We start from the raw sequence: 57671 nt of genomic DNA on the forward strand, positions 1-57671 counted from the left end.
CGGCCGCACAGCGCCGCCGTCGTTCGTCCGGGGACCGGGTCCGGGTCCAGTACAGGGCCCGGGTCCGGGTCAGGCGAAGGGGTCGAAGTCCTCGTACTCCTCCTCCGCCCGCTCCGCGTCCCGCTCCCGGCGGCGCTGTGCGGCCGGCCGCGGGGCGTCGAAACGGTGGTCCTCGCCGCGGCGGCCCAGCATCTCCGCGCCGGAGGCCATGGCCGGCTCCCAGTCGAAGACGACGGCGTCCTCGCCGGTGCCGATGACGACGTCGTCGCCGGGCTTCGCCCCGGCCTTGCGGAGCCGGTCCTCGACCCCCAGCCGGTTGAGCCGGTCGCCGAGGTAGCCGACGGCCTCGTCGTTGCCGAAGTCGGTCTGGCGCACCCAGCGCTCCGGCTTCTCGCCGGTGATACGGAACAGGGCCCGGTCCGCGTCGCCGCCCTCGCGGGCGACGGAGAAGCCCGCCTCGTCGACGGCCTGCGGGCGGATGACGATGCGCGTGGACTCCTGCCTGGGCCGTGCCGCGCGCGCCGCGGCGACGATCCCGGCGAGCCCGTACGACAGCTCCTTCAGGCCCGTACGCGCGACCGCCGAGACCTCGTAGACCGTGAAGCCGCGCTCTTCGAGGTCCGGGCGCACCATCTCGGCGAGGTCGTGGCCGTCCGGGATGTCGATCTTGTTGAGGACGACCACGCGCGGCCGGTCGTCCAGACCGCCGTAGGCGCGCAGCTCCTCCTCGATGACGTCGAGGTCGCTGACCGGGTCGCGGTCGGACTCCAGGGTCGCGGTGTCCAGGACGTGCACGAGCACCGAGCAGCGCTCGACGTGCCGCAGGAACGTAAGGCCCAGGCCCCGGCCCTCGCTGGCGCCGGGGATGAGGCCGGGGACGTCGGCGATCGTGTACGTCACGGCGCCGGCGGTGACGACGCCGAGATGGGGCACCAGGGTGGTGAAGGGATAGTCCGCGATCTTGGGCTTGGCCGCGGACACCACGCTGATCAGGGACGACTTGCCCGCGCTCGGGTAGCCGACGAGCGCCACGTCGGCGACGGTCTTCAGCTCCAGCACCACGTCGCGCGCGGTGCCCGGCTCGCCGAGCAGCGCGAAGCCGGGGGCCTTGCGGCGCTGGGAGGCGAGCGCCGCGTTGCCGAGGCCGCCGCGGCCGCCCTGGGCGGCGACGAAGGTGGTGCCGTGCCCGACGAGGTCGGCGAGCACCTCGCCGTCCTTGGTGAGGACGACCGTACCGTCCGGCACCGGCAGGACCAGGTCCTTGCCGTTGGCGCCCGCGCGGTCGCCGCCCTCGCCCGGCTTGCCGTTGGTGGCCTTGCGGTGGGGGGTGTGGTGGTAGTCGATCAGGGTGGTGACGTTCTGGTCGACGGTGAGGATGACGTCGCCGCCGTGACCGCCGTTGCCGCCGTCGGGGCCGCCGAGCGGCCGGAACTTCTCGCGGTGTACGGAGGCGCAGCCGTGTCCCCCGTTGCCCGCGGCCACGTGCAGGGTGACGCGGTCCACGAAGGTGGTCATGAGGGTGTGCCTCCCGGCGGTGAGGTGCGATCGGGGGTCGTTCGGTGTCGTACGGAACGCTCGTGCCGTACGACGTCATGGGAACGCGCCGAGGGCGGCCCGGCTTCCCCGCACGTCGTCCGTGGCACGTGCGGAGCGGCGGACCGCCCTCGGATCAGGTGTGTGGTGTCCGGAGCCGGTGCTTACTCGGCGGCCGGGACGATGTTCACGACCTTGCGGCCGCGGCTGGTGCCGAACTGGACCGAGCCGGGGATCAGCGCGAACAGCGTGTCGTCACCGCCGCGGCCCACGCCCGTGCCCGGGTGGAACTTGGTGCCGCGCTGCCGGATGATGATCTCGCCGGCGCCGACGGCCTGACCGCCGAAGCGCTTGACGCCGAGCCGCTGGGCGTTGGAGTCGCGACCGTTCCGAGTGGACGATGCGCCCTTCTTGTGTGCCATCTCTCCTCAGTCCTTACTTCGCGGCCGGCGCGGGGATCTGGGTGATCTTCAGCGCGGTGTGCAACTGGCGGTGACCGATCCGCTTGCGGTAACCGGTCTTGTTCTTGTACTTCAGGATGTCGATCTTGTCGCCCTTGTGGTGGTCCACGACCTCGGCCTGGACCTTCACACCGTCCAGGACCCAGGGGTCGCTGGTCACGGTCTCGCCGTCGACGACGAGCAGAGTGGAGAGCTCGACGTTGTCGCCGACGCTCTTGCTGGACATCCGGTCTACCTCGATGACGTCGCCCACAGAAACCTTCTGCTGGCGGCCGCCGGTGCGCACGATCGCGTACACGCGCTTCAGCTCTCTTCCTCAGTCGCGACGGAGACCCCTGATGCCAGCCGCTCGGCTGGGGCACATGGGATGAGCGGCCTCTCCCGCTGCTCACGAGGAGACTGCGGGAGGGAGTTGCTCAGGAGCCTGGCGAGTCATACAGACACGCCGACTCATCAGGGTACGGGCCCCTTGACCGCCTGGTCAAACCGGTCTAGCGGAGCGCGCGCTCGCCGTCCTGGGGCAGCGACTTCACACCCTGGCACAGGTTCGTCCTGTCCGCCGTCCCGGGCCACGCCACGTCCCGCATCGAGGTGTAGTGGCCGACGTACGTGTCGTGCACGGGGTCGCTGTCGATCTTGACGACGGCCTCGTCGTTCTCGCGCAGCGCGGGGCCGGTGAAGTTCTGCGAGCCGGTGAAGACCAGCTTGTCCCGGGAGCCGGCGTACATGCCGTCGATCAGCACGTACTTGTTGTGCACGATGTACGGCGTGGTCAGTTTCTGGCCCGGGTTCTGCGGGTCGCGGTCGTCGTTGTAGCAGCGCAGCGAGGGCCCGCCCGAGGCGTGCAGCACGTCCCAGGTGCCGCGGGTGCCGCCCTGGCTCTTCGCGCTGTCGGACTCGGCGTAGACGAGGCTGACGCCGCAGCCCGCCTTCTTCAGCGCGACGAGCTTGTCGGCGATCGCCTTGCGGGTGATCTTGAAGATCGCGACCCGGACCAGGGTGCGCTGGGTCACTCCGGCGGCGTCCTTGTAGGTGCAGCGGACGTTGTCGAGGACGGCGTGGATCGTGTCCGTGCTGTTGGTGGTACCGGCGCGCGGGAAGAAGTACGCCTTGTAGAGGCCGTTGTTGGCGGTCACCGCGCGGTAGCGCCAGGTCGACCACTGGGCGCCGACCATGTCGCGGAAGTACTCCGAGTACGCCCCGTACATCGCCGGGTTGTCAGGCAGCAGCAGGGCGTCGTTGAAGAACTTGGTGTGCGCGGAGGGGGTGGAGTTGGAGGTCGTCTGGACGACGACGTTCCGTGCGCCCTCGACCTCCGAGAAGAGCCAGAACTTGTTGTGCATGATCGACGCCCCGAACTCCGGGTCGCCGAGGCAGGACTTGTCGACCGGGCAGAGCTTCACGAACGACCGCGCCGTCGTGCTGGTGCCGAGCGCCGCCTTCAGGCTCGCGTACATGGTGTTGTCCGGCCGGTCGCTGCGGCTCGACTCGTCCAGCAGCACCTGCACGTCGACGCCGCGCGCGCGGGCGCGTACGAGCGCGTCCACGACCGGCTGCTCCCAGATGTGGTAGACCGCCACCTTGATCACCGAGCCGGGGACCGCGGCGTCGCTCAGCTCGATCAGCCGGGTACGGATCGCGTGCTGCTCGTCCACGGTGCCCAGCGGGTCGTTGAAGATCGGCCCTTCGATCCACACCCGCGGCTCCGCCGCCGCGCTGCCCGCGCTGCTCACCGCGTGCGCGCCGGCGGCGGACAGGACGGTGGCCAGCGCGACGGCCTGGCGCGCGCCCTTGCGCGGCGAGACGGCCCGGTGGCGTCCGGTGGGCTTGAACACGGACATGGCAGGAACGACCCCCTGGGTGCACGGCTGCGGCTGCTGCCTCGACTGCCGTGCGATGGGGGCGCCCGCGCGTTCGAGTGCGGTGTATCCAAACCGGCGCACGGAACCGATGTCAAGCGGGAGGACAAAAGGTGACAGAAAGCCCCTCGCCCCGCCGGCGGACCGGCGGGGCGAGGGGCGTACGGCCTCGGCCGGGCGTCAGTCCTCCGTGGTGACGGAGACCGAGGGCGGAGAGCCCTGCTCCGCCGCGGCGGTCTTCTTGGCCGACTTCTTGGCCGTGGCCTTCGTCGCCGTCTTGGTGGCGGCGGACTTGGTCGCGGCCTTCTTCGCGGTGGTCTTCGCCGTCTTCTTGGCCGCGGCCTTCTTCGCCGTGGCCTTCTTGGCGGAGGCGCGCTTGGCGGCGGTCTTCTTACGGGCCCGGGGCTTCTCCGCGGCCTCCGCCTCCGCAGCGGCCGGCTCCGGCCCCCGGGCGGGCTCCACGGCCGCCACGGACGCCGCTGCGGGCTCCGCCGCCGGCTCCGCGGCCACGGGCGCCGCCTCGGCCCCCGTCTCCGCACCGGCGGGCTCCTCGCCCGCCGGCTCCGCCGCCTGCGGCGGGCCGCCCGGCGACATCGCCTTGCGGGTCACCCGCCGCCGGGTACGGGCCGGCCGGACCGCCTCCGCGGGCTCGGCCGCCTCCGGCCGCTCCGCCTCGACGGGCTCGGCGACCACCTCCTCCGCGGGCGCGGCCTTGGCCGCCCTGGCCTCGCCGCCGCCCTGGATTTCCCTGGCTTCCTTGGCTTCTTTGCCTTCCTTGGCTTCCTTGCCCTTCTTCTTCCGCTTGCCGCCGCCGACCCCGGCCGCCGTGGCCTGGTCCATGTGCACGATCACGCCGCGGCCGTTGCAGTGCGCGCAGGGCTCGGAGAACGACTCCAGCAGGCCCTGCCCGACCCGCTTGCGGGTCATCTGCACCAGGCCCAGCGACGTCACCTCCGCGACCTGGTGCTTCGTACGGTCGCGGCCCAGGCACTCCAGCAGCCGGCGCAGCACCAGGTCCCGGTTGGACTCCAGCACCATGTCGATGAAGTCGATCACGATGATGCCGCCGAGGTCCCGCAGCCGCAGCTGCCGCACGATCTCCTCGGCCGCCTCCAGGTTGTTCCTGGTGACCGTCTCCTCCAGGTTGCCGCCCTGGCCGGTGAACTTGCCGGTGTTGACGTCGACGACGACCATCGCCTCGGTCCTGTCGATCACCAGCGAACCGCCCGACGGCAGCCACACCTTGCGGTCCAGCGCCTTCATCAGCTGCTCGTCGATCCGGTACGTGGCGAAGACGTCCACCTCGGACGTCCACTTCGACAGCCGCTCGACGAGGTCCGGGGCCACGTGCGAGACGTAGCCGTGGATGGTGTCCCACCCCTTCGCACCGCTGACGATGACCTTCGAGAAGTCCTCGTTGAAGATGTCGCGGACGACGCGGACGGTCATGTCCGGCTCGCCGTACAGCAGCGTGGGCGCGTTCCCGCTCTTCGCCTTCTTGCGGATGTCCTCCCACTGCTTCTGCAGCCGCTCCACGTCCCGGCGCAGCTCGTCCTCGCTGGCGCCCTCGGCGGCCGTACGGACGATGACGCCCGCGTCCTCGGGGACGATCTTCTTGAGGATGGTCTTCAGCCGGGCCCGCTCGGTGTCGGGCAGCTTGCGGCTGATGCCGGTCATCGAGCCCTCGGGCACGTACACGAGGTAGCGGCCGGGCAGCGAGACCTGGCTGGTCAGTCGGGCGCCCTTGTGGCCGATGGGGTCCTTGGTGACCTGGACCAGGACGGACTGGCCGGACTTCAGCGCGTGCTCGATGCGCCGGGGGCTGTTCGCGAGGCCGAGGGCCTCGAAGTTGACCTCGCCGGCGTAGAGGACGGCGTTGCGCCCCTTGCCGATGTCGACGAACGCGGCCTCCATGGAGGGCAGGACGTTCTGCACCTTGCCGAGGTAGACGTTGCCGACGTACGACGCCGACTGTTCCTTGTTGACGTAGTGCTCGACGAGGACGTTGTCCTCCAGGACGCCGATCTGCGTACGGTCGCCCTGCTGGCGCACCACCATCACGCGCTCCACCGCCTCGCGGCGGGCCAGGAACTCGGCCTCGGTGATGATCGGCACCCGCCGCCGGCCCTGCTCACGGCCCTCGCGGCGGCGCTGCTTCTTCGCCTCCAGCCGGGTGGAGCCCTTGATGGACTGCACCTCGTCGCTGCGCTCGGACTTGGCGCGGGGCTCGCGGACCTTGACGACGGTGCGCTCCGGGTCGTCGGGCGCCCCCTCGGCGCCGTCCGCGCCCTCGGTACGGCGGCGCCGGCGGCGACGCCGGCGGCTGCTGGTACTGGAGGAGCCGCCCCGGCCGTGGTCGCCGTCCTCGGCGTCGCCCTCCGCGGCTTCGGCGTCGGCCTCGCGGGCGTCCTCCTCGGCCTCGGCGGCCTCGTCGCCGCGGTCGCCGTCCTCGGCGCCCTCGCCGCGGCGCCTGCGCCGCCCGCCGCGGCGGCGCCGGCGGCGGCCGCGGTCCTCGCCGTCGTCATCCTGCTCGTCGCGGTCCTCGGCGGCGCCGTCCTCGGCGGTCTCGTCCAGCGCCTCGGTCCCGGCGTCCGTCTCGGCCTCTGCCTCGACCCCGGTCTCGTCGGTGTCCTCGGGCTCCTCGGCCTCCTCGGGCCCGACCGCCGCCTCGGCGGCGGCGCGCTGCGGCGTCTGGAAGGCGGGCTCGGTGAACACGGGCGCCTGGAACAGCGCGAGCGGCGCGGCCCCGAACCCGGGCGCGGCCTGCTCGCCGCCGTCGGACAACTGCCCCGCGGTCTCGTCCGCGGCCGGCTCGGCGGCGCGGCGGGTGCGGCGGCGGGAGGTGCCGGAGTCGGCGGCGGCCTCGTCGGCGGCCTGCTCGCCGGGCGCGCCGGCGGCCTCGGCGGCCGGCTCACCTGCGGGAGCGGTGACCCGGCGGGTACGGCGGCGGCCGGTGCCCGAGTCGGCGGGCGGCTCGTCGGCGGCCTCGCCGGGCGCGCTCGCGGCGTCGGCGGGCTCGCCCGCCGGAGCGGTCGCGCGGCGGGTCCGGCGCCGCCCGGTGGTGGCGGCCGGCTCGGCGGCGTCCGGGGCCGGAGCGGACTCGGCGGCGTCGGCGGGCGCCGGGGCTTCGGCGGCGGGCTCGACGTGGGTGGGCTCGCCCGCGGGGGCCGTGACCCGGCGGGACCTGCGGCGCCGGGTGCCCGCGGCGGGCTCGGCGGCGTCCTCGCCGGCGGCGGAGGCGGCGCCGACCTGGGTGGGCTCGTCGCCGGGCGCGGCGTCGGCCGCGGTCTCCGCGGCGTCGGCGGCCTCGGCGTCGGTCTTGCGGCGGCGTACGCGACGGGTGCGCGGCGCCGGCTCCTCGTCGGCCGCCGGGGTCTCGGCGGGCGCGGCCTGGGCCGCGTCGGCGGCCGGCTCGGCGGCGGGCGGTTCCACGGTCTCCGGGGTACCTGCGCTGCGTACGACCCGGCGGCGCTTGCGCCCCTTCGGGGCGGCGTCGGCGTCCGGCTCCGGCCGGGCCTCCGCGGCGGCGGGGCCACTCTCGGCCTGCGGCGCGGCCTCGGCGACCGGCTCCGGTGCCGCCGGCTGCGGCGCCTGCTCGGCGCCGGCGACCGGGGTGCCCGCCGTGCGGGTCACCCGGCGTCGCCTGCGGCGGGGACCGGAATCGGCGGAAGCGTCGGCGCCGTCGGCCTCTGTTTCGTTGTCGGCCACGGTGTGGGCTCCCTCGTCGGTGCTGTCATGGTGGTCTGTGGTGGCGGCGTCCCCGGCCGCGGCGGGCTGCGGTACGGCATCGGCGGCGGGCGCCTGCGGCGTCCCCGCGTCCCGTACGACCCGCCGCCTGCGCGGCGGCGCGGCCTCGGCTGCCGGCTCCGGGACGGACACGGGCACGGCGTGCCCGGACGTCGCGGGACCGGGCTGCTCGCCCACCGGCACCGCGAGGGTGTCCGGCGCGGCAGCCTCCGGCGTGCCGGCGTCGCGGACGACCCTGCGCCGCGAACGCCTCGCCGGCGCGGCGGCGGCGGTACCGGAACCCGGCTCCGCCGCCGCCGTCCCGGCGGTGATCTCCCGGTCCGCGGCGGCGGGCGACCCGGTGGCCTCCGCTGCTCCTGCGGCCGGCCCCGCGAGTGCGGGCGCGCCCGCCGGCTCCCCGGCGGGCTCATACGTCAGCGCCGGCCCCGGGTTCCCGGCGGTCGGCTCCGTCGCTCTCTGCACGTCCCCGCCCCACCGGGCGGACGTGCTCTGCGACACCTCCCCCGCCGGCTCCGCCGCCGCACGCCGGCGGCGGAAGGGCAGGCGGTCGCTGGGGGTGTCGAGCGGTCCGCCGACGGCCGGTTCGGCATCGGCGGTGCTGCCCGCGGAAGGCGACTGCGCTTCCGAGGGCTCCATCGGTTCGAGCATGCGGGCGGTTCTCCCGTCACGCCCCCGGGCGCCACTCCCCGTACGGCGGCGGCGCCCGTGCCGTGCACAGGGCCACCGCCCGGGACGTATGCGCCGCGCGAGGGCTCTTGTCTCGCTCGCCGGACCCGCCCTCCTCGGGCGGACCGGCGAAAGTCTGCTGGTCCATGCGCCTGCCGGGCCCGGGGTGGCTCCCTCGTCCACCGGCGGCGCTTCGACACCGTCCCTATCCGGTGCCGTCCCCTGCCATGAGCGGGGTTCCGTTCGCGACCTGCGGTGTGGCGGCGAGGGCCGTGGCATCGTCGCGGTCCGGCGCGAGCGGATCGGTCACCGTGCCGGTCTCCGCGTCGAGCGGCCCCTGCGCCAGCCTGGTCACCGCTGCCGGGACCGGCGGCGCCAGGTCAGCCGCGACTCGCAGGCCGGACAGGACGTCGTCGGGTCGTACGGCAGGTGTCAGGTGCCGCACTACCAGCCGCAGTATCGCACAGGGACCCGCCTGTGGCCTATCGCCCCCGTCTTGGAGCACATCGAGCGCGGCCACCGCGCCGCGCGTGTCGAAGGTCCTCATCCCCTTCTTCGTCTGCCGTTCCACCTCGACCGTCTCCGCGGCGAGGAAGGCGCGGACCGCCTCCTTCGCCGTGGCGGGCGGCACCCCGTCGAGCCGCAGCTCCCACACCGACGCCCCCAGCCGGTCGGCGAGTCCCGGAGCCCGGGCCTCGACGGCGTCGACGACGTCGAGACCGGTGGGCAGGGACTCGTCGAGCAGCGCGCGCAGCAACTCCGGGTCGCGGGCCTCGGTGAGCGCGATCTCCAGGTACTCGGCCTCGCTCGCCGTGCCCGTGGGGGCCGCGTTCGCGTACGAGACCTTGGGGTGGGGGGTGAAGCCGGCGGAGTACGCCATGGGCACCTCGGCCCGGCGCAGCGCCCGTTCGAAGGCGCGCTGGAAGTCGCGGTGACTGTTGAACCGGAGGCGGCCGCGCTTGGTGTAGCGGAGTCGGATGCGCTGCACCGCGGGTGCGGGCGGCGGGCCTTCGGGCTGTCGCTTGCCCAGAGTCGTTCAGTCCTTCGTCCGTGAGCTTGTCCTGCCCCCAGGGTACGTGCCCGCCTTTCCGGCGGCTCCGCTCCGTCGGCCTTTCATGTATCTCTCATGTATGTCGACCGGACACGGCGCCGGCCGCCGGCACCGGGACGGAACCGTCCGTCAGCGGTGCCGGCCGCCCCGCCGCGGCCCGTGCTTGGCCAGGTCCACGGCGGGCGCCGGGAGATCGGCCGGCCGCACGCGCGCCGGCGGCTCGGGGGCGTGCGGCGCCGTCTCCGGGACAGGGCTCCGCGGGGCTCCGACCAGGGCGGAGCGCAGCTCCAGGCGGGTGCGGCGGGCCGTGGCGCGCGCCGCGGCGACGGCGTCCCGCGCGGCGCGCCAGCCGTCACGGACGGCGCGGCCCGCGGGGCGGGCGGTGGCGTTCCAGAGCCGGCGGGTGAAGCGCCCGGCGACGGCCCAGGCGGGGGCGAGGACGTGGCGCCAGAGCAGGACGAAGGGGGCGAGGAGCGCCCTCAGCACCAGAACGGCGACGGTCACGAGTCCGCGGGCCAGCCAGAGGAGGCCGAGACCGAGCGGCTTGAGGACGTACGACCAGAGCAGCGACACCGGCGCCACGACCAGCCACCGCCACCCCCACGCCACCGGGGCGACGACCAGCCGGCGCCAGGTCCACGCCAGCCCCGCTCCCGCGGCCCGCAGCAGCCGCACCGTGCCCCGGCCCACCGGCGCCAGCACGTGCCCGTGGACCCAGACCGCGGGCGCCGCGACGGTCCACCGCCACATCCACGCCGCCCCCGCCGCCGCGCCGCGCGCCCCGGCGGCGATGCCGCGGCCGGTCCGGCGCAGCGTCCGCACCGTGCCGTGCCCGGCGGGCGTCAGCACCCGGCGGTACGTCCACGACACCGGCGCGACGACGAGGGTGTACGCCAGCCACCGGCCGCCGGCACCGGTGGCCCGCGCGCCCGCGGCGACCAGGCCGACCACGGCGCGGCAGACCCAGGTCACGGCGGTGCCGACGGGACGCAGGACGTAGCGGTGGAGGGCCGTCGCGGGAGCGACGACGAGGGCGTGGAGCAGCCGGCGCAGCCCGTGGCCGAGGGGAGTCAGGAGGTACGAGTACAGCCAGGCGGCCGGCGCCGCGACGAGCCACCGCCACCCCCACACCACGGGCGCGACGACGAGCCGGCGCCACACCCACGCCACCGCCGCTCCGGCCGCGCGTAGGGACCACACGGCGCCCCGGCCCACGGGCGCGAGCACCTGCCGGCAGAGCCACACCGCGGGCGCCGCCACCAGCCGCTCCCCCAGCCACAGCAGCCCGGCGCCTAGCCCCTTCGCGGCGGCGACGAGCACGTCCCACACGGCCCGCACCGGCACCACGAGGACAAGCACCACCCACCGGACCGGCCCCGCGAGACAGCCCCCGCCGCCCCCGGGCGGCGCCGGCGCGTACCGCTCCCCGCGCCGTTCCCGGTTCCGTTCCCACTCCTGGGCCACGACCCTCATCCCCTCGTCGCCCGGCGAACCGGCCGCGGCCGGCCCGGACGTGCCCCCGAACCCCGTCGCGCTACTCCTTCGCCGCCCCGGTGGCGACCCAGTACCGCAGCTTCAGCCCGCGCCGGTCCTCGAACACGCCCCCGTTGGCCTCGATGACCTTCCTCGACGCCACATTGTCGTGGTCGCACGTCACCAGCACCTCACCGAGCCCCAGATCGCGGGCCACGGGCAGCGCGTCGCGCAGCATGGCGGTGGCATGGCCGCGGCGGCGGGCGGTGGGGCGGACGTCGTAGCCGATGTGCCCGCCCTGCTCCCGCAGCCAGCCGGTGAGCGAGTGCCGGATGGCGATGCGGCCGAGATAGGCGTCCCCGTCCACGTACCAGAGGGTGGTGCAGTGCACCCAGCCCGGGCGGATCATCGGGATCGTCTCGTCGGCCTCGGCCCGCAGTCCCGCGACATACGAGGCGAAGACCGCGGGGTCGTGCCAGCGCCGGCGCCAGCGGCGCAGGTCCTGGCCGATGGACGTGTCGTCGCCGACCGCGCCCCTGCCCTCGGCCTCGAACTCCTTCATCGCCCCGGCGAAGGAGGCGCGGAACCGAACGTGGGGGGTGGTCAATTGCGGCATCGGGCCATGCTTACGGGGTTCGGAGCGCCGCGGCAACCGGATAACCGGAGGTCACAGCGTATTCACAAATCAGTTGAGGCGGATGCGCAGGGTGAGGCGCAAGGGAGGATTTCCGGGAATCAAGGGCTTTGTGGAAGCATGGCACGGAAAGTGTTCCATTCCTCACTGGTGGTGACCATGGGCCAGCACGCCTCCCGATTCCCCTCCCGTACCCCTCGCGCCCTGCTGCGCGCCGGCCTGATCGCGGCGGCGGCCGGCTCCGCGCTCGCGGCCGGCAGCGCCGCAGGCGCGGCCGCTGCGCCCGCGGACGACACGACGGGCAGGGTGCTGGACACGCTGGACGAACTGAAGATCGGCGAGGACAACAAGATCGAGAAGGACCAGGTCGCCGCGGCGCTGACCGGCGTCGGCCAGGGCGCGGACACGGCCAGGCGCACGGCGATCACACCGCTGACGGCACTCCGGCTCAACCCCATGGCCAAGACCGGCTCCGACCCGCTGGACAACTCGGTGGGCACCGCGATCGGCGAGGGCGGTGCGCCGGTGAGCACGGCGGCGGTCACCGGGCCGCTGGCCGAGGGCGCGTCGCTGAGCGAGCTGCCGACGGCCGGCCCGGTGGTCTCGGGGCTCGTCGGCTGAGCCGGCCGCCCGGCAACCCGGCGCAGACGGCCCGCGGAGAACGCTCCGCGGGCCGTCTGCGTGCGCCGTGGACGGTCGCCGCCGTAGCCGACCGCCGTACGTGCCGCGCACAAGGCCCCGGCCCGGGGCGAGTACGACTCGCCCCGGGCCGGGTACCGGGGTTCCCCGCGTGGTGCCGGACTCAGCCGGCGTCGTTGCCCGCGCCGTTGCCCGAGAGGATCGGGAAGTCGTCCAGCAGGTGGGACAGCGGGGCGTCGCCCTGGTCCGCGCTGGAGTTCTTGGCACAGGTCTGGTTCTGGTTCTGGCTCAGGACCTCGCTCACGCCCACCTGAGCCAGGCCGAGGATGTTCTGCACGTTCTTCGCGGCCTGCGGCAGCGCGATGCAGGGCTCGTTGAACGAGCCGTTGACCAGGGCCATGTTCGGGCTCATGTAGCCGCCCGTCTGGGTATTGCCGTAAGCCTGCGTCGAGCCGTTGCCGTTGGCGTAGGGGCCGTCGCCGGTGTCGTCGGCGGCCAGTGCCTGCGGGGCGGCCATCGCCGAGGCGCCGAGCATGGTGACGGCGACCGCCGCGGTCTTCAGGTACTTCTTCATGAGGCTCATTCCTTTTCGACCAGAGGGAACATCGATGCGGGCACGCTGGGGAACTCCGCACCCTTCAGTGAGTTGTCCGAAAGCGCCCGTTCGGACGGCCGGATGATGTCCGGAGCGAAACCGACCGCTCAGGAGCCGCCGCGTCACTGCGTGCCGGCGGGCGCCAGGGAGTCTTTCGGCAGGGCGCCCTGGATGACGTCGTGCGCCGTCTTGTCGACCGGCCGGGTGAGCTCTCGGACCGCCGGCCCGTCGACCGGCAGGCTCTGCTGCACCACTTCGGTCGGAGGCCGGTTGACCAGACCCTCCACGGCCTGCTGGGCCGCGGCGTCCAGACTCAGATCCGGGTTGGTGAGCCCGGGGTCGAGGGCGCCCGCCGGGCCGGCGGTGCCGACTGCCAGAGCGGCACCGCACAGGACCACGGCAGACTTGACGTACTTCACTTGGCATCCTTTCCGCCACGGAGTCTTCGGAGCGATTCCTTACCGTCGGAGCGACGGCCGCTCTCCCCAAACCCCACCTTCGTTAGTCGAAACGAGGGCGGCGTGCCTGCGACACGGGACGAGGAGCAATCCCGTGCATGTCCCCCATCCGGAGCATTGATGCGATTGTCGGCGTAACCCGGAAAGGTAGTGGCGGAATGCCATGAAATGCACCGGTGGCCGGGCATGGAAAAGGCCCCGGGCCGGCTTTCCGGCCCGGGGCTCACCCGTTTCTTCGCCCGCGCGTGCGGGTGTCGTCAGCCGGCCCGAAGCCGGCCCGCGTCAACCCGCGTTGCCGCCCGTCCGGCCGTCGACCACGCTCAGCGGCAGCAGTTTCCGGCCCGTCGGGCCGATCTGGATCTCCGTGTCGAGCTGCGGGCACACCCCGCAGTCGAAGCAGGGCGTCCAGCGGCAGTCCTCGACCTCGGTCTCGTCGAGCGCGTCCTGCCAGTCCTCCCAGAGCCAGTCCTTGTCCAGGCCGGAGTCCAGGTGGTCCCAGGGCAGGACCTCCTCGTAGGAGCGCTCGCGCGTCGTGTACCAGTCGACGTCCACCCCGTGCGACGGGAGGGCCTTCTCCGCGGCGCGCATCCAGCGCTCGTACGAGAAGTGCTCCCGCCAGCCGTCGAAGCGGCCGCCGTCCTCGTAGACGGCGCGGATGACGTCGCCGACGCGGCGGTCGCCGCGCGAGAGCAGGCCCTCGACGATGCCGGGCTTGCCGTCGTGGTAGCGGAAGCCGATGGCGCGGCCGTGCCGCTTGTCGGCGCGGATGCGGTCGCGCAACTGCTCCAGCCGGGCATCGGTGTCCTCGGCGGAGAGCTGCGGGGCCCACTGGAAGGGCGTGTGCGGCTTGGGGACGAAACCGCCGATGGAGACGGTGCAGCGGATGTCGTTGGACCGCGCGACCTCGCGGCCCTTGGCGATGACCTTGGCGGCCATGTCCGCGATCTGCACGACGTCCTCGTCGGTCTCGGTCGGCAGCCCGCACATGAAGTAGAGCTTGACCTGCCGCCAGCCGTTGCCGTACGCGGTGGCGACGGTGCGGATCAGGTCCTCCTCCGAGACCATCTTGTTGATGACCTTGCGGATGCGCTCCGTGGCCCCCTCCGGGGCGAACGTCAGGCCGGAGCGGCGGCCGTTGCGCGTCAGCTCGTTGGCCAGGTCGATGTTGAAGGCGTCGACCCGGGTGGAGGGCAGCGACAGGCCGACCTTGTCCTCCTCGTAGCGGTCGGCGAGGCCCTTGGCGACGTCGCCGATCTCGCTGTGGTCGGCCGAGGACAGCGACAGCAGGCCGACCTCCTCGAAGCCGGTGGCCTTCAGGCCCTTGTCGACCATCTCGCCGATGCCGGTGATGCTGCGCTCCCGTACCGGCCGGGTGATCATGCCGGCCTGGCAGAAGCGGCAGCCGCGGGTGCAGCCGCGGAAGATCTCCACGCTCATCCGCTCGTGCACGGTCTCGGCCATCGGCACCAGCGGCTGCTTCGGGTACGGCCACTCGTCGAGGTCCATCACGGTGTGCTTGGAGACCCGCCACGGCACGCCGGAGCGGTTCGGCACCACACGGGCGATGCGGCCGTCGGGCAGGTACTCCACGTCGTAGAACGACGGGACGTACACCCCGCCCGTCTTCGCGAGCCGCAGCAGCAGCTCCTCGCGCCCGCCCGGGCGGCCCTCGGACTTCCACGCCCCGACGATGTCGGTCATCGTCAGCACGGCCTGCTCGCCGTCGCCGATCACGGCGCAGTCCACGAAGGCGGCGATCGGCTCCGGGTTGAACGCGGCGTGCCCGCCGGCCACGACGATCGGGTCGTCGTCGCCGCGGTCGGCGGCGGCCAGCGGGATGCCGGCGAGGTCGAGGGCCGTCAGGAGGTTGGTGTAGCCCAGCTCGGTGGAGAAGGAGACGCCGAGGAGGTCGAAGGCGCGCACGGGGCGGTGACTGTCCACGGTGAACTGCGGCACGTCGTGCGTGCGCATCAGCTCCTCCAGGTCCGGCCACACGCTGTACGTGCGCTCGGCGAGGGTGTCCGCGCGCTCGTTCAGCACCTCGTACAGGATCATGACGCCCTGGTTGGGCAGGCCGACTTCGTACGCGTCCGGGTACATCAGCGCCCAGTGGACGTCGACCGCGTCCCAGTCCTTGACGGTGGAGTTCAGCTCACCGCCGACGTACTGGATCGGCTTCTGGACGTGCGGCAGGAGGGCTTCCAGGCGAGGGAAGACCGACTCGACGGTGGGTGCGGGCACGGCAGTCATCGGGAAGCTGTCCTCGGCGATCCTGTGGTACGTACGCGGGTGACCATTCAGCGTAGCGCGCGCCCCGCGCGTGCCCCTCTTCGCGCTGCTCAGAGATGCTTCTGCGACAGCCGCGGAAGCCGGTCGCGCAGCTCCGCCGCGCGCGCCTCCTCGCGCGCGTAGAGGACGCCGTACGTGAACGAGGGCTCCCCCGCGGCCTGCGCCTGCACCGCGATCTCCCGCAGCGCGGCCCGCGCCAGCACGCCGTCCTGGTAGTCGCCCAGCAGGTCCTGGACCTCCCGCATCAGCGACGTGGCGGTCTTGGCCTCCCGGCCCAGGACCGGGCGGGCCACCTCGGCGGCGTAGCGGGTGCGCTTGGCGGCCTTGCGGGTCTCGTGGATGGCGGTGTCGCGGTCGGGGCCGGGCGCGAGGTCGAAGGTCTCCTGCAGGGAGCCGGCGAAGCGCCGGTACTGCCGGTCGACGGCCTTGCGGAGTACGGGCTCCGCGGGGCGGCCGGCGGCGGTGCGCAGCGGCGGGTCGGCCAGGATGCCGTCGAGGGCGTCGAGCAGGGCGAGGTAGCGGCGGCCGTCGAGCAGGGCGACGATCCGGCGCCGCGAGCCGGTGCGGCGGGCGGCGGACCAGGTGCGCAGCCGACCGCGGACGGGGCCGAGGACGAGCGGGCGCTCCAGTTCCACCAGGCCGGCGTGGATGCGCTCGGTGAGCACCTCGCGGTCGCGGTCGACGCCGAGTTCCCCGGCCAGCCAGCGCAGTTCGGTGGAGACGGGGTCGGTGACGGTGCGGTCGAGCACGGCGCGGTAGCTGCGGAAGGTGCTGCGCAGGCGGCGGCTGGCGACGCGCATCTGGTGGACGGAGTCGGGCTGGTCGCGGCGGACGGCGGGGTCCAGCTCGACGACGGCGGTGATCTGGGCGCGTACGTAGTCGAGGACGACGTCGCCGGCGGGACGGGCGGCGGGCTCCGGGGGCTTCTTGCCGTCCGCCTTCTTCTTGCCGGCGCTCTTCTTCTTGTCCGCGGTCTTCTTCTTGCCGCCCTTCCCGCCCTTGCCGCCCTTGCCGTTCTTGCCGTTCTTGCCGTCCTTCGGCTTCCCGCCGTCCTTGGTCCTCTTGCCGTCCTTCGTCCTCGTCCCGTCCGTCTCCGCCAGCGCCCGCGCCAGCTTCGACGCCGCCGCCGACCGCCGCAGCCCGGCCCCGGTCAGCGCCGCGTCCACCGCGTCCAGCACCGCCGGGTCCGCCCCGGCGCTCAGCTCGGCCTCCACCTCGGCCCACCGCGCCGTCGCCCCCGTCTCCGGGCGCTCCGCGGTCACCCGGTCGACGGAGACCTCCGCGACCGGTTCGCCGTCCGCGCCGAGCAGTTGGTGGACGTCCCGCTCCGAGCGGATGCGGACGACGGGCGCCAGCTCGGCGTCCCGCGTACGGGAGCGGACGAGGGCCGCGAGGCGGCGCGGGACGCCCTCGCCGAGCGGGGCGCGGATCTCGTCGCGTACGCCGGCGGCCACCGGCAGCTTCAGATGCCAGCCCGCGTCGTCGCCGCCCGTGCGGCGCCGCAGCGTGATGCCGTCGGCCGCCAGCCGGCGGGCGGCGGTGTCGTAGTACACGGCGTCGAGCAAAGCGGTGCCCTGCTCGACCACCGCCGCGACTCCGTCGACGCCCGTCAGGTCCGGTAGCGGGGGCAGTTCGCGGGTGTCCGCCGTGGGCTCGTACTTCCGCTCGATCTCGCGCACCGTGTCCACCATGAATCGAATTTAGCCTCGGATGGGCGATTGGTCATGAGGTGCGCGGCGTCGGATCGCGGGAATGTGCCGGGTGGCGAGGGCCCGGGGGGTGTCCTAGCGTCGCGCCTGAACGACAAGGAGCTCGCCCATGGCCCAGACGCGCACCATCCCCGCCATCAGCTACGCCGAGGACATCGAGGAGGGCGTGACCGGTGTGGACGCCGGGCTGCTGGTGCTGCGGGCGGTGGTCGGCGTGATCATGGCGGGCCACGGGGCGCAGAAGCTCCTCGGCTGGTTCGAAGGACCGGGGTTCGACTCGACCGCGGCGACGCTGGCCGCGGCCGGCTATCCCTCCGGGCGGACGATGACGTGGGTACTGGGGCTGAGCGAGATCGTCGGCGGGTTCGCCCTGGTCGCCGGCTTCCTCACCCCGTTGGCGGCCGCCTCGGTGATCGGCGTGATGATCAACGCGGTGGCCGTCAGGTGGGGCTTCGACTGGAGCGGGCCGATTGCGGCGACGGATGCGCGGGGCATCGAGTACGAGTTCCTGCTCGGTGCCGCGGGCGTGGCGCTGGCGCTGACCGGGGCGGGGCTGGTCTCGGTCGACGGTGCGCTGGGGCGCGGCGGACGGCTCGCCCCGGGGGTGGCCGCAGTGCTGCTGGGGGCGGCGGCGGGGGTGGGCGTGCTGTTCCTGCGGCGGCTGTGACGCGGGCGGGCCCCGGCTCCGTAGCGCCGGGGCCGGGGCCTCACCTCGTCAGGGCGCTCAGGCGGACAGGGGCCGCTGCGCCTTGATGGACTGCAGCAGTCCCACCGCGATCCACACCGCGAACATCGACGAGCCGCCGTAGCTCACGAACGGCAGCGGCAGGCCCGCCACCGGCATGATGCCGAGCGTCATCCCGATGTTCTCGAACGCCTGGAACGCGAACCAGGCCACCACGCCCGCCGCGACGATCGTGCCGTACAGGTCGCTGGCGTCCCGCGCGATCCGGCACGCACGCCACAGCATCACGCCGAGCAGCACCAGGATGAGCCCGGCACCGACGAAGCCCAGTTCCTCGCCCGCCACCGTGAAGATGAAGTCGGTCTGCTGCTCGGGCACGAACTGGCCGGTGGTCTGGCTGCCCTCGCCCAGGCCCTTGCCGGTCGCGCCGCCGGAGCCGATGGCGATACGTGCCTGGTTGGTGTTGTAGCCGACGCCGGCCGGGTCGAGCGCCGGGTTGGCGAAGGCGGCGAAGCGGGCGACCTGGTACTCGTCGAGCATGCCCAGCGAGACGATCATCGCCGCGCCACCGACGCCCGCGAGCACCAGCCCCAGCACCCAGCGGTTCGACGCGCCGGAGGCCAGCAGCACGCCCAGCACGATCGACGTCAGCACCATCGCCGAGCCGAGGTCCGGCATCAGCACGACGATCCCGATGGGCACCGCGGCCAGGCCGAGGGCCTGGACGACGGTGCGGTGGTCGGGGTGCTCACGGTCGCCCGCGTCGACCCGGGCGGCCAGGATCATCGCCATCCCCAGGATGATCGTGATCTTGGTGAACTCGGCCGGCTGGACCGTGAAGCCGCCGCCGAGGTCGAGCCAGGCGCGGGAGCCGTTGATGGTGCTGCCCAGAGGGCTGAGCACCATCGCGACGAGCACGAGCGACAGCCCGTACAGCACCGGCACCACCCCGCGCAGCGTGCGGTGGCCCAGCCAGACGGTGGCGGCCATCAGCGCGATGCCGATGGTGGTGAAGATCGCGTGCCTTATCACGAAGAAGTACGGGTCGCCGCCGGTGAGGTCTTCGCGGTTGCGGGTCGCCGACCAGACCAGCGCCGTGCCCATGACGGACAGCGCGAGGCCGGAGAACATCAGCATCCAGTCGACCCGGCGCACCAGCGAGTCGCGCGCCGTCAGCCTGCCCCACGTGCCCAGCTCGGGGGTGAAGCGCCGGACCGAATAGCCGTCGGCGGCCGTCATCGTGCCTCGATCCTGCCGTCCGGCGAGATCTTCGGCAGCTTCTTCTCCGGCTCGGGCAGCAGCGCCTTCTTCCGGTCGCCGACGCCGTAGAGCGCGTCGTAGACGGCGCGGACCGCGGGCGCCGAGGCGCCGGAGCCGGTGCCGCCCTGGGACATGGTCATGACGATCGCGTACTCGTCGGTGTACGTCGCGAACCACGATGTCGTCTGCTTGCCGTAGACCTCGGCGGTGCCGGTCTTCGCGTGCATCGGGATCTCGTTCTGCGGCCAGCCGCCGAAGCGCCAGGCGGCGGTGCCGCGGGTGGCGACGCCCGCGAGCGCCTCGTCCATGGCGTCGCGCGTGGCCTCGTCCATCGGCAGTTTGCCGTGCGCCTTCGGCTCGATCATGTCGACCTTCTTGCCGTCGGCGCTGACGATGGCCTTGCCGACGGTCGGCTTGTACAGCGTGCCGCCGTTGGCGAGCGCGGCGTACATCGTCGCCATCTGTATCGGGGTGACGAGCGTGTCGCCCTGGCCGATGGAGTAGTTGACGGAGTCACCGGCACGCATCTGCATGCCCTCCAGGCAGTTCTCGTACGCGATGCGCTCGGTGTACGTGCCGTCCTGCTTGCCCTGTTTGCACCAGGCGTCCTTGTTGGCCCGCCAGTAGTCCTTCTTCCACTGCCGGTCGGGCACCCGGCCGGTGACCTCGTTGGGCAGGTCGACGCCGGTCTCCGCCCCGAGGCCGAACTGGTGGGCGGTCTTGTAGAACCAGTCGTCGGGCTTCTTCTTCGGCTTGTTGCCGCCGTCGTTCTGCCACTCCTGGTGCGCGAGCCGGTAGTAGACCGTGTCGCAGGAGACCTCCAGCGCGCGGCCGAGGCCGATGGCGCCGTAGCTCTGCGACTCGAAGTTCTTGAAGACCTGGCCGCCGATGCTGTAGTCGCTGCTGCACTCGTAGCTGCCGTCGAAGTCGTACCCGGCGTTGACCGCGGCCGCCGTCGGGATCGGCTTGAAGATCGAGCCGGGGGCCGACTGTCCCTGGATCGCCCGGTTGAGCAGCGGGTAGTTGGCCTCCTTGCCGGTGAGCTGCTTGTACGTGCCGGAGTCGATGCCGCCGACCCAGTCGTTCGGGTCGTACGACGGGTTGGACGCCATGGCGACGATGCGGCCGGTGTCGGCCTCCATCACCACCATCGCGCCGGAGTCCGCCTTGTAGTTCGTACCGGTGTTGTCGTCGAACTGGGTGCGGGCCTCCCTCATCGCCTTCTCCAGCTCCGCCTCGGCCAGCGACTGCACCCGCGAGTCGATGCTCGTGACCAGGTTGGAGCCGGGCACGCCCGGCTGCTTGTCGGCTTCTCCTATCACCCGGCCAAGCTTGTCGACCCGGTAGTTCGTCACCCCGGCCCGGCCGCGCAACTCGGAGTCGTAGGAGCGCTCCAGGCCCGAGCGGCCGATCTGGTCGGTGCGCAGCAGCGGGTTGTCGCTGTCCTCGGCGTCGGTGATCTCCTCGTCGGTGACCGGGGAGAGATAGCCGAGCACCTGGGCGGTGTTCGCGTCGTTCGGCGAGCCGTAGCGGCGGACGGCGCTGGGCTCCGCGGTGATGCCGGGGAACTCCTCCTCGCGCTCGCGGATCTGCAGCGCCTGACGGGCCGTCGCCTCGTCGGTGATGGGGATCGGCTGGTACGGGGAGCCGTTCCAGCACGGCTTGGGGGTCTCGGCGTCGCAGAGCCGGACCCGCTCCATGACGGTCTTGGGGTCCATGCCGAGCACGCCGGCGAGCTTGGTCAGTATCGCCTCGCCGTCGTCGTCCATCTTCATCAGGTCGGTACGGCTGGCGGAGACCACGAGCCGGGTCTCGTTGTCGGCGAGCGGTTCGCCGCGGGAGTCGAGGATGGCGCCGCGTACGGCGGGCTCGATGACCTGCTGGACGTGGTTGCCGGCGGCCTCCGCCTCGTACTCGTCGCCGTTGCGGATCTGCAGGTACCACAGCCGGCCGCCGAGCGTGAGCAGCAGCGAGAGCACGAGGACCTGGATGCCGACGAGCCGGACGGTGACCCGGGTGGACTTGCCGGTCTCGGGAATGTTGGTCACAGCCGCTTCACCCCTTTGATGCGGGTGGCCTTGGCGGACTTGGACTTGGGGCCGAACAGGTTGCCGCGCTGCCGGCCGATGCCGCCGCGGCCGTAGGAGCGGGCGCGTCTGACGGCGGCGCGGCTGGCGGTGCCGCCGGCCAGCCAGCGGTACGAGGAGTCGCCGGCCGCCGAGCCGCCGGTGGCCGTCTCGGCGGCCTCCGCGGTCGTGTCGCGGTCGGCCCTGCGGGCCAGCGCCATCACCAGCGGCACGGTGAACGGGGCGAGCAGCAGGTCGTAGATCGCGGCGGTGAAGACCAGGCTGCCCAGGCCCACGCCGCGCACCGAGCCCTCACCGACGAGGGCGCCGACGCCCGCGTACAGCAGCGTGGAGCCGACGGCGGCGCAGCCGACGACCATCATCGGGCCGGCGGCGGTACGCACCTGGCCGGTCTCGGGTTTGATGAGCCCGGCGAGGTAGCCGATGACGGCGAGCACGAGGGCGTAGCGGCCGACGGCGTGGTCGGCGGGCGGCGCGATGTCGGCGAGCAGGCCCGCGGTGAAGCCGACGAGCGCGCCGCCGACGTGCCCGTAGACCATCGCGAGCGCAAGGACGACCAGGAGGGTCAGATCGGGTACGGCGCCGGGCAGATGGAGCCGGGCGAGCACGGTGACCTGGAAGACGAGGGACGTCACCAGCAGCGACGCGCAGAGCAGGACGCGGTTCACGTGCCTCATGCGGTCAGTTCACGCCCTCTCCGGCTGCGGGGCCCCCTGCGTCGGGATCGGCGGCCGGGTCCTCGCCGGCTCCGGCACCGACCCCGGCGTCCACCTCGCCCTCGGCCGCGCCGCCGTCCGCCTCGCCCTCCCCGCCCGGGGGGACGGTGACGGTGACGGTGGGCGTCGGCGTCGCCTTCGGCGCGGGCGGCAGCACCGTGTCCCGCGGGTCGTCGCGGGGCGGTTGGACGACCACGCCGACGATGTCGAGCCGGGTGAAGGTGGCGTACGGCTCGACGTACACGGTGCGGGTGACGTCGCCGACCGGCTCGACCTTCGAGACGACCCCTATCGGCACGCCCGGCACGAACGGCCGCGAGTCATGGGAGCCGAAGGTCACCAGCCGGTCCCCCTTGGCCACCTTCAGCTTGCCGTTGAGCAGTTCGACCTTCATGGGCCGGTCGCCCTGGCCGGTGGCGAAGCCCAGCTCGCTGGTCTTCTCCAGCCGGGTGCCGACGGTGAAATCCGGGTCGTTGGCGAGCAGCACCGTGGCGGTGGACGGGCCGACGGTGGTGACGCGGCCGACGAGGCCGTCGCCGTTGAGTACGGTCATGTCCCGCTCCAGGCCGTCGCGGGAGCCGGCGTCGATGGTCACGGTCCAGGACAGGCCCTGGGCCGCTCCTATGGCGATGACCTGGGCGCCCTTGATGCCGTACCGGCCGGCGCCGGCGGTGCCCAGGATCTTGTCCAGCTCGGCGGCGCGGGCGCGGTTGCGGTCGTCGCTGCCCAGTTGCTGCTTCAGCTCGGCGTTCTGCCGCTGCAGCTCGGCGATCCGGTCGTGCCTGTCACCCGACTCGCGCACCGCCTCGATCGCGTTGCCCACCGGGTCGACCACCGTGGCGACGCCGTTCTCGACGGGCCCCAACGCCGTCGCGGCCCCCCGCTTCGTGGCGTCCAGGGGAGAGTCGTCCCCGCCCCGGATATCGACCGTGATCAGCGCGAACGAGATGGTGATGAGCAGCAGGAGCAGGACCCGGCTCTCTCGTGTGTCCCTCACGTGCTTCCGAAGCGCCTTCCTGGGTGTCCCGGCGGTGGGGTGCGGACTGGGGGCTAACGACGGGGCTGCGCGTCGAGCACCTGCTGCAGTGCCTCGAACTCCTCGACGCACTTGCCGGAGCCGAGTGCGACGGAGTCGAGCGGCTCCTCGGCGAGGTGGATCGGCATCCCCGTCTCGTGCCGCAGCCGCTCGTCGAGGCCGGCCAGCAGCGCGCCGCCCCCGGTGAGCACGATGCCGCGGTCCATGATGTCGCCGGACAGCTCCGGCGGGCACTTGTCGAGCGTCGTCTTGACCGCGTCGACGATCGCGTTGAGCGGCTCCTCCATGGCCTTGCGCACCTCGGCGGAGGAGATCACGACCGTCTTCGGCAGTCCGCTGACAAGGTCGCGGCCGCGGATCTCGGTGTGCTCGTCGCGGTCGGTGTCGTACGCGGAGCCGATGGTGATCTTGATCATCTCGGCGGTGCGCTCGCCGAGCAGGAGGCTGTACTCCTTCTTGATGTGCTGGATGATCGCGTTGTCCAGCTCGTCCCCGGCGACCCGGATGGACTGCGCCGTGACGATGCCGCCGAGGGAGATCACCGCGACCTCGGTGGTGCCGCCGCCGATGTCCACGACCATGTTCCCCGTCGCCTCGTGCACCGGGAGCCCGGAGCCGATGGCCGCCGCCATGGGCTCCTCGATGATGTGCACCTGGCGCGCGCCCGCCTGGGTCGATGCCTCGATGACCGCGCGGCGCTCGACTCCCGTGATGCCCGAGGGGACGCAGACCACGACGCGCGGGCGGGCGAGGTAGCGGCGCTTGTGGATCTTGAGGATGAAGTAGCGCAGCATCCGCTCGGTGATCTCGAAGTCGGCGATGACGCCGTCCTTCAGCGGGCGCACCGCCACGATGTTGCCCGGGGTCCGGCCGATCATCTTCTTCGCCTCGGCGCCGACCGCGAGGATCCCGCCCGTGTTGGTGTTGATGGCCACGACCGACGGCTCGTTCAGGACGATGCCCCGGCCTCTGACGTACACCAACGTGTTGGCGGTCCCAAGGTCGACGGCCATGTCACGGCCGATGAAAGACATGCTATTCGCCATGGGATACGTCTGGCCTTCCAAGGTGATGGCGGACGGGGGTCGGCAGCAGGGCGACGCGCGCTACGGCCCGTGAGGGCCATCGTAGTCTCGCGAGGTCGCGGAGGGAGCGAGGGTGTCGCAGTCAATACGGCACCGTGTCGGTTGCGCTTTCCCCCTTTTCGCTTGCACATGCCAAGAGGCGACCGAAAGATCCGGTCGCCTCTTCGGGGCTCGGGTCCGCAGCCGACCTGCGGGGACGTCAGACGAGGTCGGGGAAGAACAGCTTCAGCTCGCGCGCGGCGGATTCCTCGGAGTCGGAGGCGTGCACGAGGTTCTCCCGGACGATGGTGCCGAAGTCGCCGCGGATGCTGCCGGGCGCGGCGGCGATCGGGTCGGTCGGCCCGGACAGGGTACGGATTCCCTCGATGACCCGCTCGCCCTCGACCACGAGCGCGACGACGGGTCCCGAGGCCATGAACTCCACCAACGGCTCGTAGAACGGCCGGCCCACGTGCTCGGCGTAGTGCTGCTCCAGGACGGAGCGGTCGAGGGTGCGCAGCTCAAGCGCGGCGATGGACCAGTCGGCCTTCCGCTCGATCCGGCCGATGATCTCGCCGACCAGCCCGCGGCGTACCGCATCGGGCTTGAGGAGGACGAGCGTGCGCTGGCTCATGTACGGCTCCTGGCAGTGCGTTGCTGGATTCGGGGGAATCCGACCTTACCCGGCCCCTCACGGGCGCCCGCACGCATCCCGGCCTCCCGCGGCTACGCCGGGGCGCCGCCGGTCTCCTCGGCGGCGGCGCGGGCCCGCGCCGCCTTGGCCTCGTCGACGATCCGGCCGTAGTGCACCGACGCCCACCACAGGCCGGCGAAGACCGCGCCCAGGAAGAACATCGAGGGCACCACGAAGCCGGAGGCGATCAGCGCGATCTGCAGCCCCCAGCCGACCTGCACGGCGCCGGGGCGCCCGAGCATGCCGCAGACCAGCACGCACAGCACCATGGCGGCGCCGCTGATCCCCCAGATCGTGCCGTCCGACAGGTCGGACTGCTGCATCGCGACGAGACCCGTCAGGCCGACGACCAGGATCTCGGCGATCAGCGTGCTCGCACAGAGCGTGCGCATCGCTCGCCCTTCTCTTCGGTTCCAGTGGGGGTGGCGAACCCGGCACAGCGGGCGCCGGCTCGCTCTTCCCGGCCAGAGTAACGGCCGCCGCAAGGACGTCGTCCGGCCACCTCGTCCTTCCGGCCGGGCAGGGCCTTGGAGCTCCGTTCCCGCGGGGGTGACCGGACCGGTGACCGGCACGCCCCTACCGGCGCACCCGTCCGCGTCGGCCGGGCCGGTGCCGCACTACTTCGCACCCAGCAGCAGCCGGGCCTCTCCGGCGGTGATGACGGAGCCGGTGACCAGGACGCCCGCGCCGGCGTACTCGTCCTCCTCCTCCGCCAGGGTGATGGCCGCCTCCAGGGCGTCGTCGAGGCGCGGCTCGACCTGGACGCGCTCGCTGCCGAAGACCTCGACGGCGATGGCCGCCAGCTCGTCCGGGTCCATGGCGCGGGTGGTCGAGTTCCGGGTGACGACGACCTCGGTGAAGATCGGCTCGAACGCCTCCAGCACGCCGCGTACGTCCTTCTCCTTGCTGGTGCCGACGACGCCGACGAGCCGGCTGAAGCCGAACGCCTCCCGCACGCCCGCGGCGGTGGCCAGCGCCCCGGCCGGGTTGTGGGCGGCGTCGAGGATGACGGTGGGCGAGGTCCGTACGACCTCCAGGCGGCCCGGCGAGCTGACGGTGGCGAACGCGCGCCGGACGCTGTCGGCGTCGAGGCTGCGGGCGTGCTCGGAGCCGACGCCGAAGAACGCCTCGACGGCGGCCAGCGCGACCGCGGCGTTGTGCGCCATGTGCTCGCCGTGCAGCGGCAGGAAGACCTCCGGGTACTCGCCGCCGAGGCCGCGCAGCGTCAGCAACTGCCCGCCGACCGCGACCTCCCGGCTCAGCACGCCGAACTCCATGCCCTCGCGGGCCACCGTCGCGTCCATCTCGACGGCCCGCTTGAGGATGACCTGCGCGGCGTCGACGGGCTGCTGGGCCATGATCACGACGGTGCCCGTGCCGCCGCCCGCGGACGTCGCGGTCTTCTTGACGATCCCCGCCTTGTCCCCGGCGATGGCGCCCGGGGTGTCCCCGAGCAGCCGGCTGTGGTCTATGGCGATGGGGGTGACGACGGCGACGGAGGCGTCGATGACGTTCGTGCTGTCCCAGGTGCCGCCGAGGCCGACCTCGACGACCGCCACGTCCACCGGGGCCTCGGCGAACGCGGCGAAGGCCATCGCGGTGAGCATCTCGAAGAACGACAGCGGGTGCTCCTGCCGGGAGTCGACCAGCTCCGCGTACGGCTTCAGCTCGCGGTACGTCTCCACGAACCGCTCGGCGTCGATCGGGGCCCCGTCCAGGCCGATCCGCTCCGTGATCGACTGCAGGTGCGGGCTGGTGAAGCGGCCTGTCCGCAGGTCGCACGCCACCAGCAGCGCCTCGATCATGCGGGCCGTGGAGGACTTGCCGTTCGTGCCCGTCAGATGGATCGACGGGTAGGCTCGCTGCGGCTCGCCGAGGATGTCGAGCAGCGCCCGGATGCGCTCCAGCGACGGGTCGATGCGCGTCTCCGGCCAGCGCGCCAGCAGCTCCGCCTCGGCCTCGCGCAGCGCACGCGCCACCTCGGGGTCCGCGGGGAGGGCGGGCACGCCGCCACCGGAGGGCGGGCCGCCCTGCGCGCGCAGGGTACGGCTGCCGGCTTCGATGACGGCCAGGTCGGGGTCGCGGTCGGTCTCGGTGCCGACGATCTCGTCGAAGGAGTCGTCGTCCGGGGTGTCCGGGCTGCGGGGGGTCTCGTCCGGGTCGGGACCAGCGGGTTCTTCGCGGGCGCTCACGGTGTCAGTCTAGGGTCCGGCTACGACAGTCCTCCGACCGGCGGGGACGCCCGCCGGATGCACGAGCAGCAGCTTCGGAATGCACGTTCGACACAGGAGGCGACCGCGTGTCCCCGAACGACCCCCCGAGCGGCACGGGGCGCCGCCCGCGCGCCCTGTTCGCGATGAGCCCCGACGCCCTGCCGCGGCTCTTCGACTCCGCGACGCGGGACCGGCTCGCGGAGCTCGCGGATCTCGAACCCGGCCTGGTCGCCGCGGACTTCACCGAGCCCCGGGCGGCCGCGGCGCTGGCGGACGCCGAGGTGCTGGTCACCTGCTGGGGCTGCCCGCCGCTGGACGACGCGGCACTCGCGGCGGCGCCGGAGCTGCGGGCCGTCGTGCACGCCGCGGGGTCCGTCAAGCACCACGTCACCGAGGCGGTGTGGCGGCGCGGGATCACGGTCTCCTCGGCGGCGTGGGCGAACGCGCTGCCGGTGGCGGAGTACACCGTCGCGGCGGTGCTCTTCGCCAACAAGCGGGCGCTGGAGGTACGGGAGGAGTACCGGCGGCGGCGCGGTCCGTACGACTGGTACGCCGACCACCCGGGCGCCGGCAACTACCGGCGCACCGTCGGCGTCGTCGGCGCCTCGATGATCGGGCGGCGGGTCCTGGAGCTGCTGCGCCCGTACGACCTGTCGACGCTGGTGTACGACCCCTACGCGGACGACGGCGAGCTGCGTGCCCTCGGCGCCACCCCCGCGTCGCTCGACGAGCTGTGCGCCACCGCCGACGTCGTCTCCGTGCACGCGCCGGAGCTGCCGAGCACCCGCCGTCTGATCAGCCGCGCCCGGCTGGCGTCGATGCGGGACGGGGCGACCCTCGTCAACACCGCGCGCGGCTCGCTGGTGGACCAGGAGGCGCTGACGGAGGAGCTGGTCGCGGGGCGGCTGCACGCCGTCGTGGACGTGACCGAGCCGGAGTTCCTGCCGGCCGGCTCGCCGCTGTACGAGCTGCCGAACGTGCTGCTGACACCGCATGTGGCGGGGTCGCTGGCGGGCGAGCTGCCGCGGCTGGGCCGGGCGGCGGCCGACGAACTGGCCCGCTACGCCGCGGGATTGCCCTTCGCGCACCCGGTGCGGCCGGAGTCCCTGGGCCACAGCGCGTAGCCGGACGGGAGGAAGGGCCCGGGGCAGGTGCCCCGGGCCCGCACGCTACGCCTGCGGCAGCCGCTCCAACTGGGCGCCGAGGCGGACGATGTCCTCCTCGGCCTTCGCCAGCCTGGTACGGATCTTGGCCACGACCGGCTCCGGGGCCTTGGCGAGAAAGCCCTCGTTCCCGAGCTTGGCCTCCGCCTGCGTCTTCTCCTTCTCGGCCGCGGCCAGATCCTTCGTCAGCCGCTTGCGCTCGGCCGCCACGTCGATCGTCCCGGACAGGTCCAGCGCGACCTCCCCCATAGCGCTTCGCCCATGGGCGGTACCCCCAACCCCGGCCACCGGCAGCGACGCCGTGGCGGCGAAGGAGTCGCCCTCGGGCTGCAGGCGCAGCAGTTGCCGCATGGCGGCCTCGTGCGCGCCGAGTCCCGTGCCGGACAGCTCCACCCGGGCGGGCACCCGCTGGCCCGGCTGCAGGCCCTGGTCGGCGCGGAAGCGGCGGACCTCGGTGACGACCTCCTGCAGCTTCACGATCTCCGCCTCGGCCGCCGCGTCCCGGAAGCCGGAGTCCGCGGGCCAGTCGGCGATCACGAGGGACTCACGGCCCGTCAGCGTCGTCCACAGCGTCTCGGTGACGAACGGGATCACCGGGTGCAGCAGCCGCAGCGTGACGTCCAGGACCTCGCCGAGGACGCGGCGCGAGGCGTCGGCCGCGGGGCCGCCGGCCGCGAACGTGGTCTTGGACAGCTCCACGTACCAGTCGAAGACCTCGTCCCAGGCGAAGTGGAACAGCACGTCGGAGAGCTTCGCGAACTGGTAGTCGTCGTAGAGCGCGTCGACCTCGGCGACGACGGCGCCGAGCCGGGAGAGGATCCAGCGGTCCGTCGTGGCCAGCTCCGCCTCGGCGGGCAGCGGGCCCTCGACCGTGGCGCCGTTCATCAGCGCGAAGCGCGTGGCGTTCCACACCTTGTTCGCGAAGTTGCGCGAGCCCTGCACCCAGTCCTCGCCGATCGGCACGTCGGTGCCGGGGTTGGCGCCGCGGGCGAGGGTGAACCGGACGGCGTCGGAGCCGTACTTGTCCATCCACTCCAGCGGATCCACCGCGTTCCCGAAGGACTTCGACATCTTCTTGCCGAACTGGTCGCGGACCATGCCGTGCAGCGCGATCGTACGGAACGGGATCTCGCCGTCCATCGCGTACAGCCCGAACATCATCATCCGGGCGACCCAGAAGAAGAGGATGTCGTAGCCCGTGACCATGACGGAGTTCGGATAGAACTTCGCCAGGCTCTCGGTCTCCTCCGGCCAGCCCAGTGTGGAGAAGGGCCACAGGCCGGAGGAGAACCACGTGTCCAGCACGTCGCTGTCCTGCGTCCAGCCCTCGCCGCTCGGCGGCTCCTCGTCCGGGCCGACGCACACCAGCTCGCCGTCCGGGCCGTGCCAGACGGGGATGCGGTGGCCCCACCAGAGCTGGCGGGAGATGCACCAGTCGTTGAGGTGGTCGACCCAGCCGAAGTAGCGGGACTCCATCTCCTTGGGGTGGATGGCGACCCGGCCGTCGCGCACCGCGTCGCCCGCGGCCTTCGCCAGCGGGCCGACCTTGACCCACCACTGCATCGACAGCCGCGGCTCGATCGTGGTCTTGCAGCGCGAGCAGTGGCCCACCGAGTGCACGTACGGCCGCTTCTCGGCCACGATCCGGCCGTCGGCGCGCAGCGCGGCGACGATCGCCGAGCGTGCCTCCAGCCGGTCCAGGCCCTGGAACGGGCCGTGGGCGGTGATGACCGCGTGCTCGTCCATGATCGTGAGCATCGGCAGGTCGTGCCGGCGGCCGATCTCGAAGTCGTTGGGGTCGTGCGCCGGGGTCACCTTCACGGCGCCGGTTCCGAACTCCGGGTCCACGTGCTCGTCGGCGAGGACGGGGATGCGGCGGCCGGTCAGCGGCAGCACGATCTCCGTGCCGACGAGATGGCGGTAGCGCTCGTCGTCCGGGTGGACGGCGACGGCGGTGTCGCCGAGCATCGTCTCGGCGCGGGTGGTGGCCACGACGATGGACTGCTCACCCTCGCCGTAGCGGATGGAGACCAGCTCGCCGTCGTCGTCCTGGTACTCCACCTCGATGTCGGAGATCGCGGTGAGACAGCGGGGGCACCAGTTGATGATGCGCTCGGCGCGGTAGATCAACTCGTCGTCGAACAGCCGCTTGAAGATGGTCTGGACGGCCCGCGACAGGCCCTCGTCCATGGTGAAGCGGTCCCGGCTCCAGTCCACGCCGTCGCCGAGGCGGCGCATCTGGCCGGCGATCTGCCCGCCGGACTCGGCCTTCCACTTCCACACCCGCTCGACGAACGCCTCGCGGCCCAGATCGTGCCGCGACAGACCCTCCTTGGCCAGCTCGCGCTCCACCACGTTCTGCGTGGCGATGCCGGCGTGGTCCATGCCGGGCTGCCACAGCGTCTCGTACCCCTGCATGCGCTTGCGGCGGGTGAGGGCGTCGATCAGCGTGTGCTCGAAGGCGTGGCCGAGATGCAGGCTTCCCGTGACGTTCGGCGGGGGGATGACGACCGCGTACGGCGGCTTGTCGCTCTTGGCGTCCGCCGCGAAGTAACCGCGCTCTACCCAGCCCTCGTACAGCGAGGTCTCGACCTCGCCGGGGGTGTACTGCGTGGGGAGTTCTGCTGCGCTGCTCTGCGGGTTCTTTGCGTCGGTCACGACGGTCAGTGTAGAGCCGCGTCACATGCTGCTGCGAACCACTTGTGGACGAGCTGCGTCCTTGTGGACAACCGCGCGGCCGCCGATCGAGACCCGAGGCAGCGCAACGCGGCCTGATCCGACAGTATGGGCGGAGCAGCATTAACTCACGGAGGGGACCGTAATGAGTCACAACCAGCCGCCGCCACCCGGACCGTACGGGGGTGGAGGGCAGCAGCCGGGCCCGTACGGGCAGCCCGGTCCCTACGGCCAGCCCTCGCAGCAGCAGCCCGCGCCGTCGCCCTACGCCCAGCCCGGGCAGGGGGGGCAGCCGGGGCAGCCCGGTTACGGCTACCCGCAGCAGGGCGGCGACCAGGGCTACGGGCAGCAGCAACAGCCCGGCGCGTACGGGCAGCAAGGCGGCTACGGTCAGCAGCAGTACGGACAGCAGCAGGCGGGGCAGTACGGGCAGCAGCAGCAGCCCGGGTACGGCCAGGCCCCGCCGCCTCCGCCCCCGGGCGGCGGCAAGAACAAGACCCTCTTCGTCGTCGTCGGCGCGGTGGTCGCGGTCGCGGTGATAGCCGCGGCCGCGTTCTTCCTCGTAGGCGGCGACGACGACGGCAAGAAGGACGAGTCGAAGAACTCGCAGACCGACGGGGACAAGAAGGACGGCGACGACAGCGACAGCGGGGACGACCCGCCCGCCGTCGACGGCAAGAAGTACAAGCTGACCACTCCGTCCACGGTCGCCACCGAGTACCAGAAGGACGACTCCGCCCCCGGCGGTGGGCTCAACTCCAGCGACATCGACCAGCTCGAGACGATCGGGATCTCCGACCCGAAGGACGTCGGCGCCGGCTACACGGCGGGCGACAGCGCCACGGCCAAGATCCTGCAGTTCCAGGGTGTCTATGGCGAGGTCTCGAACCCGGACATGGTCCTGGACGCGTTCTTCTCGTACATGGCCGAGGAGGCCGCCGCCGACCCGTCCGCGGGCGGGGGCGACACGGCCGAGCTGGTCGGCAGCCCGGAGGAGGTCAATCCCGACGGGCTGGAGGAGGGCGCTTCGATGAAGTGCCAGTACGTGAAGTTCTCCAGCGACGACTCCGGCGCACCGGTCGACAGCTTCAACTTCCCGACCTGCGCCTGGGCCGACAGCAGCACCATCGGCTACATCGCCATGACCGACCCGACGCTGATCATCACCGGCGGCGAGACGAGCATCGACGAGGCCGCGACCACCACCGCGGAGGTCCGCAACGACGTCCGCGTGCCGCTCGGCTGAGCCGTACGGCGCACACGCGAAGGGGCCGCCCGGTGGGCGGCCCCTTTTCGTGTCGTGTGCTGCGTCCGGCCCGTACGGAAGGTACCCGCCGGAGACGGGGTGCGGCTCAGGCGCTCTCCTGGTGGCGCGGCTCCGGCTCGGCGGCACGGGAACGGGGCACCAGCGTCGGGTTGACGTTGGAGTGGACCGCCTCCTCCGTGATGACCACGCGGGCGACGTCCTTGCGGGACGGCACCTCGTACATCACCGACTGCAGCACCTCTTCCATGATGGCGCGCAGCCCGCGGGCGCCGGTGCCGCGGAGGATGGCCTGGTCGGCGATGGCCTCCAGCGCCGGGCGGTCGAAGTCCAGCTCGACGCCGTCGAGTTCGAAGAGGCGCTGGTACTGCTTGACGAGCGCGTTCCGCGGCTCGACGAGGATCTTCAGCAGGGCGGCCCGGTCCAGGTTGTGCACGCTGGTGATGACCGGCAGCCGCCCGATGAACTCGGGGATCATGCCGTACTTCACCAGGTCCTCGGGCATGACCTCCTGGAACGGGTCCTCGTTCGCCAGCTCGCGCTTGGAGCGGATGGTGGCGCCGAAGCCGATGCCCTTGGCGCCCGCCCGGGACTCGATGAGCTTCTCCAGACCGGCGAAGGCACCGCCGACGATGAACAGCACGTTCGTCGTGTCGATCTGGATGAACTCCTGGTGCGGGTGCTTCCTGCCGCCCTGCGGCGGCACGGAGGCCGTGGTGCCCTCCAGGATCTTCAGCAGCGCCTGCTGCACGCCTTCGCCGGAGACGTCACGGGTGATCGACGGGTTCTCACTCTTCCGTGCGACCTTGTCGATCTCGTCGATGTAGATGATGCCGGTCTCGGCCTTCTTGACGTCGTAGTCGGCGGCCTGGATCAGCTTCAGCAGGATGTTCTCGACGTCCTCGCCGACATACCCCGCCTCGGTGAGGGCGGTGGCGTCGGCGATGGCGAAGGGGACGTTGAGCATCCGGGCCAGGGTCTGCGCCAGCAGCGTCTTGCCGGAACCGGTGGGGCCGAGCAGCAGGATGTTGGACTTCGACAGCTCGATGCCGTCCTCGCGGTTCTGCGCCGCGGCGGCGTTCTCGCCGGCCTGCACCCGCTTGTAGTGGTTGTAGACCGCGACGGACAGCGCCTTCTTGGCGGCCTCCTGGCCGACGACGTAGCCCTCGAGGAACTCGTAGATCTCGCGGGGCTTGGGCAGTTCTTCCCAGCGCACCTCGGAGCTTTCCGCCAGCTCCTCTTCGATGATCTCGTTACAGAGGTCGATGCACTCGTCGCAGATGTATACACCGGGTCCTGCGATGAGCTTCTTGACCTGCTTCTGGCTCTTGCCGCAGAACGAGCATTTGAGCAGATCGCCGCCGTCACCGATGCGTGCCACGAGGTGCTTCCCCTTCGCCTGGGATCCGCTCTTGGGGGGCGGAACCTGGTTGCGTATCGACGGTACCTTGCCCGGAGCCCCGAGCGGTCCCCTTGAGCCCAACTCACTGGTTCGCTTCCCAGGGGACCGCTCCACGGGTGGCCCTGTCCAGAGGACAAGGGCCCGGACGTCAGGTCCGGCGCCGCGGATACGGAGCCGGAAGCCGGCCGCGAGCCGTCAGCCGCCGATGCCGGCGGACAGCTTGCGGGTGGAGACGATCTGGTCGATCAGCCCGTACTCAAGGGACTCCTCGGCGGTGAGGATCTTGTCCCGCTCGATGTCGTCGCGGACCTTCTCGATCGGCGTCGTCGAGTGCTTGGCCAGCATCTCTTCGAGCTGGTTACGCATCCGGAAGATCTCCTTCGCGGCGATCTCCAGGTCGGAGACCTGGCCGCGGCCGGTCTCGGTGTACGGCTGGTGGATCAGGATGCGCGCGTTCGGCAGGGCCATGCGCTTGCCCTCGGTGCCGGCGGCCAGCAGCACGGCGGCGGCCGAGGCGGCCTGGCCCATGCAGACGGTCTGGATGTCCGGCTTGACGAACTGCATCGTGTCGTAAATGGCGGTGAGCGCCGTGAAGGAGCCGCCGGGGCTGTTGATGTAGACCGAGATGTCCCGGTCGGGGTCCATCGACTCCAGGCACAGGAGTTGGGCCATCACGTCGTTCGCCGAGGCGTCGTCGATCTGCACGCCGAGGAAGATGACGCGCTCTTCGAAGAGCTTCGCGTACGGGTCGTACTCGCGGATGCCCTGCGAGGTGCGCTCGACGAAGCGCGGGATGACGTAGCGGGACTCGGCGCCCAGCGAACGACGGGCGTCGGCGGCCTCGTCGGCCATGCGGTCGTAGAGACCGCCTCCGGGGAAGTTCTGCATCGTGGTGTTCCGTCCTGGTGGCAGTGCGGCTGTGAAAGGCTGCGCGGGCTGTTGCGGGTCCTTGCCGGGCGCCGGGGCCTCAGGCGCCGGTGCCGCCGCCGCCGGGGATGAGCGTGGCCGACGGCATGACCTCGTCGATCAGGCCGTACTCCTTGGCCTCCTCGGCGGAGAACCAGCGGTCGCGGTCGGAGTCGTGGGTGACCTGCTCGACGGTCTGGCCGGTGTGCAGCGAGGTGAGCTCCGCCATCTTCTTCTTGGTGCGGATGAGCTGCTCGGCGTGGATCTTGATGTCCGTCGCCGAGCCGGCCAGGCCGGCGGACGGCTGGTGGATCAGGATCTCGGCGTTCGGCAGCGCGAAGCGCTTGCCGGGGGTGCCGGCGCTGAGCAGGAACTGGCCCATGGAGGCGGCGAGGCCGAGGGCGATGGTGACGATGTCGTTCTTGATGAACTGCATCGTGTCGTAGATCGCCATGCCGGCGGTCACGGAGCCGCCCGGGCTGTTGATGTAGAGGTTGATGTCCTTGTCCGGGTCGGCGGCGAGGAGAAGGAGCTGCGCCGTGATCTTGTTGGCGATGTCGTCGTCGACCGGCTGGCCGAGGAAGATGATGCGCTCGTTGAGCAGCCGGTTGTAGACCTGGTCGCCAAGGCCGCCGAAGGACGGCTCGCCCGGGCCGGAAAGCATCGGGTTCGTCACGTGTCCACCTGCTCATTCTGCGACGGCCGCCAGAGGCCGTCTGACTGTACGTTCCTGGGTTACCTGACTTGCTTATGGACCCTAACGCGCAGGTAGGCGGCGGCCATCCCGCTTCCGGAACTGTTCGCTGTGAGCGCAGGCCCTGCGGGGGCCCTGCGGGCGGCGCGGCGGGGTCGCCGGCGCCGGCGGCCCGGGTCCGTCCGGCGCCCGAGCCCGGCGGGCGGCTCAGGGCGCCCTGTCGGCGGCGCCGGGTGCCCTGGAGGTGCGGAGCGCGGGGCCCGGCGGCTCCGATGGGTGACCGGCGACGAGGGCCGTGCGGACACGGCGCGGGGTGCCCTGGGGGACGGCCGGGCGGCAGGTCCGGGACCAGGTGGCTCGTCGCTCTGTCCGCCGGCCGGCGACGGAGGGCGGGGCGGGGACGGACGGCCCGCCGGTTCGGCGAGAACCAGGCTGCACGCCTCTGCCGCACCGTCCACGACAAGGCGCGTGGGCCGGACCGCGCGGCCCGGCGGCGCCCCGCCACAGCGCGCGGAGCGCCCGTGGGCGGACCCCCGCGCGGGCGGTGCGCGGCGGCAGACCAGGTACGCGTGGATTCCCGTACCGGTGGCTGCGGCCTGCCCCTGCGGCAGGCCCGCGGGCCGACGCCGTCGCGCTGGGCCACGCCGCCGCGGAGCGGAGCGGTCCCGAGCACGGGGCCCGCGGAGCCGACCGCCGGAGTGCGGGAGTGGCCACGAGGTTCGGGCCCGAGCACCCACCGCGGGTGCGGAGCACTCATGTGGGGTGAAATGCCCTACGGGCCGGGCGACGGGCCAGGACCGGTGGGCTCGGCCCGCCGGCGGTGCGGGAGCGCACGGGCCGCTCGACCGCCACCACCGCCCGCGGGCGGTGGTACGGGGCCGGGGCAGGTCCGGCGTGCCGCCGGAGTGCGCGGGTGGCCACGGCGTTCAGGCCCGGGCACCCGACGCGGTGCGGCGTGCGCCTGGGCGGACGCCCCGCGGGCGGCCCGAAGCCTGGTGCCTGAGCGGAATCCGGCGGCCGGCGCCGTAGAGGGCGCTGTCCCTCGCCGCGGTGCACGGAGCGTCCGTGGAGTTCCGCAGTGCTTCGCGGCACGGCGGCTCCTGCCCGGCGACGAGGGGCGGGGCAGGGGCGGCCGGGTGGCGCGACCCTGCGCAACCGCGGCCCCGCGCGCGCCGGGGCCCCGGCCGCGTTCGCGGCCGGCCCCACGGGCGGGTCGCACGGCTCAGGCGTCCGCCTTCTCCGGCTTCTGCTCGTCCCCGGCCGCCTCGGCGTCCGCGGACGCGGCGTCCGAGTCCCCGGCCTCCCCGTCCGCCGTCTCCTCAGCGGAAGGCGTGACCGTCTCGCCGGTCTCGTCCTCGTCCGACAGGTCCACGGGCTCGCCGTTCGTGTCCTTGATCGTCGCGGCCTCGACCACGACCGCCAGGGCCTTGCCGCGGGCGACCTCGCCGACCAGGACCGGGACCTGGCCGCCCTCGACGACCGCCTGGGCGAACTGGTCCGGACTCATGCCCGAGGACTGGGCGCGGCGCATCAGGTGCTCGGTCAGCTCTTCCTGGCCGACGTTCACCTGCTCCTTGCCCACCAGCTCGTCGAGGACGAACTGGGTGCGGATGCCGCGCTCCGCCTGCTCCTTGAGCTCGGTCTCGAACTCCTCGGCGGTCTTCTCCTGGAGCTTCAGGTAGCCCTCCAGGTTCATGCCCATCTGCGCGAGCTGGTGGTTCTCCAGGTTGTGCCGGCGGGTGGAGATCTCCTCCTCCAGCAGCTTCTCCGGGACCGGGATCTCCACCAGGCCGAGCAGCTCGTCCAGCACCTTCTCCTGGGCCTGCTGCGCCTGGTCGTAGCGCTTCATCTGCTCCAGCCGCTTGCGGCTGTCCGCCCGCATCTCCTCCAGCGTGTCGAACTCGCTGGCCATCTGGGCGAATTCGTCGTCCAGCTCCGGCAGCTCGCGCTCGGCGACCTGCGTGACGTCGACCTTGACCTGCGCCTCCTGGCCGGCCGCGGAGCCGCCCTTCAGCTCGGAGGCGAAGGTCGCGGAGCCGCCGGCCTCCAGGCCCGTGACGGCCTCGTCGATGCCGTCCAGCAGCTCGCCGGAGCCGATGGTGTACGTCACGCCGCTGGCGACGCCGTCGTCCAGCACCTCGCCGTCGACGCTCGCCTCCAGGTCGATGGTGACGACGTCGCCCTCCGCCGCGGCCCGCTCCACCGGAGTGGTGGAGGCGAAGCGCTCGCGGAGCTGCTCGACCGACTTGTCGACGTCCTCGTCGGGCACCTCGATGGCGTCGACCTCGACGCTGATGCCGGAGTAGTCCGGGATCTCGAACTCGGGACGGATGTCGACCTCGGCGGTGAAGGTCAGCGTCTCGTTGTCCTTCAGCTCGGTGATGTCGACCTCGGGCCGGCCCAGCGGCTTGAGGTCGCCCTCGTTGACGGCGTCCTCGTAGAGCTTCGGCAGCGCGTCGTTGACGGCCTCCTCCAGGACGGCGCCGCGACCGAACCGCTGGTCGATGATGCGGGCCGGGATCTTGCCCTTGCGGAAGCCCGGCACGGTGACCTGCTGGTTGATCTTCTTGTACGCCGCGTCGAGGCTGGGCTTGAGCTCCTCGAAGGGCACCTCGACAGTGAGCCGAACCCGGGTCGGGTTCAGGGTCTCCACGGCGCTCTTCACGGTCGGTCTCCTTGGGATGGCGTCTGGGAAGTGCTGTACTTCTTCTGGACTTTCTCGTGGCTGCGTCCGGCTTCCGGCAGAAGCGTGGAGCGGCCCGGTCCAGGCACGCAGGAACGCAGCTTGCATAGTACCGGTGCCGGGTCCGCTCCCCATAAGGGACCTTCGCGACGAAGGTCCCTGCCGCGCGGTCGGGGTGGCCGGATTCGAACCGACGACCTTCCGCTCCCAAAGCGGACGCGCTACCAAGCTGCGCCACACCCCGCATGTGCGAGCAGTAGGGTACATGCCCGCACAGCCCCGGCGCGGCCGATTACGTCCCTGGTGACACCGCACGCGGCCCGTGCCCGGCCGGGGTCGCCGCCTGTACGCGACATGCGGCGGCACGCGCGCGTGCACGCGCGGCCGGAGGCCCGGAGGCATAGTGGCGTGCGGGACCGGGGGCGCAGCGGCTACGATGCAGGGCGTGCCACCCGCCGCGGTGGCGCCTGCGGGTGTAGCTCAATGGTAGAGCTCCAGCCTTCCAAGCTGGCTACGCGGGTTCGATTCCCGTCACCCGCTCGCTGAACCGGCCGGGATCCGGGCCGCGCCGCGTCCGTCGGGACGCGTGCAGGCCGGGGCCCCGGCCGTTGTCGTGTGCGCGGCGGCCGGGTCGCCCCGGGGACACCGTCAGGTGCCGATGTCGCTGATGCTCTGGCTTATTTCGTCGAGCGCGTCCTGAATGTCCGGTGCGGCGCTGGTGGACGCCAGGAAGAAGCCGAAGAGCACCGCAACGATCGCCGGGCCCACCTTGATCGAGCCGCCACGGATCAGCACGACCAGGATGATCCCCATCAGCAGCACCAATGACAGTGAGATAGCCACGCCCTGATCACCCCTAGGTTCTCGTTCACCCACCCAGGGCACCCGCCGCCCGCACACCCCGGTGGATCCATCGTGCCACCAAGAGGTGCACGGGGGTGCGTGAGATGCCCAACTGGCTGATATCTCGCGCCCCTTACACCGATCTGCGCCCGCGGCGCACGCGGAGCGCCGTACGCGGGACGCCGCACGCCCTCCGCGCCGGTGGTGCGCCCATGCGGACCATCCCCGGCGCCGGGCCGGGGGAAACCGGAGCGCCGAATCCGAATTCCGTGTTCCAGGCGCACGGATATACGTAATACGCGGTACGCGGACGGACGTTCCCACCGTTCGGAATTTCCCATTCGAGTGGCCCGCGGACAGCCGGATCCGGCTGAAAGTCGATCACCGGACACACTGAAGTTTCGTACGTCTATGTCCGGTTCATTCAGGACAAACCTGGCATACGATGATGCCCGCTGACCTCGCTGCCCACCATCACCGTGCGGAAATTACCGATGCCGACTTCGAATTTACGGGCCCGACACTCGGACGCTAGGGTGCCGACGATGTTCCGATCCCCCCTCGACCCCAACCCGCCGGTGCGGTTCCGGGTTCCGCCGCCGGACTCGTACCTGGAGGCTTCGTGACCCATCTGCCGCAGACCGCGGCTCGTCCGGCCGGCGAATCCGGCAAGCCGAAGACCCGCGACCCCTTCTTCGACAACGCAAAGTACCTGGCCATCGTGCTGGTCGCACTCGGCCACGCGTGGGAGCCGCTGCGCGACGACAGCCGCGCCGCGTCCGCGCTCTACATGCTCGTCTACTCGTTCCACATGCCGGCGTTCATTCTCATCTCCGGCTATATGTCACGCTCGTTCGACCTCGGCCGCCCGGGGCGCGTGCAGCGGCTGGTCACCGGCGTCCTCGTGCCGTACGTGATCTTCGAGACCGCGTACACGTTCTTCAACCGCTGGGCGGGCGACGTCCCCGGCTACCGCATCAGCATCCTCGATCCGTGGTATCTGACGTGGTTCCTCATCGCGCTGTTCGTCTGGCGGATGACGACACCGCTGTGGAAGGCGGTGCGCTGGCCGGTGCCGCTGGCCCTGGTCATCGCCACCGCCGCCTCCATGAGCGACACCGTCGGCAACGACCTCGACCTGCAGCGCGTGCTGCAGTTCATGCCCTTCTTCGTCCTCGGTCTGATGCTCAAGCCGGAGCACTTCGACCTGGTACGCAGACGCGAGATGCGGCTGCTGTCCGTGCCCGTGGGCCTGATGGCCGCGGTCGTGGCGTACTGGGCGGTGCCGCGGATGAACGCCGGCTGGTTCTACCACCGCGACTCCGCACAGGAGTTGGGCGCGCCCATCTGGGCCGGTCCGGTGATGACGTTCGCGATGTTCGGCTGTGCGCTGGTGCTCACGGCGTGCTTCCTGGCCTGGGTGCCGCGGCGCACGATGTGGTTCACCGTGCTGGGCGCCGGCACGCTGTACGGCTACCTGCTGCACGGGTTCCTCGCCAAGGGCTCGCGCTTCTGGGGCTGGTACGACAACGACTTCGCGCACACGCCGCTGGGCGCCATCGCCGTGACGGCGATCGCGATCGCGATCATCACGGTGCTGTGCACCCCGCCGGTGCGGCAGATGTTCCGGTGGGCCATGGAGCCGAAGATGAACTGGCTGTTCAGGTCCGACGACGGCGGCGACCGCGGCGGCTCGCCGCGCGCGCAGCCGGCGGCGGCCGAGAAGACCCAGGAACCGGAGCGGGCGACCGCCGCCCGCTGACGTCCCGTACGGCACGCGGCCCGGGCCGCCCCTCCCCGTGGAAGGGCGGCCCGGGCCGCTCGCGTGCGCCTTCCGGTACGGGCCGCGCCCGGCGTCCGTCCGGCCGCGAGCCGTCAGCCGGCCGGCTCCGTCCGCCGCAGCGCCGCGCGGGCCGGCAGCACGGTGCCCAGCAGCCCCAGCCCCACGGCCCCCGCCGTGAACGCCGCGACCGTCAGCGGCGGCAGGTACGGATCCCCGCCGGTGATCCCGCGGACCATCGGCACCAGCGTCGCTGCCGCGATGGCCCCGCCCAGCACCAGGCCCGCGACCCCGACGAGCAGTCCCTCCCAGCGGATCATGCCCAGCACCTGGCGCCGGGTGGAGCCGATCAGCCGCAGCATCCCCAGCTCGCGGCGGCGGTCCAGCACCGTCATGACGAGGGTGTTGACCGCGGCGACGGCGGCGAAGCCGCCGAGCACGCCGGCCATGGTGAAGTTCGCCCAGCGGTTGAGGCTGCGGTCGACGTCCTGCTGCTGTACGTAGCCGGCCGCGTCGGTCACGGCGGTACCGGCGCCGCCCAGCGCGCCGAGGTCGGCGGCGTGACCGCCGCTGACCAGCAGGTCCGTGTCGTACCCCGCGGTGACGTGCCCCGCCAGCGCCGCGCGGTCCAGCGTCACCTGGGCGAGCCCCAGACCCCGCCCGTACGTGGCCACCACCTCGGCCTTCTCGGACGTGCCGTCCGGCAGCCGCAGCTCGACGCGCTCGCCGACGCCGACGCCCGCGGAGCGGGCCAGGTTCTCGTCGAGCGCCACCGTGCCGGTGCCGTGCAGCCGGTCGAGCGCCCCGTGGCGTACGTCGAGGTCCTGGACGCGGGCCAGCCCGTCGCCGGAGACGCCCTGCGCCGTCGCGCCCTGCAGCCACCGGTCGCCCCCGCCCCCGACCGGCACCAGCACCTCCGAGCGCAGCACGCCCACCGCCGCGTCCACCCCGGGCTGCCGCGCCGCGCGCTCGGCGGCGTCGGCGGGCAGCCCGGCGGGATGGGTGACGACGTGGTCGGCGGTGACGCCGTCGCGCTGCTGGGTCGCGGTGGCGTGGTCCTCGCTGGTGTGCATGAAGACCAGCACCGAGGCGAAGGCGGTCGCCAGCACGATCGGCGTGATCGCGGAGGCCAGCCTGCGGGCGTTCGTACGGGAGTTGGCGGCGGCCAGCTCCGCGCTGGCGTCGCCGGCGCGCAGCGGCAGGCCGAACAGCCCGGCGGCCAGCCGCGCGATCAGCGGCCCCAGGAGCGCGACGGCCAGCATGAACAGCATCACGACGCCGAGCGCCGCCTCCGCCGCGTCGTCCCCGGCGGAGCGGGCGGCGACGCCGCTGAGCAGGATGCCGCCGGCGAGGGCGCCGAGGCCGAGGACGGTACGGATGATCCCGGGGCGCAGCCGCTCCACGGACGCCTCGGTGAGGGCCTGGCCGGGCTTGGTCCTCGCCGGCCTGCGGGAGGCCGCCCAGCCGGCGGCCAGCGCGCTGAGCAGCGCCGTGCCCACGGCGACGGCGAGCGGGATGGCGGAGACGTGCAGGTCGACGGCGGCGGGCACGGCGTCGCGGTCCTTGAGCTGGCCGAACCACCAGGAGGCGAGCCCGATGCCGGGCAGCAGCCCGGCGAGCCCGGCGACCGGCGCGACGAGCAGCGCCTCGGCGGCCACGGAGCGGCGGATCTGCCGCGGGGTGGCGCCGATGGCCCGGAGGAGGGCGAACTCGCGCTTGCGCTGCGCGACGGAGAGGGCGACGGTGCCCGCGGCGGTGAAGACGGCGACGGTCGCGGCGATGCCGCCGAACGAGCCGCCGAGCCCGGTCAGCAGCTCCTCGGCCGCCGCGACCCCGGTGTCCTCCACGCCCCCGCGCGCGTCCCCGGTGTGCACCTGAGCCCGCTCCCCCACGGCGCCGCGCACGGCGTCGGCGAGCTGCCCGGCGCCGACACCCTCGGCGGCCAGCACGGCGACGGCGTCGAACCGCCCCGGGTGCCCGGCAGCCCGCGCGGCTGTGTTGTCGGCGAGGTGGACGGCGAGGTGGACGGCGCCGGAGGTCCGCGCCGACGCGGCGGCGATGCCGGAGACGCGGAACTCCTTCCGGCCGGACGGGAGTACGAGCGCGATCCGGTCGCCCACGTCCGCGCCCGCGGCGCGGGCCGTCGTGCGGTCCAGGACCACCTCGTCCGCCCCCGGTGCCGAGCCCGCGGTCAGCGCGGTGCCGGTGAAGGCGTGGGAGCCCCAGCCCTGCGCGGTGAGCGCGGGGCCGTCCGGCCCGCCCTCCGCCGCGGCCAGGCGGGTCGGGAACGTGACGTCGGGGACCGCTGCCGCGACGCCCCGGGCGGACGCGACGCGCTCCACCAGGTCCGCCCGCACCCGCGCCCGGTCCGGTACCTGCTCCGAGGCGTCGTACGCGCCGTCGCCGCTGCCCACCGTCATGTGCGCCCGCTGGTCCGCGGCGACCACCACCGGCGCGTTCGCGTACCGCTCCGGCGGCACCGAGGCCCGTACGCCCGTCTCCAGCAGGATCCCGCACGCCGACACGATCAGCGCCGCCATCATCAGCGCGACGAACGTCCCGGCGAAGCCCGCCGGACGGAACCGGAGCGCGGCCCGCGCCAGCCCGTTCGTACGCGCCCGCGCCCCCGCCCCGGGCAGCCCGCCGCTCACGCCGCCGGCTCCGCCGCGCGGCCCGCGCCCCGCGGGTCCAGCGTCGTCATCCGGGTCGCGACCTGCTCCGCCGTCGGCCGCTGGAGGCTGCCCGCCAGGGCGCCGTCGGCGAGGAACAGCGCCACGTCCGCGTACGACGCGGCCACCGGGTCGTGCGTGACCATGACCACCGTCGCACCCAGCGCGTCGACCGCGTGCCGCAGCAGCGCCAGGATCTCCGCCGCCGTGCGGGTGTCCAGCGCCCCCGTCGGCTCGTCCGCGAAGATCACGTCCGGCCTGGTGACCAGCGCGCGGGCGATCGCCACCCGCTGCTGCTGGCCGCCCGACAGCTCCGCGGGACGCCGCCTGCCGTGCGCCGTGAGGCCGACCTGCGCCAGCACCTCCGCCGCCCGCGCGTGGTCGGCGCGCAGCCCGGCGAGCCGCATCGGCAGCAGGACGTTCTGCGAGACGGTCAGCGACGGCAGCAGGTTGAACGCCTGGAAGACGAACCCCAGGCGGCTGCGCCGCAGTTCGGTGAGCTTGTTCTCACCGAGCCGCGTCAGCTCCGTACCGCCGAGGAGCACCGAGCCCGCGGTGGGCCGGTCGAGCCCCGCGGCACACTGCAGGAGCGTGGACTTGCCGGATCCCGAGGGGCCCATGACGGCGGTGTACGTGCCCCGGGGCAGGGCCAGGTCGATGCCGCGCAGCGCGTGGACGGCGCCGGCGCCGCGGCCGTAGCGCCGTTGTACGCCGCGTAGTTCGACGGCGTGGCCGGGGGCGGCGGGCGCCCCGTGGTCCTGCCGCTCTCCCCTGGTCCGCAGCCGCATGTCGTCCGCCCTTCGTCCGCGCCGTGCACCGGGCACCGTGGTCGTGACCGGGGCCGTTGCCCCGGTCGTCGTGCTCTCGACGCTACGGAGCGGGGCGGGGCCCCGGCCATGGCGGCTACCGGCGGACGCGGGGTGGGGTTAACCCGAGGTGGCGCGGGGGGACGGGCCTTCGACGGGCGGTGGGCGGGCGGCCGAAGAGCGGGGAAACCGTGCCCGACGGATTAATTGCCAGGGCAACAATGAGGTAAAGTAAGTAAAGGGCTCAGGTCCCGGAACGGCCGTCCCCACGACCCCGGGAGGAACCCATCGGACACGCAGACACCTTGATTGCCATGGGCGGCGCCTTCATGGCGGCCGCCATTCTCGCCCGTATCGGCAGCCGCATCGGGCTGCCCACCATCCCGCTCTTCATCCTCGCCGGCATCCTGCTCGGCCCGAACACCCCCGGCATCGTGCTGGTCAAGGACCCGCACGACTTGGAGATGCTCACCGCTCTGGGCCTCGTCCTGCTGCTGTTCTACCTCGGTCTCGAATTCCACATGGACGACCTGAAGTCGGGCGGTCGCCGCATGGCCGTGGCGGGCGGCATCTATCTGCTGCTCAACGTGGGCGCGGGACTCGGCTTCGGCTTCGCACTCGGCTGGGGCACGTCCGAGGCGCTGGTGCTGGCCGGTGTGCTCGGCATCTCCTCGTCCGCGATCGTCACGAAGATCCTCGTCGACCTCGGCCGGATCGGGAACGGCGAGACCAAACCGATCCTCGGCATCATCGTGATCGAGGACATCTTCCTCGCCCTCTACCTGGCCGTGCTGCAGCCCGTCCTGTCCGGCGCGGAAGGCCCCGGCGAGGCCGTCCTGCAGGCCGGCAAGGCGATGGCGTTCCTGCTGGTCCTGGCGACCATCGCGCGCTTCGGCACCAAGGTCGTCAGCCGGCTCTTCGACACCCGCGACAACGAACTGCTCGTCATCTCCTTCCTCGGCGCCGCGGTGCTGGTCGCGGGGATCTCGGAGTGGTTCGGGGTGGCGGACGCCATCGGCGCGTTCATGGTCGGCCTGATGCTCGGCAGTACGACGTCCGCGGAGCGGATCCGTACGCTCGTGCACCCGCTGCGGGACGCCTTCGGCGCCATCTTCTTCTTCGGCTTCGGGCTCTCGATCGACCCGGGCGACCTGCCCTCGGTCGCGGCCCCGGTCGCCCTCGCGGTGCTGCTGACGATCGTGATGAACGTGAGCGCGGGCCTGGCCGCCGCGAAGCTGTACGGGTTCGGGGCGCTGCCCGCCTCGAACATCGCGCTGACGCTGCTGGCCCGCGGCGAGTTCGCCCTGATCCTGGCCACGATGGCGGCCACGGCCGGGCTCGACCGCCGCCTGTCGCCGTTCATCGCCGGGTACGTGCTGGTGCTCGCCGTGCTCGCGCCGCTGGCGGCGGGACGGTCGCACTGGCTGGCCCGCATCCTGCCCGGGGGCAACCCGCCCACAGGCACGGCGGCACTGGAACCGGAGCCGGAGCCGGCCGGCGCCAAGTGACCGCGGGGACCGGGGCGTACGCGCGCGACGGCGATGCGCGAGCGCCCCGGTCCCGGCACGTCCGCCCGCCCCGGGCGGTGTGCCCGGCGGTCCGGCGGGACGGGCCGCGCACCCGGGCCCGTACGCCTCACTCGCGGCAGATCAGCAGCAGCGCCCGGTCGTCCTTGACGTCCTTGGCCACCTTCTCGATCAGATGCCAGGCCGCGCCCCGGAACGTCCGCGACGCATAGAGGTCCGCCTCGCCTATCAGCCGGTCCATGCCCTCGGTCAGATCCCGGTCCGGCGCCTCGACCAGGCCGTCCGAGAACAGCATCAGCACGTCCCCGCGGCGCAGCGTGCCCTTCAGCGGGTCGAACTGCGCCTCCTCCACCACGCCCAGCAGCGGCCCCTCCGCGCCCTTCTCCTCCCAGCGGCCCGTGCCGGCGCTGAGCTGCACGCCGGGCACGTGCCCGGCCGAGAACAGCTCGTAGTCCCCGGATTCCAGGTCCAGCACCAGGTGCACGGAGGTGGCGAAGCCCTCCTGCCATTCCTGGCGCAGCAGATAGCCGTTGGCGGCGGGCAGGAAGTCGTGCGGCGGCAGCGAGCCGAGCAGCCCGCCGAAGGCGCCGGAGAGCAGCAGCGCCCGGGACCCGGCCGCCATGCCCTTGCCGGAGACGTCGGTGAGCACGGCCTCCAGGATGTGGCCGCCGTGGGTGCGGGAGGCGACGACGAAGTCGCCGGAGAAGGACTGGCCGCCGGCCGGGCGCAGCGACATCTCCGCGTGCCAGCCGCGCGGCAGCCGGGGCAGCTTGCTCTGCACCCGGATCCGCTCGCGCAGGTCGAAGAGCATCGTGCCGCCGCGCCGCCACGGGACGCCCACGCGGCTGCGGAACTGCGCGACGGTCAGCCCCGTCAGGCCCACCGAGGCGATCACGAGCACGGTGCCGGGAGTGACCCGGGCCGGGCCGTCGGCGTACGGGCCGAGGAGCATCGCCTCGACGATGAGCGCCGTGGCGGACCCGGCGTACAGCGCCAGGAGGCTGGCGGGGCGGAGCACCAGGCCGCCGATGAAGATCGGCAGCACCAGCGCGGCGGGTGAGACCCAGGCCGGCGAGAGGATCGTGCCGGCGGCGAGCGCCGGGATGGTCAGCAGGAGGACGACGAGGGCGAGCCAGTCGGAGCCCTCACCGCGGAAGTAGTCGACTCCGGCCCTGCGCACGCCGACCCGGACCCGGTGCAGCGTCTTGTGCCACCGGGCCGCTTGCGAGGTGGAACCCGCACCTCCGGCCATGCCCCGGGACCCTATCCACCCGCCGCGCCGGGCGTCGATTCACGGCGTGCCGACCGCACTCTTCGGGCGGCACTGCCGGAATCGTATGCGAATTCACGGAGTTTTGAACGAAGGAGGGCCTGCGCGGACGCAGTTGGGACGAGGGTCACGTGGGCTGGCATGTGGGGCACCAGAAGAGGTTGCGCGCGGCGAGCGTGGCGGTGCGTACGTCGGTGCCGCAGAGGTGGCAGGAGCGGCCCGCGCGGCGGTAGACGTAGACCTCGCCGCCGTGCTCGTCGACGCGCGGCGGGCGGCCCATCGCCTCGGGCAGGTGCTCCGGCCGTACGGTGTCGATGCGCCCGGTGCGGACGCCCTCGCGCATCAGCACCGCCAGGTCCGCCCAGACCGCCTCCCAGGCGGCGCGGCCGAGGTCGCGCCCCGCGCGGTACGGGTCGATGCCGTGCCGGAAGAGGACCTCGGTGCGGTAGATGTTGCCCACGCCGGAGATCACCCGCTGGTCCATGAGCAGGGTGGCGACGGGCGCGCGGCTGCGCGAGATCCGCTCCCACGCGGCCTCGCCGTCGTCGCCGGCGCGCAGCGGGTCGTCGCCGAGCCGGGCGTGCACGGCGTCCTTCTCCTCCTCGGTGACCAGCTCGCACGCCGAGGGGCCGCGCAGGTCGGCATAGCCGGCGCCGGTGGCCAGCCGCAGCCGGACGGCGCCGACCGGCGGGGGCGCGGGGCCGTCGCCGAAGCCGACCTTGCCGTAGATGCCGAGGTGGACGTGGAGGTGGCCGACGGGCCCGAAGCCGAGGAAGAGGTGCTTGCCGTGGGCGTCGGTGCCGGTGAGCCGGCAACCGTCGATGAGCGCGGCCCCGTCGGCGAACTTGCCCTGCGGGCTGGCCGCGCGGACCGCCCGGCCGCCGAAGCGGACGCCGTACTCGACGGACAGGCGGTGGATGGTGTGGCCCTCAGGCATACGCCCCCTCTCGGTCCTGTCCTGTTCCGCTCGTCCCGGCCGTCGGGCCCGGTGCGGCCGCTACGGCTGCGGGTGGTGCGCCGGTACGTCGGGGAGCTTGCCGCTCTGCTCGTACGCGCCGAGCATGTCGATGCGCCGCTGGTGGCGCTCCTCGCCGGTGTACGGGGTGGCGAGGAACACCTCGACGAAGCTCGTGGCCTCGTCGCGGGTGTGCATCCGCGCGCCGACGCTGACGACGTTGGCGTCGTTGTGCTCGCGCGCCAGCCGCGCCGTCTCCTCGCTCCACGCCAGCGCCGAGCGCACGCCCGCGACCTTGTTGGCGGCGATCTGCTCGCCGTTGCCGGAGCCGCCGATGACGACCCCGAGGCTGCCGGGGTCGGCGGCGGTGCGCTCGGCGGCGCGCAGGCAGAACGGCGGGTAGTCGTCGGCGGCGTCGTAGATCAGCGGGCCGCAGTCGACGGGCTCGTGCCCGTGCTCCCGGAGCCAGGCGAGGAGGTGTTCCTTGAGTTCGTAGCCGGCATGGTCGCTGCCGAGGTACACGCGCATGGCCCGGAGTCTACGGGCCCCGGGTCAGCCCCGGTGCGCACGCCCGGCGAGGTGCCACGCGGCCGGCAGCGCACCCATCGCGAGGGCGGCCTTCAGGGCGTCGCCGAGGAGGTACGGGGTGAGGCCGAGGGAGACCGCCTCGCCGAGGGGGACGTTCAGCGAGAACGCCAGATACGGCACGCCCACGGCGTAGATGACGACGCTGCCGAGGACCATCGTGCCCGCCGTACGCCACACGTCGCGGTCGCCGCCGCGGCGGGCCAGCGCGCCGACGGCCCCGGCGGCGAGGAGCATCCCGAGGACGTAGCCGAACGAGGGCATGCCCCAGCCCGAGGAGCCCTCCGCGAACCAGGGCATCCCGGCCACGCCGGCGACGGCGTAGAGCAGGAGCGAGAGGAACGCCCGCCCGGTGCCCAGCGAGGCGCCGACGAGCAGCGCGGCGAAGGTCTGCCCGGTGACGGGCACCGGCGAGCCCGGTACGGGCACGGAAAGCTGCGCGGCGGCGCCGGTGAGCGCCGCGCCGCCGGCCACGAGCGCGATGTCGCGCAGCCGGGCGCGGGCCGCGGTCGAGGCGGGCAGCACGTCGGCGAGTACGGCGCCGGGGCGCGCGTGGTGCGGGGAGGAGACGGCGGCAGTGCTCATCGGGTTCTCCGGTCTCGGTTCGCGGGTCATCCACGGGGTACGGGGACGCTCGTACGCTAGCCGACGGCCTCGGGCCGATCACGGTGGAAAGGTGCCAATCCACGCCGCACATACCTGTCACTCCCCCGCACCCCCGCGGCTACCGGCCCCGGGGCCGTGATTCCGGCATCCGAGCAGGTCACGTGAGATACGCCACACCGTGATCGGGTTTCGTGCCGGGCCAACTGCCCGGCCGTACGCCCGACTCCCGCTGTGGAACCCCTCCAACGCCGGCTCGCCGGCCGCGGCGCGCGCCCGGCGCGGTGCCGCAGACTGAATCGTCCCCACGCACTACCCCCAGGACACGAGCATGAGCGCATCCCCCCACGCCGACGGCGGCGCCGCCGCCCCCGCGGGCGCCGTGAGCGGCGCCGCCCCCGCCGACTCCCCCGCCGACGCCACCACACCGGCCGCCGTCCCCGTACCGTCCGACCTGGGCACCGGCCTCAAGCAGCGCCACCTGACGATGATCGCCCTCGGCGGCGTCATCGGCGCCGGCCTCTTCGTCGGCTCCGGCGCCGGCATCGCCGCCGCCGGCCCCGGCATCGTCCTCGCGTACGCCGTCTCCGGGCTCCTCGTCATGCTCGTGATGCGGATGCTCGGCGAGATGTCCGCCGCCCACCCCGCCTCCGGCTCCTTCTCCGTGCACGCCGAGCGGGCGCTGGGCCCGTGGGCCGGGCTCACCTCCGGCTGGATGTACTGGACGCTGCTGGGCGTCGCCGTCGCCGCCGAGGCCATCGGCGCCTCGCAGATCGTCACGGGCTGGCTGCCGGGCACCGAGTCCTGGATGTGGGTCCTGCTGTTCATGGCCGTCTTCTGCGTCACGAACCTGGCGGCGGTCGGCAACTTCGGCGAGGCCGAGTTCTGGTTCGCCGGGCTGAAGGTCGCGGCGATCACCGCCTTCCTCGCCCTCGGCCTGCTCGCCGTGCTCGGCCTGCTGCCGGGCACCGGCTCGCCCGGCACCGCGAACCTCACCGGCGACGGCGACGGCTTCCTGCCGAACGGCTCCGAGGGGCTGCTCGTCGGCCTGCTCGCCTCCGTCTTCGCGTACGGCGGGCTGGAGAACGTGACCATCGCCGCCGCCGAGTCGGAGCACCCGCGGCGCGGCGTCGCCCGCGCGGTGCGTACCGCGATGTACCGCATCGCGATCTTCTACGTCGGCTCCATGCTGGTCGTCGTCGCGCTGATCCCGTGGGACGACCCGGCGGTCAGGTCCGGCCCGTACGCCGCCGCGCTCGACCACCTCGGCATCCCGGCCGCGGGACAGGTGATGAACGTCGTGGTGCTGGTGGCGCTGCTGTCCGCGATGAACGCCAACATCTACGGCGCCTCGCGCATGGCGTACTCCCTGGTCGCCCGCGGCCAGGGCCCGCGCTTCCTCGGCAGGCTGACCCACCGCGTGCCGCGCCGCGCGGTCGTCGCCACCTGCTCCTTCGGCTTCGCCGCCGTGCTGCTCAGCTACCGCTGGCCCGACACGCTCTTCCAGTGGCTGCTGAACATGGTCGGCGCCGCGATCCTCGTGGTCTGGGCGTTCACCGCCGCCGCCCAGTTGCGCACCCGCCGCCGGCTGGAGCGCGAGTCACCGGAGCTGCTGACGGTACGGATGTGGGCGTACCCGTACCTGACCTGGGCGGCGCTGGCGGCCATCGGCGGGATCCTGGTGCTGATGCTGCGCGAGCCGGACTCCCGCACCCAGTTGCTGACCACGGCGGGTCTGACGGTGGCGCTGTCCGTCGTGGGCCTGGTACGTCAGCACCGCCGCGGGGGTACCCGCATGACATGATTTCGCCATCGGACCTGCGAGACGAAGGAGTCACCCCGTGCCCGGTGAGAACCTGACCCGCGAGGAGGCCCGGGAGCGCGCGCGGCTGCTGGAGGTCGAGGCGTACGAGGTCGAGCTCGACCTGCGCACGGCGGTGGCCCCCGCGCCCGAGCCCTTCCGGTCGGTGACCACCGTGCGGTTCCGGTGCGCCCAGCCGGGCGCGGCGACCTTCCTCGACCTGATCGCGCCTGACGTGACCGCGGTGACCCTCAACGGCCGGGACCTCGACCCCGGGGCGGTCTTCGACGGCTCGCGGATCGAGCTTTTCGACCTGGCGGCGGAGAACGAGGTCGTGGTCGACGCGCGCTGCGCGTTCAGCCGCACCGGCGAGGGCATGCACCGCTTCGTCGACCCGGAGGACGGCGAGGTCTACCTCTACACGCAGTACGAGCCGGCCGATGCCCGCCGGGTCTTCGCCACCTTCGAACAACCCGACCTCAAGGCCCCGTTCACCTTCACCGTCACGGCCCCCGAGCACTGGACGGTGCTCTCCGGCGGCGCGCTGACCGGCCGTCCCGAGCGGCACGCCGATACCGCCGGGACCGCCTCCGCGACCTGGCGGTTCGAGCCGACCAAGCCGATCTCCACGTACATCACGGCCGTCGTCGCCGGCCCGTACGCCTACCTCGAGGACCGCTACACGCGCACGTTCGACGACGGCCGGGAGCTGGTCGTGCCGCTCGGCGCGCTGTGCCGCAGGTCGCTCGCCCGGCACTTCGACGCCGACGACGTCTTCACCGTCACCAAGCAGGGCCTGGACTTCTTCCACGACCACTTCGACTACCCCTACCCGTGGGGCAAGTACGACCAGGCGTTCGTGCCGGAGTACAACATCGGCGCGATGGAGAACCCCGGCCTCGTCACCTTCCGCGAGGAGTTCGTCTTCCGCGGCAAGGTCACCGACGCGGCGTACGAGCGCCGGGCGAACGTCGTGCTGCACGAGATGGCGCACATGTGGTTCGGTGACCTGGTGACCATGGAGTGGTGGGACGACCTGTGGCTCAAGGAGTCGTTCGCCGACTACATGGGCGCGCTGGCGCTCGCGGAGGCCACCCGGTTCACCGGGAGCTGGATCACCTTCGCCAACCGCCGCAAGGCGTGGGCGTACCGGGCCGACCAGTTGCCGACGACGCACCCGATCACGGCCGACATCCACGACCTGGAGGCGGCCAAGCTCAACTTCGACGGCATCACGTACGCCAAGGGCGCCGCGGTGCTCAAGCAGCTCGTGGCGTACGTCGGCCGGGACGCCTTCATGGAGGGCGCCCGCCGCTACTTCAAGCGGCACGCCTTCCGCAACACCCGCCTCGACGACCTGCTGGCCGCGCTGGAGGAGACGTCCGGCCGGGACATGTCGGCGTGGGCCGGGCCGTGGCTGCAGACCGCCGGCGTCGACACCCTCACGCCGCAGGTGACGTACGACGCCGCCGAGCGGATCACCGAGCTGGCGATCCTGCGCGAGGGCCCCGGGACCGGCCCGGGCGCCCCCGCCCCTGCGCCGCGGCCGCACCGGGTGGCCGTCGGGCTGTACGGGCAGCCGGACGCCTCCGGCGAGCTGGTGCGCTACGCGCGCGCCGAGGTCGACGTGACCGACGGGCACGCGGTCGTCACGGAGCTGGCCGGGCAGCCGCGCCCGGTGCTGATCCTCGTCAACGACGACGACCTGACCTTCTGCAAGGCCCGCTTCGACGAGGACTCGCTCGACGCCGTGCGCGAGCGCCTGGGCGACGTCTCCGACCCGCTCGCCCGCGCCCTGCTGTGGGCCGCCGCCTGGGACCTCACCCGCGACGGCCTCATGCCCGCCCGCGACTACCTCGACCTCGTGCTGCGCTTCGCCGGCCGCGAGTCCGACATCGGCGTGCTCCAGGGCCTGCACCAGCAGGCGCACTACACCGTCGACCACTACGCCGCCCCGGAGCACCGCGCCGCGGCCGAAGCGGCCCTCGCCGAGGGTGCGCTGGGCGAGCTGCGGCTCGCGCCGCCCGGCAGCGACCACCAGTTGGCGTGGGCCCGCTTCTTCGCCTCCGTCGCCGGTACGGAGCAGGACCTGCAACTGCTCCGCGGCCTCCTCGACGGCCAGGCGAAGATCGACGGGCTGGACGTCGACCAGGAGCTGCGCTGGGAGGTGCTGCTGCCGCTCACCGCCCACGGAGTCGCCGACGCGGCGGCCGTCGACGCCGAACTGGCCCGCGACGACACCGCGTCCGGAAAGCGCCACCAGGTGCGCTGCCTGGCCGCCCGGCCGGACGCGCGGGTCAAGGAGGCGGCGTGGCGGGCCGTCGTGGACTCCGACGAGCTGTCCAACGCGATCGTCGAGGCGACGATCTCCGGCTTCACCCGGCCCGGCCAGCGGGATCTCCTCGCGCCGTACGCGCCGCGCTACTTCGCGGCGATCGAGCGGATCTGGCGGGAGCGGACGATCGAGAGCGCCATGGCGGTCGTACGGGGCCTCTACCCGGCGCTGCAGGCGTCCCGGGGGACGCTGGAGGCGACGGACACGTGGCTGCGCGAGACCGACGGCACGGCGCCGCCGGCGCTGCGGCGGCTGGTGGGGGAGGCGCGCGACGACCTGGCGCGTGCGCTGCGCGCGCAGGAACGCGACGGGCAGGAGTGAGCCCCGAGGGCCCGGCCTGTACAACGGCGACGGCTCTCCTGCTCGACAGTCGAACGTGTGCCCTTTGGCCCCGGCTTGTCCGTATTCTTCGACGGCCGTGTAACAGCGGTTAGGGGAGGGCCGGCCGCCGGGAATCCAGGGGCCATGAACATGAACTCGCCCTCCCCCGCACCGCTCAGCCCGCGCCCTCTCCACCACGCCGCCGGCGCCCGCGGCCAGGTCATGACCGCCCGGCAACTGCGCGAGCACGGCGTCGCCGGCGCCGACGCCGCGCAGCGCTGCCGCCCCGGCGGCCCGTGGCAGCAACTCCTGCCCGGCGTCTATCTGCTGCACGCCGGGCCACCGACGCCGGAGGAGCGGCTGCACGCGGCCCTGCTCTACGCCGGCCGGGCACCGGGCCGCGCCACCGTGCCCGGCCAGACCCGCGGCACAGCCGCCTCGGCCCCGGCGCGGGACGCGGTGCAGGATCCGTACGACGACGCGATGATCACCGGGCTCGCGGCGCTCGCGCTGCACGGCTTCGCCGCCGCACCGCCGCTGCTCGCGCTCGACCGGATCGACGTCCTGCTCCCCCGCACCCGCCGGCTGCGCTCCACCGGTCTCGCCCGCCTCGTCCGCGCCCACACGCTTCCCCGCCCCGACCGCATCACGGGCCTGCCCGTGGCCCCGGTCCCCCGCGCCCTCGCCGATACGGTCGCACTCCTCACCGACGCCGCCGACGTGCACCTGCTGCTGACGGAGGCGGTCCGCGGCGGGCACTGCGAGGCGGCGGCGGTGGTACGCGAGCTGAGCCGGGCCCGGCTGCTGGGCCGCGCGCACGTGATCGACGCGGTCGACACCCTGATCGCCGAGGGCCGCGCGCTGGCCGAGGGCCGCCTGTACGCCATGGTCCACACCCACGCCCTGCCGGACCCGCTGTGGAACGTCGACCTCCGGCTGCCCGGCGGCCCGCACCTCGGCGGCGTCGACGCCTACTGGCCGGACCACGCGGTCGCCGTGGAGATCGACGCCCGCGCCCCGCGCCGTACCTCGCACGACGAGGAGGCGCTGTGGTCCCCGTACGCGAAGAAGCGGGAGACCCTGGAGCGTCTGGGCATCACGGTCGTCCACGTCACCCCGCGGGGGCTGCGCGAGACGCCGGAGCAGCAGGCGGAGGTGGTACGGGCCGCGATGCTGGCCTCGGCGGAACGGGAGCAGGCCACGCACGTGGTGGTCCTGCCGCGCTGACCGCGCCGCACCGGCGTCATCGCTGGTGGGAAGGGATATCGGGGCGTCGTCGTTGTTGCCGTCGAGGATGCGGACAACCGACGAAACGGGAGTGGCCCCGATGTCCTTTCCGGCGTATCCGGACACGATCGAGGACAGGACCGGCCTCACGCCGCGTCAGTTCGTCGAGCTGGCGCGGGAGCGCGGCTTCGACGATCCGGCGGCCAAGGCGGGCCCGATCCTGGCGTGGCTGACGGAGGACTACGGTCTCGGCCGCGGGCACGGGATGGCGCTGGTGCGCGTGATCAAGAAGGGCCCGCAGATCGATGCCAGGCACGTCGGCTCCAGCGGCCCGCACCGCGACGAGTCCGGCACCCTCTGGCTGGACGGCAGGGCCACCCGCCCCTGACCGCCGCGCCCCCGGCCCGCCGCGCGGCGGGCCGGGCGCCGGCGGCCGAAGTGGCGGGGATGCGGGGGTCAGCGGGTGCGCAGCAGTTCGGTGTTGCGGTCCGTCTCCAGGCCCGACAGGGCGCGGCGGCGCGGGGAGTGCGGGGCGTTCAGGGCCAGCTCGCGGTAGAGGGACGCCAGGCCCGCCTGGCCGAGTTCGCCGCCGTCCGCGCGGTACGGGGCCGCCGACTCGATCAGCGTCGTGAACAGCGACAGCGTGCCATCGCCGTTGTCCGTCAGCTCCACCACCCGGGCCAGTTGCGGAAAGTCCACGTGCGAGGCGGTGGTGATCTCCCACAGCCCGCCGGAGGCGTCGCCGTGCGGGCTGATCTCGTTGCGGTGGCTGTGCCCGTTCACCCAGGCGACCACGTTGCGGTGGGCGAGCAGCACTTCCAGCAGCTCCGCCCCCGTGTGCCGCTTGTCGTCCGGCCGGGAGGGGTCGGGTGTCGTGTTGTTCATCGACTTGCTGGTGTGGTGACTGAAGACGACGACGTACGAGTCCGCGTGCCGTGCCAGTTTCTGCTCCAGCCAGCGCAACTGCGCCGTGCCCAGCGAGCCGCGGTAGTCGCCGCCCTGGTCGGTGGTGTCCAGGCTGATGCCGACGACGCCCGGTCCGCTCTCGCCGAGGACGAAGTCGTAGTACAGCTCGCCGGAGGCGCGGTGGGCCTCCGTGTAGCCGTGGCCCACGGGCCCCGCCCCGGTGAAGCGCTCCTGGAGGTGCGCGGCCGCGTACTCCTGCGCCGTGAACGGCACCCGCCGCTCGTCCGCCGTGACCGTACGCATCAGATGCCGGTGGGTGCGCAGCATCTCGGCGAACGCCTCGCCCCGCGGGTCGGTGCCCGCGCGCAACGCGTCGAAGAGCGGCGCGGCGATCGACTCCGGCAGCGTCATCAGCTTCCGGTCGCCGGCCGCGTACTCGGCGAAGTACGGCTGGCGGGCCGCGTAGCAGCCGCCGGGCAGCAGGTCGTGGTTGCCGACAGTGGAGTACCACGGCAGGTGCAGCCCGGGGCTTGCGACCTCCTGGATCGCCGCATCGAGGAAGCCGTCGACGCGCGGGAAGCCGAGTGCCTTGTCGGCGTCGCGCAGGGGGCTCTCCGGGTGCCAGTAGCGGTCGACGCCGCTGTTCTGCACGCCCTCGTACGACCGGGGGTCACCGCTGTTGGGCACGATCCGGCCGCCGCTCATGGCGGTGAGGTACCACTCCAGCTCCAGGCCGTTGTTGTTGTCCGTGTTGTCGCCGGTGGTGACGGCGCAGCCGAGGGCGAGCCCGGTGGCGGGCCCGGTGGTCAGCGAGTTGACCCGCTCGATGAGCGCGACCGCGCCCGGCACGCTCAGCGCCTCCTGCGGGCGCCAGCCGTCGCCCTCGCGCTCGCGGAAGTACTCCGAGCGCAGCGGCGTCTGCACGTCCACGATGTGCAGGTCGGTGAGCTGGACGAAGGCGGCGAGCGCGGTGCGTGTGTCCGTGCGCCGCGCGCCCGCGGCGCCCAGTTCCGCGCGTACGACCCGGGGCCAGCCCGCGCCCTCCGTCAGGTGCCGGTAGCCGCCGGACCCCACGGCCGTCGCCGTCGTACGGATCGTGGTGCCCGCCGACGACGGCGCGGGCGGCCCTGCGGGCGCCGGCCCCCGGGCGCCGGCCCGCGAGGCCAGGGCCGGCGGCCCGGCGGACCGCGCGGTCGCCTGCGGCTGGCCGGGGCCGAGGGCCAGCCCGAGCCCGGCGGCCGCACCCGCGGCCCCGGCGGCGCCCAGGAGGACGGCGCGCCGGCCGGGGCGCGGAGGCCTGGTGGACGTGCTTTCGCGGTGCATCAGCGCTCCTGGAGGGATGAGCGGGAGGCTTCGGCGCGGGCGGGTCACCCGTACACTCGGAGCCTTGGCACGCCGGGTGACCTGCTACTTAACGCAACCGGAACGACGGCGGCCGGGAAGCCCACAAATACCTTCACCGGCTGAAAACACCACGCAATGGACACGCGACCCTCGCCCGTTCGAGTGGCCACGGTCACCGTGGGTTCACCGCGGCGGGAACGCGCCGCGCCCGGCCCCCTGGCGGCTATGCGCCAACGCCGCAATCCGCCACTCTCAACTCCCCCCGCGCACGCGCGCCTTGCTGATAAATATGCGGACAGTCGGCACCGGATGCCGGTTTCCACACAGGTGGGGGTTGAAAAAAGAGATGACGATCTCTCCCAGACGCACACCCGGACACATACCGGGGGGCGGACGGCCGCGCGCCGCCGCCCGTATAGCCCTCGCGGCCGGGCTGGCCGCGGCGCTCACCGCGACCGGCTCGGCGGCCACCCAGGCCGCGGAGGGCGCCCCGGAGCCCGACCGGCCCAAGGCCGCGGCGGACAAACTCGGCGCGAAGGACGCCGAACTGCTCGCCGAGGCGAAGGCGGGGGGCGACAAGAACGTCACGCTGCTGGTCGCCGTCGAGCCCGGCCAGGCCGCCGAGGTCGCCGATACCTTCCGCGCCGTACGCGGCGCCTCTGTCGGCCGTACGCACGACAAACTCGGCTACGTCCGCGCCACCGTGCCCACCGGCCGCGCCGACGCCGCCATCGCCGGGGCCGCGAAGATGTCCGCGGTCCAGGGCATCGATCTGAACGAGGAGATCGAGCTGCCGGACCCGCGGCCGGTCGCCGACCGGGCCGAGGGCGACAAGGGCGGCACGGGCAGCGGCGCGCAGGGCGCCTACCCGGCCCCCGACCGCTCGACCCCGGCCAAGAACCCGTACCAGCCGGCCCACGAGACCGGCGCCGTCGACTTCGTCAAGAAGCACCCGAAGGCCGACGGCCGCGGCGTCACCATCGGCATCCTCGACTCCGGCGTCGACCTCGCCCACCCCGCGCTGCGCAAGACCACCACCGGCG

The 57671-nt window shown here is 73.0% G+C and carries 44 protein-coding genes and 2 tRNA genes (1 of these 46 running past the window's edge); 12 read left to right on the plus strand and 34 right to left on the minus strand.

All coding sequences use genetic code 11. The features are described from left to right. Positions 1-69 precede the first annotated feature (69 nt). The 8 genes from obgE to ABGA99_RS07335 all read right to left on the minus strand — a co-directional run bounded on the left by obgE (position 70) and on the right by ABGA99_RS07335 (position 11406). Positions 70-1515 (minus strand): GTPase ObgE, encoded by a 1446-nt coding sequence (gene obgE, locus ABGA99_RS07300; protein WP_347576485.1) that lies wholly within the window; start codon positions 1513-1515, stop codon positions 70-72. A gap of 182 nt (positions 1516-1697) precedes the next feature. Then, the gene (rpmA, locus tag ABGA99_RS07305; RefSeq protein WP_101424544.1) at positions 1698-1955 is read right to left on the minus strand and encodes a 50S ribosomal protein L27; all 258 of its coding nucleotides are present in this window, start codon (positions 1953-1955) and stop codon (positions 1698-1700) included. 13 nt (positions 1956-1968) lie between these two features. Next, complete coding sequence (gene rplU, locus ABGA99_RS07310) at positions 1969-2292, minus strand: 50S ribosomal protein L21 (protein WP_347576486.1); 324 nt, start codon at positions 2290-2292, stop codon at positions 1969-1971. Between the two features lie 193 nt (positions 2293-2485). Further along, positions 2486-3835: a phospholipase D-like domain-containing protein gene (locus tag ABGA99_RS07315; protein WP_347582345.1), complete on the minus strand. Its 1350-nt coding sequence runs from the start codon at positions 3833-3835 to the stop codon at positions 2486-2488. Between the two features lie 198 nt (positions 3836-4033). Continuing rightward, positions 4034-8248, minus strand: a complete 4215-nt coding sequence (locus tag ABGA99_RS07320) for an Rne/Rng family ribonuclease (RefSeq protein WP_347582346.1) — start codon at positions 8246-8248, stop codon at positions 4034-4036. A 223-nt stretch (positions 8249-8471) separates the two neighbouring features. Further along, complete coding sequence (locus ABGA99_RS07325; RefSeq protein WP_347576489.1) at positions 8472-9254, minus strand: TIGR03936 family radical SAM-associated protein; 783 nt, start codon at positions 9252-9254, stop codon at positions 8472-8474. Positions 9255-9446: 192 nt separating this feature from the next. Further along, positions 9447-10781, minus strand: a complete 1335-nt coding sequence (locus tag ABGA99_RS07330; protein WP_347582347.1) for a hypothetical protein — start codon at positions 10779-10781, stop codon at positions 9447-9449. A gap of 70 nt (positions 10782-10851) precedes the next feature. After that, positions 10852-11406 (minus strand): GNAT family N-acetyltransferase, encoded by a 555-nt coding sequence (locus ABGA99_RS07335; RefSeq protein WP_347576491.1) that lies wholly within the window; start codon positions 11404-11406, stop codon positions 10852-10854. 138 nt (positions 11407-11544) lie between these two features. Here ABGA99_RS07335 and ABGA99_RS07340 point away from each other — a divergent pair, with 138 nt between their 5' ends. Beyond that, complete coding sequence (locus ABGA99_RS07340) at positions 11545-12045, plus strand: hypothetical protein (RefSeq protein WP_347576492.1); 501 nt, start codon at positions 11545-11547, stop codon at positions 12043-12045. 181 nt (positions 12046-12226) lie between these two features. Here the strand turns inward: ABGA99_RS07340 and ABGA99_RS07345 are convergent, their stop codons facing one another. From ABGA99_RS07345 to ABGA99_RS07360, 4 genes are all read right to left on the minus strand, one after another. After that, complete coding sequence (locus tag ABGA99_RS07345) at positions 12227-12637, minus strand: rodlin (RefSeq protein ID WP_347576493.1); 411 nt, start codon at positions 12635-12637, stop codon at positions 12227-12229. Between the two features lie 143 nt (positions 12638-12780). Beyond that, positions 12781-13077, minus strand: coding sequence for a hypothetical protein (locus ABGA99_RS07350; RefSeq protein ID WP_347576494.1), 297 nt, complete (start codon positions 13075-13077; stop codon positions 12781-12783). Between the two features lie 321 nt (positions 13078-13398). Further along, complete coding sequence (locus ABGA99_RS07355) at positions 13399-15366, minus strand: TIGR03960 family B12-binding radical SAM protein (RefSeq protein WP_347582348.1); 1968 nt, start codon at positions 15364-15366, stop codon at positions 13399-13401. An 89-nt stretch (positions 15367-15455) separates the two neighbouring features. Then, positions 15456-17096 carry a CYTH and CHAD domain-containing protein gene (locus ABGA99_RS07360; protein ID WP_347582349.1) on the minus strand — a complete coding sequence of 547 codons (1641 nt, stop codon included), beginning with the start codon at positions 17094-17096 and terminating at the stop codon, positions 15456-15458. Positions 17097-17223: 127 nt separating this feature from the next. Here ABGA99_RS07360 and ABGA99_RS07365 point away from each other — a divergent pair, with 127 nt between their 5' ends. Continuing rightward, entirely contained in the window at positions 17224-17781 is a 558-nt protein-coding gene (locus ABGA99_RS07365) for a DoxX family protein (RefSeq protein ID WP_347576497.1), read from the plus strand. Positions 17782-17838: 57 nt separating this feature from the next. Here ABGA99_RS07365 and rodA read toward each other — a convergent pair whose 3' ends face one another. From rodA to ABGA99_RS07405, 8 genes are all read right to left on the minus strand, one after another. Next, the gene (gene rodA, locus ABGA99_RS07370; protein WP_347576498.1) at positions 17839-19038 is read right to left on the minus strand and encodes a rod shape-determining protein RodA; all 1200 of its coding nucleotides are present in this window, start codon (positions 19036-19038) and stop codon (positions 17839-17841) included. After that, the gene (mrdA, locus tag ABGA99_RS07375) at positions 19035-21107 is read right to left on the minus strand and encodes a penicillin-binding protein 2 (protein WP_347576499.1); all 2073 of its coding nucleotides are present in this window, start codon (positions 21105-21107) and stop codon (positions 19035-19037) included. Before mrdA ends, rodA begins: the two co-directional genes overlap by 4 nt. Further along, positions 21104-21823, minus strand: coding sequence for a rod shape-determining protein MreD (mreD, locus tag ABGA99_RS07380; RefSeq protein ID WP_347576500.1), 720 nt, complete (start codon positions 21821-21823; stop codon positions 21104-21106). The genes mrdA and mreD overlap by 4 nt, the downstream gene beginning before the upstream one ends. Before the next feature lie 4 nt (positions 21824-21827). After that, positions 21828-22859: a rod shape-determining protein MreC gene (gene mreC, locus ABGA99_RS07385; protein WP_347576501.1), complete on the minus strand. Its 1032-nt coding sequence runs from the start codon at positions 22857-22859 to the stop codon at positions 21828-21830. 53 nt (positions 22860-22912) lie between these two features. After that, the gene (locus tag ABGA99_RS07390) at positions 22913-23932 is read right to left on the minus strand and encodes a rod shape-determining protein (protein ID WP_018834281.1); all 1020 of its coding nucleotides are present in this window, start codon (positions 23930-23932) and stop codon (positions 22913-22915) included. 250 nt (positions 23933-24182) lie between these two features. After that, the gene (gene ndk / locus ABGA99_RS07395) at positions 24183-24596 is read right to left on the minus strand and encodes a nucleoside-diphosphate kinase (protein WP_347576502.1); all 414 of its coding nucleotides are present in this window, start codon (positions 24594-24596) and stop codon (positions 24183-24185) included. A gap of 92 nt (positions 24597-24688) precedes the next feature. Continuing rightward, positions 24689-25048 (minus strand): DUF4233 domain-containing protein, encoded by a 360-nt coding sequence (locus ABGA99_RS07400; RefSeq protein WP_347582350.1) that lies wholly within the window; start codon positions 25046-25048, stop codon positions 24689-24691. A 225-nt stretch (positions 25049-25273) separates the two neighbouring features. Continuing rightward, complete coding sequence (locus ABGA99_RS07405) at positions 25274-26848, minus strand: folylpolyglutamate synthase/dihydrofolate synthase family protein (RefSeq protein WP_347582351.1); 1575 nt, start codon at positions 26846-26848, stop codon at positions 25274-25276. Between the two features lie 164 nt (positions 26849-27012). On the opposite strand from ABGA99_RS07405, the gene ABGA99_RS07410 reads away from it, so the two are divergent. Next, on the plus strand, positions 27013-27993 hold the full coding sequence (locus ABGA99_RS07410; RefSeq protein ID WP_347582445.1) for a hydroxyacid dehydrogenase: 981 nt from the start codon (positions 27013-27015) through the stop codon (positions 27991-27993). Between the two features lie 45 nt (positions 27994-28038). Here the strand turns inward: ABGA99_RS07410 and ABGA99_RS07415 are convergent, their stop codons facing one another. Beyond that, entirely contained in the window at positions 28039-30699 is a 2661-nt protein-coding gene (locus ABGA99_RS07415; RefSeq protein WP_347582446.1) for a valine--tRNA ligase, read from the minus strand. A gap of 154 nt (positions 30700-30853) precedes the next feature. On the opposite strand from ABGA99_RS07415, the gene ABGA99_RS07420 reads away from it, so the two are divergent. Beyond that, positions 30854-31954 carry a hypothetical protein gene (locus tag ABGA99_RS07420; RefSeq protein ID WP_347576505.1) on the plus strand — a complete coding sequence of 367 codons (1101 nt, stop codon included), beginning with the start codon at positions 30854-30856 and terminating at the stop codon, positions 31952-31954. Between the two features lie 106 nt (positions 31955-32060). Here the strand turns inward: ABGA99_RS07420 and clpX are convergent, their stop codons facing one another. The 5 genes from clpX to ABGA99_RS07445 all read right to left on the minus strand — a co-directional run bounded on the left by clpX (position 32061) and on the right by ABGA99_RS07445 (position 37901). Continuing rightward, on the minus strand, positions 32061-33353 hold the full coding sequence (clpX, locus tag ABGA99_RS07425; protein ID WP_347576506.1) for an ATP-dependent Clp protease ATP-binding subunit ClpX: 1293 nt from the start codon (positions 33351-33353) through the stop codon (positions 32061-32063). Positions 33354-33569: 216 nt separating this feature from the next. Then, positions 33570-34262: an ATP-dependent Clp protease proteolytic subunit gene (locus tag ABGA99_RS07430; RefSeq protein ID WP_347576507.1), complete on the minus strand. Its 693-nt coding sequence runs from the start codon at positions 34260-34262 to the stop codon at positions 33570-33572. Between the two features lie 79 nt (positions 34263-34341). Continuing rightward, entirely contained in the window at positions 34342-34956 is a 615-nt protein-coding gene (locus tag ABGA99_RS07435) for an ATP-dependent Clp protease proteolytic subunit (protein WP_347576508.1), read from the minus strand. A gap of 1240 nt (positions 34957-36196) precedes the next feature. After that, a complete protein-coding gene (tig, locus tag ABGA99_RS07440) occupies positions 36197-37639 on the minus strand; it encodes a trigger factor (protein WP_347576509.1) in 1443 nt (480 codons plus the stop codon). A 188-nt stretch (positions 37640-37827) separates the two neighbouring features. Continuing rightward, a tRNA-Pro gene (locus ABGA99_RS07445) sits at positions 37828-37901 on the minus strand. A gap of 225 nt (positions 37902-38126) precedes the next feature. On the opposite strand from ABGA99_RS07445, the gene ABGA99_RS07450 reads away from it, so the two are divergent. Beyond that, positions 38127-38197: transfer RNA gene (locus tag ABGA99_RS07450), tRNA-Gly, on the plus strand. Positions 38198-38305: 108 nt separating this feature from the next. Here the strand turns inward: ABGA99_RS07450 and ABGA99_RS07455 are convergent. Continuing rightward, entirely contained in the window at positions 38306-38500 is a 195-nt protein-coding gene (locus tag ABGA99_RS07455) for a hypothetical protein (RefSeq protein WP_018834270.1), read from the minus strand. Positions 38501-39122: 622 nt separating this feature from the next. Here ABGA99_RS07455 and ABGA99_RS07460 point away from each other — a divergent pair. Next, positions 39123-40262, plus strand: coding sequence for an acyltransferase family protein (locus ABGA99_RS07460; RefSeq protein ID WP_347576510.1), 1140 nt, complete (start codon positions 39123-39125; stop codon positions 40260-40262). Between the two features lie 113 nt (positions 40263-40375). Here the strand turns inward: ABGA99_RS07460 and ABGA99_RS07465 are convergent, their stop codons facing one another. Both ABGA99_RS07465 and ABGA99_RS07470 read right to left on the minus strand, forming a co-directional pair. Next, positions 40376-42931, minus strand: coding sequence for an FtsX-like permease family protein (locus ABGA99_RS07465; RefSeq protein WP_347582352.1), 2556 nt, complete (start codon positions 42929-42931; stop codon positions 40376-40378). Further along, a complete protein-coding gene (locus ABGA99_RS07470) occupies positions 42928-43737 on the minus strand; it encodes an ABC transporter ATP-binding protein (protein WP_347576512.1) in 810 nt (269 codons plus the stop codon). The genes ABGA99_RS07465 and ABGA99_RS07470 overlap by 4 nt, the downstream gene beginning before the upstream one ends. Before the next feature lie 332 nt (positions 43738-44069). Here ABGA99_RS07470 and ABGA99_RS07475 point away from each other — a divergent pair, with 332 nt between their 5' ends. Then, on the plus strand, positions 44070-45263 hold the full coding sequence (locus ABGA99_RS07475; RefSeq protein ID WP_347576513.1) for a cation:proton antiporter: 1194 nt from the start codon (positions 44070-44072) through the stop codon (positions 45261-45263). A 127-nt stretch (positions 45264-45390) separates the two neighbouring features. Here the strand turns inward: ABGA99_RS07475 and ABGA99_RS07480 are convergent, their stop codons facing one another. The 4 genes from ABGA99_RS07480 to ABGA99_RS07495 all read right to left on the minus strand — a co-directional run bounded on the left by ABGA99_RS07480 (position 45391) and on the right by ABGA99_RS07495 (position 48676). Next, positions 45391-46533, minus strand: coding sequence for a PP2C family protein-serine/threonine phosphatase (locus tag ABGA99_RS07480; protein ID WP_347576514.1), 1143 nt, complete (start codon positions 46531-46533; stop codon positions 45391-45393). 145 nt (positions 46534-46678) lie between these two features. Beyond that, complete coding sequence (locus tag ABGA99_RS07485) at positions 46679-47488, minus strand: DNA-formamidopyrimidine glycosylase family protein (RefSeq protein ID WP_347582353.1); 810 nt, start codon at positions 47486-47488, stop codon at positions 46679-46681. Positions 47489-47548: 60 nt separating this feature from the next. Continuing rightward, entirely contained in the window at positions 47549-48034 is a 486-nt protein-coding gene (locus tag ABGA99_RS07490) for a ribose-5-phosphate isomerase (RefSeq protein WP_347576516.1), read from the minus strand. A 24-nt stretch (positions 48035-48058) separates the two neighbouring features. Beyond that, positions 48059-48676 (minus strand): biotin transporter BioY, encoded by a 618-nt coding sequence (locus ABGA99_RS07495; RefSeq protein ID WP_347576517.1) that lies wholly within the window; start codon positions 48674-48676, stop codon positions 48059-48061. A gap of 349 nt (positions 48677-49025) precedes the next feature. Between ABGA99_RS07495 and ABGA99_RS07500 the strand changes: the two genes are divergently transcribed. From ABGA99_RS07500 to ABGA99_RS07515, 4 genes are all read left to right on the plus strand, one after another. Beyond that, positions 49026-50498 (plus strand): amino acid permease, encoded by a 1473-nt coding sequence (locus ABGA99_RS07500; RefSeq protein ID WP_347582354.1) that lies wholly within the window; start codon positions 49026-49028, stop codon positions 50496-50498. Between the two features lie 37 nt (positions 50499-50535). Then, positions 50536-53151 (plus strand): aminopeptidase N, encoded by a 2616-nt coding sequence (gene pepN, locus ABGA99_RS07505; protein ID WP_347582355.1) that lies wholly within the window; start codon positions 50536-50538, stop codon positions 53149-53151. Between the two features lie 144 nt (positions 53152-53295). Further along, complete coding sequence (locus ABGA99_RS07510; protein ID WP_347576520.1) at positions 53296-54378, plus strand: hypothetical protein; 1083 nt, start codon at positions 53296-53298, stop codon at positions 54376-54378. A 100-nt stretch (positions 54379-54478) separates the two neighbouring features. Beyond that, positions 54479-54766, plus strand: coding sequence for a DUF4287 domain-containing protein (locus tag ABGA99_RS07515; RefSeq protein WP_347576521.1), 288 nt, complete (start codon positions 54479-54481; stop codon positions 54764-54766). Between the two features lie 68 nt (positions 54767-54834). Here ABGA99_RS07515 and ABGA99_RS07520 read toward each other — a convergent pair whose 3' ends face one another. Then, a complete protein-coding gene (locus tag ABGA99_RS07520; RefSeq protein WP_347582356.1) occupies positions 54835-56607 on the minus strand; it encodes a TIGR03767 family metallophosphoesterase in 1773 nt (590 codons plus the stop codon). 367 nt (positions 56608-56974) lie between these two features. On the opposite strand from ABGA99_RS07520, the gene ABGA99_RS07525 reads away from it, so the two are divergent. Continuing rightward, positions 56975-57671, plus strand: the start of a protein-coding gene (locus ABGA99_RS07525) for a S8 family serine peptidase (protein WP_347582357.1). Its footprint extends 2630 nt past the window's final position; the window shows 697 of its 3327 coding nt (coding positions 1-697); it begins with the start codon at positions 56975-56977; its stop codon lies beyond the right edge, outside the window.

The sequence above is a fragment of the Streptomyces sp. B5E4 genome (assembly GCF_039871555.1).
Classification (GTDB): Bacteria; Actinomycetota; Actinomycetes; order Streptomycetales; family Streptomycetaceae; genus Streptomyces.

Excerpts from the sequence above, each read along its gene's own strand:
- ABGA99_RS07475 (WP_347576513.1), top strand. The coding sequence starts at position 44,070 with ATGGGCGGCGCCTTCATGGCGGCCGCCATTCTCGCCCGTATCGGCAGC.
- obgE (WP_347576485.1), bottom strand. The coding sequence starts at position 1,515 with ATGACCACCTTCGTGGACCGCGTCACCCTGCACGTGGCCGCGGGCAAC.
- ABGA99_RS07520 (WP_347582356.1), bottom strand. The coding sequence starts at position 56,607 with ATGCACCGCGAAAGCACGTCCACCAGGCCTCCGCGCCCCGGCCGGCGC.
- ABGA99_RS07480 (WP_347576514.1), bottom strand. The coding sequence starts at position 46,533 with ATGGCCGGAGGTGCGGGTTCCACCTCGCAAGCGGCCCGGTGGCACAAG.
- ABGA99_RS07485 (WP_347582353.1), bottom strand. The coding sequence starts at position 47,488 with ATGCCTGAGGGCCACACCATCCACCGCCTGTCCGTCGAGTACGGCGTC.
- ABGA99_RS07340 (WP_347576492.1), top strand. The coding sequence starts at position 11,545 with ATGGCACGGAAAGTGTTCCATTCCTCACTGGTGGTGACCATGGGCCAG.
- rpmA (WP_101424544.1), bottom strand. The coding sequence starts at position 1,955 with ATGGCACACAAGAAGGGCGCATCGTCCACTCGGAACGGTCGCGACTCC.
- ABGA99_RS07515 (WP_347576521.1), top strand. The coding sequence starts at position 54,479 with ATGTCCTTTCCGGCGTATCCGGACACGATCGAGGACAGGACCGGCCTC.
- ABGA99_RS07430 (WP_347576507.1), bottom strand. The coding sequence starts at position 34,262 with ATGCAGAACTTCCCCGGAGGCGGTCTCTACGACCGCATGGCCGACGAG.
- ndk (WP_347576502.1), bottom strand. The coding sequence starts at position 24,596 with ATGAGCCAGCGCACGCTCGTCCTCCTCAAGCCCGATGCGGTACGCCGC.
- ABGA99_RS07365 (WP_347576497.1), top strand. The coding sequence starts at position 17,224 with ATGGCCCAGACGCGCACCATCCCCGCCATCAGCTACGCCGAGGACATC.
- ABGA99_RS07495 (WP_347576517.1), bottom strand. The coding sequence starts at position 48,676 with ATGAGCACTGCCGCCGTCTCCTCCCCGCACCACGCGCGCCCCGGCGCC.
- ABGA99_RS07420 (WP_347576505.1), top strand. The coding sequence starts at position 30,854 with ATGAGTCACAACCAGCCGCCGCCACCCGGACCGTACGGGGGTGGAGGG.
- ABGA99_RS07490 (WP_347576516.1), bottom strand. The coding sequence starts at position 48,034 with ATGCGCGTGTACCTCGGCAGCGACCATGCCGGCTACGAACTCAAGGAA.
- ABGA99_RS07470 (WP_347576512.1), bottom strand. The coding sequence starts at position 43,737 with ATGCGGCTGCGGACCAGGGGAGAGCGGCAGGACCACGGGGCGCCCGCC.
- ABGA99_RS07355 (WP_347582348.1), bottom strand. The coding sequence starts at position 15,366 with ATGACTGCCGTGCCCGCACCCACCGTCGAGTCGGTCTTCCCTCGCCTG.
- ABGA99_RS07390 (WP_018834281.1), bottom strand. The coding sequence starts at position 23,932 with ATGTCTTTCATCGGCCGTGACATGGCCGTCGACCTTGGGACCGCCAAC.
- ABGA99_RS07345 (WP_347576493.1), bottom strand. The coding sequence starts at position 12,637 with ATGAAGAAGTACCTGAAGACCGCGGCGGTCGCCGTCACCATGCTCGGC.
- ABGA99_RS07315 (WP_347582345.1), bottom strand. The coding sequence starts at position 3,835 with ATGTCCGTGTTCAAGCCCACCGGACGCCACCGGGCCGTCTCGCCGCGC.
- ABGA99_RS07400 (WP_347582350.1), bottom strand. The coding sequence starts at position 25,048 with ATGCGCACGCTCTGTGCGAGCACGCTGATCGCCGAGATCCTGGTCGTC.
- ABGA99_RS07335 (WP_347576491.1), bottom strand. The coding sequence starts at position 11,406 with ATGCCGCAATTGACCACCCCCCACGTTCGGTTCCGCGCCTCCTTCGCC.
- ABGA99_RS07500 (WP_347582354.1), top strand. The coding sequence starts at position 49,026 with ATGAGCGCATCCCCCCACGCCGACGGCGGCGCCGCCGCCCCCGCGGGC.
- ABGA99_RS07510 (WP_347576520.1), top strand. The coding sequence starts at position 53,296 with ATGAACATGAACTCGCCCTCCCCCGCACCGCTCAGCCCGCGCCCTCTC.
- ABGA99_RS07320 (WP_347582346.1), bottom strand. The coding sequence starts at position 8,248 with ATGCTCGAACCGATGGAGCCCTCGGAAGCGCAGTCGCCTTCCGCGGGC.
- mreD (WP_347576500.1), bottom strand. The coding sequence starts at position 21,823 with ATGAGGCACGTGAACCGCGTCCTGCTCTGCGCGTCGCTGCTGGTGACG.
- ABGA99_RS07360 (WP_347582349.1), bottom strand. The coding sequence starts at position 17,096 with ATGGTGGACACGGTGCGCGAGATCGAGCGGAAGTACGAGCCCACGGCG.
- ABGA99_RS07410 (WP_347582445.1), top strand. The coding sequence starts at position 27,013 with ATGAGCCCCGACGCCCTGCCGCGGCTCTTCGACTCCGCGACGCGGGAC.
- rodA (WP_347576498.1), bottom strand. The coding sequence starts at position 19,038 with ATGACGGCCGCCGACGGCTATTCGGTCCGGCGCTTCACCCCCGAGCTG.